The sequence below is a fragment of the Altererythrobacter sp. B11 genome (assembly GCF_003569745.1).
Taxonomy (GTDB): Bacteria; Pseudomonadota; Alphaproteobacteria; order Sphingomonadales; family Sphingomonadaceae; genus Croceibacterium_C.
The window spans coordinates 1,271,129-1,326,620 of record NZ_AP018498.1; the positions used below are offsets into that span (position 1 = coordinate 1,271,129).

Genomic DNA, 55,492 nt, shown 5'->3' on the forward strand with positions numbered 1-55,492 from the left:
TTCGTTTCGATCATCTTCATCGTCGCCTATCACAAGGTGAACCAATACGGGCAGTCCATCGCCGAGATCGGCCAGGTGAGCCCGGCGGTGGGGCTGTGGGCGCCCTTCGTATTGTTCTGCACCACCGTGATCTGGATGTATTACCGCGTGGCCTTCGTGCCGGGCGGGCAGGCGATCGGCGCGCTGGAATCGGTCTATGCCAAGCTTGCGAAGCGAGTGCTGGCGCTGTTCCGCCGCTTCACCCGCTCGCGCGCGGGCGCCGTGCCCGCTCCCCCGCCAGAGAGTGCCGATGCTGTTTGATTTCTTCCCCTCGGCGACACTGACGCGCTATCTCGCCAAGACCTTCGTGGTGCGCATCCTGGCCGTGCTGGTGATGCTGGTGCTGGTGCTGATGATGCTCGACCTGCTGAGCAACAGCGCCGACATCCTCGAGCATCCGGGCAACGGACAGGAGCAGATCCTCTATTACGTGTCGCTGCGCATCCCGCAGCTGGTGCAGCAATTCCTGCCCTACTCGGTCCTGCTGGCCACCATCATCACGCTGGCAACGCTCAACCAGAACAGCGAAGTGGTGGCGATGAAGGCGGCGGGGCTTTCCGCGCACCAGATCCTCGCGCCGCTGCTGCTCACTGCCTTCGTGATTTCCCTGTTCACCTTCGCTTTCAACGAGCGGGTCGTCACCCGCGCCACGGGGGCGCTCACGGCGTGGGAGAATGCGGAATATGGCCCGATTCCCAAGGATCCCGACGTCCGCGCCAATGTCTACATGAACGATGGCAACGATATCCTGCTGGCCTCCACCATCAGCGGGTCGGGCGCCAACACCGTGATGCGGGGCATCAGCTATTACGAGGCGGACGACACCGGCATGATCGTGCGCCAGCTGCGCGGCAGCGAAGCGGTGTGGGCCAACCCCGGCTGGCTGCTGAAGGACGCGCGCATCTTCGACGTGGGCACTGCGAGCCAGGAGGTCGCGACCGAGCCGGTGCTGATCGCCCCGGACCTGAGGCTGGAGCAGATCGCCCTGCGGAAGGTCGATCCCGATTCCGAAAACCTGTTCGAGCTGCGCCGCTCAATCGAGGCGCTGGGCGAGAGCGGGCGGATGACGGGGGAATTGCGCGGCAAGTGGTGGCACAAGATTTCGGGCCCGCTTTCGGCCCTGTTGATGCCCCTGCTCGGCGCGGTGGCGGGCTTCGGCCTCGCCCGGTCGGGCCATCTCTTCGCGCGCGCGGTGATCGGCATGGCGCTGGGCTTTGCCTATTTCGTGGTCGACAATGCCGCGCTCGCGCTCGGCAGCTTCGGCGGATACACGCCGCTGCTCGCCGCCTGGGCGCCCTTCGTGCTGTTCCTGCTGATCGGCGAAACGGTGCTGATCCGCACCGAGGAATAGCGGCCGCTCAGCGCTTCATCGTGCTGCGCGCGATGCGCAGGACCAGGAAGGTCATGCTCTTGTAGCTGGTGCGGCCATAGGTCGAATCCGCGCCCAGTTCGGCGCTGATCCGGCGGTGCGCTTCGGCCAGCGAATGATAGGGCAGGCTGGGCAGCAGGTGATGCAGCGCGTGATAGCGCAGCCCCACCGGCGCCCAGAGCGCGGCCATGGGGGAGGGCGGCGGCACATTCACCGAATCCAGATACTGGCCGGTCACCGTCATCTGTTCCCCCTCGTTCTCCCACAGATGGGCAACCAACGTGCGCAGCTGATTGAACACCGCGACGATGGAGGCCACGCCCAGCGCGATCAGCAGCGGGCGCCATCCCAGCCAGAAAATGCTGGCGATCAGGGCCATCGCCCAGATGCTGGCGCCCACTTCCTGCCACAGGAAGCGGCGGGCCTGTTCGCCCTCCGCCGGGCGACGGCGGAAAGCGGGATTGATGGACAGGGCGGAGAAGCGTTCCCACACGAAGCGGCGCAGCGGCGGGAAGATCGCGCCCAGCGGGGACAGGATGCCGAAGCGAATCACCAGCGCCGGCGGCGCGAGCAGCGCAACCAGCAGGAACAGCGGCAGCGACCACGGCTTCATCAGCGCCAGCGGCAGATATTCGGGATCCTCCACCGTGCCATAGCGCTGGCGCGCGTGATGCAGCGTGTGCACGCCTTCATACATGAAGCTGGGCGTCAGCATCGGAATGCCGACCAGCAGATTCCACGCAGTGCGGAAGCCGGGCAGGGCGGTGCGATGGAAATGCGAAATCTCGTGGATGAACAGCAGGGCGCGGTAGAGCGCCAGCACCGACACGATGCCACTGGCCACCGCCAGCACCGGATTGGCGATCAGAATCGCACCTGCCAGGGCCGCATAGCCGAGGGCCGCGGACAGCAGCATGTCCGGCCAGTAGATTTCCGGCCGCGCCTCGTTGATGTCCCGCGTCAGCTCCGCCGCGGCGCGCAGCATCTGCCGATCGTCCGGGGTGGCGGACAGCGCCACGCGCCGCACGGCCTGCGGCTCGGCATCGGCGATCGGGAAGGCAGGTATCGAAGACATCAGATTCCATTTTCCGAATTGGCTCGCGACCGGTATTCGCGAGCGGAGAGCCGGCTGCTGGCGGCGCCGGGGCCGCATCTTTCCGGCCTTGAAGCACAGCAAGGCCCAACCAAAACTGAACGAGGCCCATAAGTGTCAGCGCAGGAAATAGATATTGTCCCGGTAAGCGGCAAGCGTGAGCTCAATGAATTCGTCGATCTCGCTTATCGATTGAATGAGGCAGATCAAAATTGGGTGCCGCCGTTGCGGGCCGAGGTGTTCGAATTGCTGACGCCGGGGAAGAACCCGTTTCACGAACATGCGCGCATGCAATTGTTCCTCGCCCGCCGCGGCGGCAAGGTGGTGGGGCGCATCTCCGCCCATATCGATGAGCTGGCGCTGGCTCAGCCGCCGGAACAGGGCATGGGGCCCGGCACCGGCAATTGGGGCCTGCTGGAGGCGGAGGACGAGGCGGTGACGCACGCCCTGATCGCCCGGGCGGAGGATTGGCTGCGCGAACAGGGGATGACGCGGGTGCTGGCGCCGATCAGCCTGTCGATCTGGGAGGAGCCGGGCCTGCTGGTGCATGGCCACGATCATCCGCCCATGGTGATGATGGGGCACCACTTGCCGCAATATCAGGGCTGGATCGAAAGCGCGGGCTATGAAACCGCCAAGCGACTGCTCACCTTTGAACTGCCGGTGGCCAGGGAATTCCCGCCGCTGATCCAGCGAATCGTCGCCTCCGGAGAGAAGAACAAGTCGATCGTGGTGCGCGAGGCGGACCCGAAAGAGTTTGCCCGCGATGCGGCGATCATCATCGACATCCTCAACGATGCCTGGTCCGGCAATTGGGGCTTCGTGCCTTTCACCGAGGCCGAGAAGGCCTATGGTGCGAAGAAGCTGAAGCCGCTGATCAAGCCCGGCGCGAACATGATCGCGGAACTGGATGGGGAGCCGGTGGCCTTCATGATGGCCCTGCCGGACGTGAATGCAGCGATCAAGCCGATGAAAGGCCGGCTGTTCCCCTTCAACTGGATCAAGCTGTTGTGGTGGCTGCGCAACCCCCGCGCCGATTTCCGCGTGCCGCTGATGGGGGTGAAGCGCCGCCTGCAGAACAGCCGGCTGGCCAGCCAGATCGCCTTCATGATGATCGAATACATCCGGCGCTATGCCGTGAGCGCCCATGATGCGAAGCGCGGCGAGATCGGCTGGGTGCTGGAAGACAACAAGGGCATGATCGCCATTGCCGATGCGATCGACAGCAAGATGAACCGCGAATATCGCATCTATTCCAAGGCGCTGTAGGCCGGGGCAGGGGAACGCCGGCCCCCTGCGGGCATTCCCTTACCATCAGGGTTGCGGGCAGCGTTGCCCGCCGGAAAGGCAGTGATGGGCAGCGATCTTCAGGCAGGAGGGAAGGAACGGGCGGATCTCGGCCGGGTCCTCGTCGTCGAAGATGATCCCGTGCTGGCGCTGGAGATCGAGGAGGCCCTGCTGGCCCGAGGTGCCGCCGAGGTGGTGATATGCCCCACCGCCGCCTGTGCGATGAAGGCGTTGGAAGCCGGCACGGCCGACGCAGTCGTTCTGGATGTCCATCTGGGCGATTGCGACGCCGGCTGGGAACTGGCCGAACTCGTCACAATGCTCGGCGTGCGCCAGCCGCGCATTGTCTTCTCCACCGGTTCACCCGAAGCAATCCCGCCCGATATCGCGGCGATGGGGCCGGTGTTCGAAAAGCCCTATGACCCCGCCACGCTGGCCGATGTGCTGGCCGGGGACAACACCAAGCGCGGCCTGTTCTCGCTGCTCCGCAACGCCCGCGGCTAATTTTCTGATCATTGCGTTGGCATGCGTCCCCTCGCGGGGTGAGGCTGGCGCGCATGCTTCGACAGGCTCAGCATGCGCGGGTGGGCTCGTGGAGGGTGAGCCGGTGCCCCACACCCGCTCGTCCTGAGCCTGTCGAAGGACGCGCACGAGGTTTGCGACAGGGGTGGAGGGTAGCGCGTGGCCTTCGACAGGCTCAGGCTGAGCGGGGGTGGTTTATTTTAGGCCAAGCCCGGTCGGGGCACCTGCGCCTAAACCGCATTGCTGCTTACATTCCCATCGTCATCCCGCGCAGGCGAGAATCCAGTCCGGCATCGCCGCAAAGAAAAAGGCCTCCGCTCGGGGGGAGCGGAGGCCTCTCGGGATCGTATCACCAGCCGCTTGGACGGGAGGGGGGTATCGGCGGTGACATGAGCTAAATGAGCGTCCCGAAAAGCGGTTCCCGGGGGTGCAAAAAAATCGAGAAAAATTTCCGCTGCTCCCGTGACCGTCCTCGCCGAGCCTTCCAAAACGCCCGGAGCTTGCCTGATCCGGAACATTCGCTACCGCAGGGCGTTAACCGCCAACCGTGCTTTTCGGGAAGGGATCCTAATGTCAATCGGGGCAGAAGTCGCCGCACATCTACCGTTTCTCCGTCGCTATGCTCGTGCGCTCACAGGGTCGCAGAGCACCGGCGATGCTTTTGTTCGCGCTACCCTCGAAGCCGCCCTGGCGGATGAGGAACTGGCAAGTTCGCTCCGTGGCGGCCGCGTGCCGCTCTATCGTGCCTTCAACAAGGTATGGTCCAGCGCCTATCTCGATGTGGGGCCGGAGGACGGCGACCTCAATCCGCATGAAAGCGGCGCGCAGGCGCAGCTCAGCAAGATCACCCCGCTCAGCCGGCAGGCACTGCTGCTGACCACGGTCGAAGATTTCAACCGCGACGAAGCGGCGGAGATCATGGGCGTGGATGAAGAGACGATCGGCGATCTGGTGGCCGAGGCGATCGACGAGATCGAGCGCGAGAACACCACCAGTGTGCTCATCATCGAGGACGAACCGCTGATCTCCATGCAGCTGGAAGACCTCGTCCGCTCGCTGGGCCACGACATCTGCGGCACTGCCGCCACGCGCACCCAGGCGCAGGATGTGGTCGCCGAAAAGACGCCGGGCCTGGTGCTGGCGGATATCCAGCTGGCCGATGGCTCCTCCGGGCTGGACGCGGTGGACGATATCCTCGCCATCGACAGCGTGCCGGTGATCTTCATCACCGCCTACCCGGAGCGGCTGCTGACGGGCGACCGGCCGGAGCCGACCTATCTGGTCACCAAGCCGTTCCACGAGGACACCGTGCGCGCGGCGATCAGCCAGGCGCTGTTCTTCGGCTCCAGCCGCCCGCTCGACTAACTGGCAGAGGCCGGGGGGTGGCCCGCCTCAAGCTCAAGCTCCAGCTCTATTGCGGCGAAGAGATCGCAATGGGGCCGGGGAAGGCCGATCTGCTCGATGCCATCGCGCGGGAGGGGTCGATCTCGGCCGCCGCCCGCGCGCTCGGCATGAGCTACCGGCGTGGCTGGCTGCTGGTCGATGCGATGAACCGCTGTTTCCGCGAACCGCTCGTGGCGGCGCAGCCCGGCGGCGGGAAGGGCGCGGGTGCCCGCGTCACGCCCGAGGGCGAGGCGGCGCTGGCTGCCTATCGCGCGTTGACGGCGCGGTTGGCGGGCGATCTGGCGGGGGACGCGCGCGATGCGCTGGAAGCGGCGATCCGCGACGAGCCGCTGCCGCCGGGAAGCTAGGGCGCGATCAGCACCTTGCATTGCCCGCTGCGCTGCTTGAGGCTTTCGAACACCGCCGGCACGTCATCCAGCGCGATCGTGTCGCTCACCAGCAGGCGCGGCTCGATGGCGCCGGCGGCCAGCGCATCGAGCGCCGCGCGATATTCGGCCACGGTGAAGAAGGCGCTGGTGACGAGGCGCACCTCCTTGGACAGCATGGCGAAGCTGTTGAAGGTATCGGGCCTGGTGCAGAGGCCGAGCAGCAGGATCGTACCGCGCGGGCGCAGCTGTTCCACCGCCTGCGCAACGAGGCCGGGCACGCCCACGCATTCGAACACGATATCGGCCTTGCCACCCAGCGCCGCCTCCGCGCTGCCCACCGGATCGGCAGGATCGACCACGAACACATTCGCGCCCATGTCCAGCGCGCGCTGCTGCTGGTGGTCGGCGATGTCCTGCACTGCCACCCGCCCCGCGCCGAAGCGCCGCGCCCAGAACGCCACCGCGAGGCCGATCGGGCCGGCGCCGAGCACCAGCACCCGGTCGCCGCTCTGCAGGCCGGACAGGTTCACGCCATGCAGCGCCACGGCCAGCGGTTCGATGATCGCGCCATCCGCCAGCGAGAGGCCTTGCGGCAATTTCACGCATTGGTTGGGGCGGGTGAGGGCATATTCGGCATAGCCGCCGCCCTGCAGGCCGAAGCCGGCGCACCATTGCACCTCGCCCTTCCGGCAATGCTCGCAGGTGCCGCAGCTCTTGAGCGGGATCACGGAGACGAGATCGCCCGTCTTCAGCCCCTCGACATCGGCTCCGGCCGCGACCACCTCGCCGGCGAATTCATGGCCCAGTATGTCACCGTGGCGGCAGCCATAGGCGGCGTCCTCGGTCATGTGGAGGTCGCTGCCGCAGATGCCGCAGCGGCCCACCTGCACCACCACATCGCCGCGCGACGGGGTGGGGTCGGGCAGATCCTCCAGCGCGAGCGGCTGGTGCAGGGCCTGAAACGTCGCCGCCTTCACTGGGCTATTCCGTGCCGATCCGCAGCACCGGCTTCACCACCTCGCCGCTTTCGCTCGCTTCGATCGCCTCGTTGATCTCGTCGAATTCGAAATAGCGGATCAGCCGTTCGAAGGGGAAGCGGCCGGCGATGTGATGCTCGATCAGTTCGGGCAGGAAAGTCACCAGATCGCTGTCGCCGCCGAGGATGCCCATCACCCGGCGTCCGCCGCCCATGAACTCCGCCTCGTTGAAGGTCAGCTGCGCGGCCGGATCGCTGGCGCCCACGATGCCGCAGATGCCCATCGGCGCCAGCAGCCCCCAGGCGCCCTGGATCACCGTGTTGATGCCCGTGGTGTCGAAAGCATAGCCCAGCCCCTGCGGGCACAGCTCGCGGATCTTGCCCACCGCATCCTCGCGCGCGTTGAAGCTGTGCGTCGCGCCAAGTTCGCGCGCCAGGGCGAGGCGGCTCTCATGCACGTCCACCGCGATGATCGGGTCGGCGCCCGCGATCTTGGCCGCCATGATCGCGGCGATGCCCACGGTGCCGGCGCCGAACACCGCAATGGGCAGCCCGGCGCGCACCTTCATCGCGCGCAACACGGCGCCCGCGCCGGTCATAAGGCCGCAGCCGATCGGGGCCAGCCGCTCCAGCGGAATATCCGCCGCCGATGCGGGCACCTTCACCACATTGCGCTGATGCGCGATTGCCTGCGTGGCAAAGCTGGACTGGCCGAAGAAATTCGCATTCACCGGCTTGCCGTCACGATAGAGCGTGGCGCTGCCATCCGCGCGCGTGCCGGACCAATTGTGCGGAAAGAATTCGTAGCAATAGGTCGGCGCATCCACCGCGCAGCTGGGGCAATGGCCGCAGGAATTGAAGCTCATCACCACCCGGTCCCCCGGGGCGGCCACGGTCACATCGCTGCCCACCGCCTCCACGATCCCGGCGCCCTCATGCCCCAGCACCACCGGCAGGGGGACGGGCAGCTGCTCGTCCCGCACGGCGAGATCGGTGTGGCAGATGCCGCAGGCGACCACGCGGATGCGCAGCTCGTCGGGCCGGAGATCGTCGAGAACCACATCTTCGATGCGGAAGGGTTCGGTGTTGCCGCGGCAGATCGCGGCCTGTGCATGGATGTTCACTTGGATCTCGCTCTTGCTTGGGCAGCCATGGTGGGCGCTGTGGGCCAGTCAGTCCAGCGGCTTGATCGGGCCGAGCTGCATCCCCCCGTCGATCATCACATGCGCCCCGGTCATGTAGCTGCCGGCGTCGCTGGCAAGCAGCAGGGCGAGCGGCTTGATCTGGTAGGTTTCGGCCATCCGGCCTACCGGCACCAGCTCGTCCCACGCTTTCTTTGCCGCGGGATTCTTCTTCACCCAGCCGTCGCCGATGTTGGTGACGAAGGGGCCGGGCGCGATCGCGTTCACGCGAATACCATAGGCGGCCAGTTCATAGGCGGCGTGGCGCATGAAATGCTTCACGCCCGCCTTGGCGGCCATATAGGGCACGCCGACGATCGCCTCGTTCACTTCGGCCGCGTTGGAACTGGTGATGACGATGGAGCCGCCGCGTCGCCCGCCCCGCTGTTCGTTGGCCTTCATCGCCCGCGCTGCCTCGCGCACGGTGTGGAAGCAGCCGGTCAGATTGATGCCGATGGACTTGTCCCACCGGGCCTTGTCGTACACGTCGATCTGGCCATCCGGATTGCGCTTGCCTTCCGGGCTCCAGAAGCCGTTGCCCACGTCCAGCCCGGCATTGGCGAAGCAGATGTCCAGCCCGCCATACGCCGCCACATGCGCATCCACCGCGGCGGCCACCTGATCGAGATCGGCAATGTCGCAGGCTTCCCAGCGCACGTCGTAACCGGCATCCGCCAGCCGCTTCGTTTCGCGTTCCGCGCCTTCGGCATCGAGATCGGTCAGCGTAACCCGGGCGCCGGCTTCCGCCATGCATTCGGCATAGGCAAGGCCGAGGCCGGAGGCCGCACCCGTTACGAGCGCACTGCGCCCGGCGACGTTGAATTGATCGAGCGTTTTCATGGATCCTCCTGCTCGCTCACAGGCAGGCGGCTGCCCGCCGGGAAGAGCGCCTTACAGATAGAGCTTGGGATTGATCGGCAGGCCCTGTTCGCGGCAGTAGCTTTCGTAGTGGTTCATCATCCACCACACATCCACCGTCTCGATGAAATTGGCCTTGTCGTCATAGAATTCGATCGGCCCGGTCATCCAGCCGAACAGCTTGCAGCCATCGGGGTGCTCCGTCACCAGCGTGTGGCTTTCGCCGGGGACTTCCAGGATCAGGCCGCCCGGCGTCGCCACCCAGTCATATTCCAGATACCGCACCGAGCCGGTGATGCAGACCATGGTCACGGTGCCGCGGTGGAAATGGGTGCCGATCGTGCCCGGTCCCTTCATCCACAGGATGTTGGAATAGGCGTTCTGCCGCACATCGAAGGACAAGTGCTTGATCGCCGCCGCTTCGCCGAAGGGAACCCACGGGCTGTCGGCATCGCTTTCCATGTCGATATAGCGGCCGCCGGGGGATCGCTGCGCCACCAGATCCTTGTAGTTGAAGGGAACGTCCACGATTTCCTTCACCGTGGAGGGCGGGGCCTTCATCACGCTTGCCATCGCTTCTCTCCGTTCAGCGGATCAGCGTATCGAGATGGTCGGGCAGGCCGACCGAGTCATAATGCGCGCGGGCATCCTTCATATAGTCGAACACGTCATAATGGCCGACCGAATTGCCCTGTTCGTCCAGCCACATCAGCGGGCCGGACACGACGAAGAAGACCTTCATCGGATCGGGATGCTCATAGGAGACGAGCGTGTGGCTTTCCCCCGGCGTCTCGAAGATGAAATCGCCCGCCGTGGCCGTCCAGTCATGCTCCAGATAGGCCCACTTGCCGCTGATCGTGTAGGCCCAGATGGGCTTGGGGTGATAGTGGCGGTTCACGATGCAGGGCTTCTCCGCCATCAGCACGTCGGCCCACATGTTGAGCGTGGGGCTGATCCACACCGGCTTCGAATAGACGCCTTCCACCTGTGGCCGGCCGATGGGCACCCACAGGCGTTCGTCCCCCTCGGCGATCTTGGCCATATAGGCTTCCGGCATCGCGCCCGGCCGCAGCGCGTGCGGCACGGGCGGCGTGCCCTTCCAGGGCTCTGTCGTGGGGGCTTCGGGCATGATCTCTCCAACTTACTCGTATAATCATTCGCAAGGCGCGGGGGCGGCCTTTGCGGCCTGCCCCCTCCCGTTAAACCACGGCCGGCTTCAGAATTCGAAGCCGATCCGCGCGTACCATTCGGCCGGGCGGCTGTAGGTGCCGTAGATCACCCCGCCGCCGATCTGCGCCTGGCCGGTAACCAGATAACGCTCGTCGGTCAGGTTGGTCCCGCCCACGGTCAGATTCCAATTGCCGTGATCGGGCTCGTAACTGACGCTGGCATTGATGATGTCGGTGGACGGGCGCAGCAGCAGGATGGTGCCTTCCGTGTCGTTGCGCATGCCGGTGGTGTGCGTCCAGTCCGCCAGCATCACGAGGGAACCGCTGCCGATCGGCACTTCCAGCCGCGGGGCGATGTTGATCTTCCAGTCGGGCGCCTTGGGCAGATCCGCACCGGAGAACACGCCCAGTTGCAGATCGCTGGGCGGCACCTGCGCCGGCGTATCGACATTGGTGTAATAGGCATCGAGATAGCCGACCGACGCGGTGATGGTGAAATTGTCCGCCGGTGCGGCCTGCGCCTCCAGCTCGAAGCCCTTGATGCGGGCATTGCCGGCATTTTTCACCGTGGGCGAGACGCCTTCCTGGAAGTTCAGCTGGATGCCTTCATACTTGGTGGAGAAAGCCGCCAGATTGAGCTGCAGCCGCCGGTCGATGAGCGTGGACTTGATGCCCGCTTCCCAGGTTTCCGCCTGCTCTTCGCCGAAGGTCGGCGCCACCGGGAGCGGGTTGGACAGGCGCGTGGTCCAGCCGCCCGTCTTGTAGCCCTGGCTGAAGGAGCCATAGACCATCACGTCTTCCGTCGGGTAAACCTGCACGCCCGCCTTGAAGGAGAAGTCCTTGAAGTCCTGGTCGTTGGGTTCGAGTGGATAGTAGCGGAAGGGCTGGCTCGGGATCGGGAAGCCCAACGCCGCTGCGCAGGCTTCGCTCGGCAGGCCGTCCGGGCCGGTCTCCATGCAGCCGGCCAACTTGTAGTTGATGCCGTTCACGTCCGACTGGGCGCCGACGTAGCTTTTGTCTTCCTTCGTCCAGCGGCCGCCCAGCGTGAAGCCGATCAGGTCCGAAACACGCCAGTCCACCTGCCCGAAGGCGGCATAGGCGGTGGTGTCCACCGTGCCCGGCCCGTCCACCTGCAGCAGCCCGCCCGCGAAGGTCACGAAGTCGCGCAGGTCGCCCTTCTCGTTGAAGATATAGCCGCCGACGACGAAGTTCAGCGCATCGTCCAGCGCGGAGCCGGTGAGCTGCACTTCCTCGCTCCACTGCTCCTGCTTCACGGTGAAGCTGGTCTGCAGGACGGGCAGGGGGGAGTTATCGAGGTCGACACCGGCCGCGAAGTCGATCTTCCGATAGGAGGAGATGGATTTCAGCATCAGGTCCGGCGTCAGATCATATTCGAGATCCAGCGCGACGCCGCCTTGCTCCAGCTTGGAGAAGTTGTTGCCGGTGGCATAGGTCTTGTCGATATCGGTGTTGACCCAGCGATCGTCGATCGGGGCGACGTCGTTCAGCGGATCGCCGTCCACGTTGCGGCTGCCGAGCCCGGCGATGGTGTTGTATCCCGCCGTGCTGCTGCGCGGTCCGCAGACATTGCTGAGATCGCCCACCGGGCTGGCGGCGATCTGCGCCGGGGTGGAATTGATGCAGGTGTTGTAGAGGAAGGCGAAGAAGGCGCCGGGATTGTCGTCGAGGATATCGAGCACGGTGTTCGCGGTCGATTCCTGGTCGATCTTGGTGAAGTCGCCCGTCAGCGTGGCGCGCAGCGCGCCGCCATCGTCCCACCGCAGCTTGCCGCGCAGGTTCCAGTTGTCATCGCCGCCCTGCTTGCTGGCATTCTGATAGCCGGCCGCCGGGAACAGCTCCCAGGAATCGTAATCGCCAGCATCGCCGGGGTAAGCCACGCGCTTCTGGTAGCCTTCGCGCTTCAGCATGCCGAATGCTAGGGAGGAGGACAGGCCCTTGGTGATCGGCAGTTCGATCATCCCGCGCACCTGCATCCGTTCGAAGCTGCCCACGGTGAGGTCGCCCGTCACGCGGAACTCGTCGCCCGGGTTGCGGGTGACGATTGAAATTGCGCCGCCGATGGTGTTGCGGCCGAACAGCGTACCCTGTGGGCCTTTCAGAATTTCGATCCGCTCCACATCGAGTAGATCCTGATTGGCGCCGATCGAGCGGCCGAGATAGACGCCGTCGAGATAGACACCCACCGCGGGGTCGATGTTGAAGGCGAAGTCGCTGGACCCGATGCCGCGGATCGTGGCGCCCAAAACGGCGCTGGAGCCGGAGAAGGGCGTCGATGCGTCCAGCGTCACGTTGGGGGTAATGGCGGAGAGCGCGGAGACGTTGCCCACGGCCCGTTCCTGCAGCGCTTCGGCGTCGAAGGCGCTGATCGCGATCGGCACGTCCTGCACGTCTTCCGCGCGCTTCTGTGCCGTCACCACGATCTCGCGGATACCGCCGGAGGCTTCCTCCGGCGCTGCCTCGGTCTGACTGTCCTGCGCATGGGCGGGCACGGCCATGGCGAAAGCCAGCGCGGCCAGCGAAACCTGCGTGATTCTCATGATTGTTCTCCCAAACACATGCGATTCGTCTTTTTTATCGGCCGCGCATGTCGGCACTTCTGTGCACGATAGTCCAATGGTGCGCGCCACGCTTGCACTGGCGCGCAGCAGGGCAGGACAGCGGCGCAAGCAGGGCGGGCGCCGTCCTCTCACGGCCGCGCTAATGCGCGTGCCGCGCCAGCCGCCACTCGCGGGGGGAGGCGCCGTATTTCTGCCGGAAGCAGCGCGTGAAATAGGCGCTGTCGTTGAAGCCATGGGCAAAGGCGATGTCGGTGATCGTCGCGCCCGGCTCTGCGATCAGCCGCTCCGCCGCGCGCTTCAGCCGACGCTCCAGGATGGCTGCCGAAGGCGTGGTGCCGGCGCGGGCGAACAGGTTCTGCACCGTACGCACGGAGGTGCCGAGTTCGGCCGCGATGGAACCGGTGTTCAGATCGGGGTCGGCGAGGCCCGCGTCGACCACCGCGCAGGCCTGCCGCCACAGCGGGGCATCCTGCCGCCCTCCATCGCTGGTGCCGTGGCGCGCGTCGCGGATCGCCATGGCGGCCAGATCGTAGAACACGCGGCTGATCCCCTCGCTCCATTCGGGATCTTCGCTGGCAGCCTCCGCCTGGCGCCAGAGCGACAGGAGGAAATCGTTGAACACGCGCGCGGCCGGCGAGTGGCCCGAGAGGCGCTGGGCCAGCGCGTCGTCCAGATCGGGAATCCGCTCCTGCAGGGCCTGCCGCGGGAATTCCACCACCATCATCTCGTGGGCCGACAGGTCGAAGTGGTAGGGGCTGTGCGGCGATCCGATCACGAAGTCGCCCGGTTCCAGCCGCGTTTCGCGCCCCCGTTGGGTGTGCTGCCCGGTTCCGCGCCACTGCATGTGCATGATCACCCGCTCTTCCACCCGGTCGAGCGGGCGGCGACCGACCGAGGCCTGGACGGAGCGCGTGCGGATCATGTCGAGATCGCCGACACTCCAGCTCCACATCTCGCCTTCGAAACGGTGGCGTTCAGCATTCACGAAGGTGCCGCAGAACACCTCGTCGGCCACGGTATTCCAGTATCGCAGCCGATCATCGACAGCGATGCCGGACGTTGCGAATCTTGCGATCACGGCCATTGGACATTCACTCCCTGCAACAGACCTCCCCCTGTGCATTTCATGTCCCGCCCTGGCGGCGTGTGCCGGCGCCTAGGCGACCAGCGGATAGAGCCCGCGCTTCTCCCTTACTCCCGGCGCACTTTCCTCCAGCAGAAGCGAGAGGGCGAAGGCGGCCATCGTCAACACCATCAGGAACCACATCACCGAACGCAGGCCATAGGCATCGGCCAGCGCACCGGCGAGCGTGGGGCTGAACACCCCGCCCAGCACCTCGCCGATCCCCATCACAATGCCCGTCAGCGTCGCGGTCAGCCGCGGATCGACGCTTTCCGCGGGGACCGTGGCCATGAACAGCGGGAAAATCCCGTTCAGCGACCAGCCGAAATAGAACAGCACCGCCAACACGAACCAGCTGCCGCCCTGATAATAGAGCGCGGCCAGCGGCAGGATCATGCCCATCAGGCACACGGCGATGAAGGTGGGCTTGCGGCCGATCTGGTCCGAAATCCACGGCACCAGGAAGGCATTCACCCCGGCCGAGATACCCAGCGCCGCCATGATCCAGCCCATTACCGCTTCATCGAAGCCGGCCAGCTGGGTGAGATAGAGCGGCATGAAGGCCCAGGTCACCACCAGGAAGGAGACCAGCAGCACAGCGATCAGCGCGCACAGCAGCACGTTGCGGTTGGCCAGTGCCCGCGTGATCGGCACCCGCTCCCGCTCCGGCTGCCCTTCGGTCTCCAGCCCCTTGGGCGGTTCGCGCAGGGTGAACCAGATCAGCGCTGCGGAGATCAGGCCCGGCACGGCGGCGAAGAAGAACCCCTCGCGCCAGCTGAAGGCGATGGCGATCGGCACGAGGATCAAGGGGGCGGCGGTGGAGCCGAGCAGGTTGGAGCCGAGGTTCTGGCCGACGCCCATGGCCGTGCCGCGCCACTTCGGCTTCACTTCGGATACGATCATCGCATGGCTGATCGGCATCACGCCGCCTTCGGCCGCGCCCATCAGCAGCCGCGCGCCCAGCAGCAGCAGGAAGCTGCCGGCGATGCCGGACAGCATGGAGCAGAGGCAGAACAGCACGGTGGCGCCCACCACAATCGGCTTGCGCGAACCCAGCTTGTCCGACAGCGGCCCCACGGTGAGGCCGGACAGTGCCCAGGTGAGCGACAGGCCGGAGGACAGCAGGCCGATCTGCGTGTTGGTGAGCTGCATGTCCTCCTGAATGAAGGGCATCATGAAATTGGCCGCCTGCCGGTCGAAGAACAGGATGCCGAAGTTCAGGCTCAGCAGCAGGGTGAGCCAGGTCTGGTAGCCGTCGCCGCGGCGGGTGGGCACGATGGTCATCGCCGGGCCGCCCTTACAGGAACGACCGCACGGGATCGCTGCCGTCCCAGCCGCGCGATGCCTCCCAGAAGCGGGTGAAGGTGCCGTCCATGCCCGGCGTCACCGGCAGCAGTTCCAGAAAGCCCCAGTCCGCGCCGGTACCGTTGTCCAGATAGACCACTTCCCCACCCGTGGGCACGGCAGCGCGGAATGCCTCGTGATAGCCGCGAGCCTGATAATCGCGGCTGGCGGCGTCCACATCCGCGCAGGCGATGCCGAAATGGTGGAAGCCATAGCCGCGCCGGGCGATGGTTTCCTGATAGACGCTGGGGTGGCTGTCCAGCGGCTGGATCAGTTCGATCAGCATATGGCCGGCGAAGCCCATGGCGATGGTGATGTCGGCGCGGCTTTCCTCGCCGCGATAGGTCTGGCCCGGCACCAGGAAATGATCGAGAATGAAGAAGGGGCCGGCGCGCATGTCCGCTATCCAGCGGTCCACCGCCTCCCGCAAATCCGGCACCACGAAGGCCGTTTGTGCCACGCCGCCCATTGGCTGGCCATAGCCGAGCACACCAGTCATCCATTCCCTCCCGGCCGGCACTTCGCCGGTCTCGCTGCATGGCTCGCCAATCGGGGCGACAAAGTCAATCGCCGCGTGTTAGGACCGGCCAAGAACAGACGGGAAAGGAGCGCGAAATGGCCACGCAGCCGAGGCAGCAGGAGAGCTGCAGCGAAGCCGAATGGACCGCGCGGCAGGAGCTTGCCGCCTGCTATCGCATCTTCGACATGATGGGCTGGTCCGAATCGATCTACAACCACATCACCCTGCGCGTGCCGGGGGAAGAAGCCTTCCTCATCAATCCCTATGGCCTGTTGTGGAGCGAGGTGACGGCTTCCAACCTCGTCAAGATCGACAGCCAGGGGAACAAGCTCTGCGCCAGCCCTTGGCCGGTGAACAAGGCCGGCTTCACCCAGCATGGCCTGTTCCACGGCGCGCTCGATTGGGCGCATGCCATTGTCCACACGCATACGCCGGATGCCATGGCCGTATGCAGCAGTGCGGACGGGCTGACGCCGACCAATTTCTACGCCTGCTTCTTCGCGGGCAATGTGGCCTATCACGATTTCGAAGGCATCACCGTGCGCGCGGAGGAGGGGGAGCGGCTGCTGCGCAATCTGGGTGACAAGCGCGTGCTGATGCTGCGCAACCACGGGCCGGTGGTGCTGGGGGAGACGCTCTACGAGATGTTCTTCAACTATTACATGCTCCAGCGCGCCTGCGAGATTCAGGTAAAGACCTGCGCCCTGGGCCGGCCGGTCACCGTGCCGCCGGAGGTGGTGGCGGTGCACCAGCGCGACCGTGACGAGGTGGCGCTGAAGGATTTCGGCCGCGCCGACTTTGAAGCCTGGGTGCGCAAGCTGGACCGCATGGACACGAGCTGGCGCGAGTAGTAGGCGCAGCCCCATGTCGCGCATGACGGTAAACGGCCGGCCGGTGCAGTTCGATCTGGACCCGCAGACGCCGCTGCTGTGGGCGCTGCGCGATGCCGCCAATCTCACGGGCACGAAATATGGCTGCGGGGTGGGGGATTGCGGGGCCTGCATGGTGCTGGTGGATGGCGCGGCGCTGCGCAGCTGCCTGATCACCATTGCCGAGGCGGAGGGGCGCTATGTCACCACGATCGAAGGGCTTTCGCACGATCGCTCGCACCCCGTGCAGCAGGCGCTGGTGGCAGAGCAGGCGATCCAGTGCGGATTCTGCACCCCCGGAATAGCCATTGCAGCGGCCGCGCTTCTGGCACGCAACGCCAACCCAAGCGAAGAAGAAATATATGGGGCTGTTCCGAACCTGTGCCGCTGCGGAGTCTATCCGCGGCTGGTCACCGCGATCCAGCGCGCCGGACGCGTGGCGCGTCGGGCGGAACAGATCAGCGCCGCCCCGGCACCCGGGATCGATGCGCGCGATGCCGCCGCCGCCGTGCCGGCGATGCGCGCGCCTGAGCAAGGAGGACAGGAATGAAGGCCACCATCTGGCACAACCCCAAATGCGGCACCTCGCGCAAGACGCTGGCGCTGCTGGAGGAGCGGCCCGGCGTGGAGCTGGCGGTGATCGAATATCTCAAGAACCCGCCCTCGGCCGAAAAGCTGGCGCAGCTCTATCGCGATGCCGGGATGAGCCCGCGCGACGGGCTGCGGCTGCGTGGGACGGATGCGGAGGAGCGCGGCCTGCCGGATGCATCGGATGCGGACATCCTCGCCGCCATGGCAGCCGAACCGATCCTGATCGAACGGCCGCTGGTCGAAACCGAACGGGGCGTGCGCCTGTGCCGGCCGATGGAGCGGGTCGAGGAAATCCTGTGAAGCGGGCGGAACAAACGCTGTAGTGAAACCGTCACGCTTGCATTGGTCCATCATATTTGCCAGTCGAATTCCATTCCAGGCGCGCCGCGGCGTGCCCTGCGCAACAAAGGGGGGCGCGTCTTTTTTCATGAATGGCAGTGAGTTGGCCGAAGGCCGTCGTTCGGGTCTGGTGGAACGCATTTCGCGGGCGCTCGGCCCGGCGGGTGTGTTCTTTCGTGGTTTTATCGAGCATCCGCGGATGGTGGGGGCGATCCTGCCCTCCTCGCGTGCCGTGATCGACGCCATGCTGGCGCCGGTGGACTGGCAGAACTGCAAGCTGTTCGTGGAATATGGCCCCGGCATCGGCACCTTCTGCCGCCCGGTGCTCGATCGCCTGCCCCGCGACGGGGAGCTGGTGGTGATCGACACCAACCCGCTCTATATCGACTATCTGCAGAAGACGATCCGCGACAGCCGCTTCCACGCGGTGCTCGGCTCGGCCGCGGATGTGGAACAGATCATCCGCTCGCTCGGCCATGAGCAGGCGGATTTCGTGCTGTCCGGCCTGCCGTTCTCCACCCTGCCCGAAGGCGTGGGGCCGGCCATCGCCGCCGCCACCCAGCGCATCGTGCGCAAGGGCGGCGCCTTCCTGACCTATCAATACAGCACCGTCGCCCGCGAATTGACCGGCCGCCATTTCCCGCGGCTGGAAAAGGGCATGGTGTGGCGCAATTTCCCGCCCTGCTTCCTCGGCTGGGCCTGGCAGGACTAAGCGGCTGGGCCAAGGGGCAGCACCGGCACCGGCGCAGCCCCGCAGGCCGGGCCTATTCGAAGGTCCGGCTCAGCGCCCCGGCGGAGGGGCCGGCAAGCTGGCGATGCACGGCCGCCAGCACGGCGAGCATGACGACCGACACGACGGCAGAGACAAAGCCGGAGAAGACCGCGTTCACCATCTTGAACACCTCCGGCCCGGCCACCAGCAACAGCGCGCCGACGACCAGGCCGAGCACCATCGAGATCACGAAATACGCGATCACGATCAGCAGGTAGAACAGGAACAGCCGGAAGCTGTTGCCCTTGGTGAGCTGCCAGCTGCGCGCCAGAACCTTCGCCGGATTGCGGATCTTCTCGATCGCCAGCGCCGGCGAAGCGAGCGAGATCTTCACCAGCACATAGATCAGCGCCACGAACAGGATCAGCATGACCAGGCCCACGGTGGCCGTGCTGCCTGTGACGGACGCCGCTGCCAGCGCCAGTCCGCCGATCAGGCCCGCGCCGATCGAGAACAGCAGATAGGTGCCGATCGCCGGCAGCAGGGCGGTGAGCCCGTCACGCAGCGCCTCCCCCACGGTGGGCTTGCTGTCATCGCGCAGCAGGCTGAGCAGGCTGAGATAGCCGACGATCTGGAACAGCAGCACGAGCATGAACAGCCAGCCGTAGCTGGCATAGACCGTCATCATTTGGTTCCACATCAGCTCGGGGTCTTCCACCTCGGACATCATCAGCTGCATGTCCGGCATGACCAGCCCCAGCACCACGGTGGGCAGGAAGAAGAATATGCCCGCCACGATCAGCAGCACTTCGCGGTTGCCGCGGATCATCGCGGTCGCTTCGCGCCATGCCTCGCTCATGTCGAACTTCATCTTCCGTCTCCCGTGCATTGGACGGCTTGATAACCGCGTTTGGAAGGCCCACGCAATTCCACAATGAACCGGACGCACAATGATATCCTGAGCGAGGTCGAATGGCGGCGCAGTGCAGCGCCCGTTCCATACCTCGCCGCACTGGCGGAGCAGGAGGCGCGCAACCGTGCCATCGCCGCGGGCGAGGCCGAGGAGCTGATCTGGCTGCTGGAGCATCCGCCGGTCTATACCGCCGGCACCAGCGCCGCCCCGGCCGACCTGATCGATCCCCGCTTCGAAGTGGTGGAGACGGGGCGGGGCGGGCGCTACACCTATCACGGGCCGGGGCAGCGCGTGGGCTATGTGCTGCTGGACCTTGCGCGACGGGGGCGCGATGTCCGCCGCTTCGTCCACGGGCTGGAGACATGGGTGATCGCCACGCTCGCCGATTTCGGCGTGGAGGCATGGGCGGTGCCCGATCGGATCGGCATTTGGACGCGCGATGTGGATGGCAGCGAGGCGAAGATCGGCGCCATCGGCGTGCGCGTGCGCCGTTGGGTGACGATGCATGGCTTCGCGCTCAATCGCGACCCCGATCTCAGCCATTTCACCGGCATCGTGCCCTGCGGCATTGCCGATTACGGCGTCACCAGTCTTGCCCGGCTGGGCATATCGGTTGCGCCGGAGGAGCTGGATGAGGCATTGCGCGCGCATGCCGCCGATTTCCTGGCCGCGCTGACCGCTTCGGAGTGAACCACGTGTCGTTGAAACTGCCGAACCCCGCCGTGTTGCTGGCCCTGCTGCCGCCCCTGCTGCCCCTGGCCCTGCTGGCCGCCTGTGGCGACAAATCCGCCCCCGAGCAGGGCGAGGGCGCCGCGTCCGGCAAGGTGCTGGACGGCACGATCAGCGACGGGATGATCCCGCTCGATGAAGTGACATCCCACCCGCCGCTGCTGGCGCCGGAGCCGACCGGAGGGGCCGCTACCCCCGCCGCCGATGCGAGTGACGCGGCGAGCGAGGCCGAAGCCGCCGAAGCTGCGCCGGACGGAGCGGCGACGCCGGCAGCCAGCGCCACGCCCGCCCCCGCGCAGCCCTAGGCTCGCGCCCTAAGGCCGTAGACTCATAAAAGCGGCCCGTCGGGTTCCGACCCCATTGCGGCCGGTGCCTCTCTCCCCTTCAGGGGAGAGATACGCAGGCTTGGCGCGGAGCGCCTAGCCGGAGTTGAGAGGGGCATGGGCAGTCCCTCCCCCTCTCCCAACCCTCTCCCCTGAAGGGGAGAGGGCTATGACCGCACTCCACCCGATCTCGGTCGTTCAGCCCTTGCGCTGAAAGCGATTGTTTATGGGTTCACGGCCTAGCCGAGCCGGGCGAGCAGGCGCCGCGCCTGTTCGAGATGCGGCTGGTCGATCATCCGCCCGTCCAGCTGCAGCGCGCCCGCGCCGGGGGAGGCGGAGAAGGCCTGCACGATGCGCCGCGCTTCGGTGATTTCCGCTTCGCCCGGGGTGAAGGCGGCGTTGATCACCGGCACCTGATCGGGATGGATGGCCAGCATGCCGCCGAAGCCATCGGCGTAGGAATCCCGCGCCACGCGGGCGAGCCCCTCCAGATCGCGGAAATCGGCATGGAGCGTATCCACCGCCAGCACGCCGCGCGCATGGGCTGCCAGCAACACGGTGGCACGGACCATGCGGAAGGCATCGGTCCAGCAGCCATCCGGATCCCGCTTGCGCGCCGCGCCGATGGCGGCGGACAGATCCTCCGCCCCCCAGGTCAGCCCCGCCAGCCGCGGCAGCTCGGCCGTGGCATAGGCGGCGATACCCAGCGCGGCGGCGGGCGTTTCGCTGACCAGCGGCAGGATGGCGGTGCTGCCCTGCGGCAGGCCGTTGCGCTGTTCCGCCTGCAGCAATTCCCCGGCGAGCATGCGCAGCTGGTCCGGTCCGGCGGCCTTGGGCACCATGATGCCTTGCGGCGCGGCCGGCATCACCGCGGCCACATCATCCCGCCACAGCGGCGTGTCCAGCGCATTGATGCGCACCCAGCGGGCGAAGCCGGCGCCGGCCAGCACCTGCTGCCCATGCGCCTTCAGCCAGTCATGCGTCAGCAGCCGGGCCTGCGCCTTGGCGGGCGGGGCCACCGCATCCTCCAGGTCCAGGATCACCACATCGGCGCCGCAGCTTGCCACTTTGGCCAGCTTGCGTTCGCTGTCGCCGGGCACGAACAGCCAGGATCGCATCGCCATTGCCTTCACCTTCTTCCCGAAATCATCACGCGTTGCAGATTGCTATAGCCACACGGGCCGGCGAAGCTAGAGACGGGCCGATGAGCGCCCCCGCCGCATCGCCGCAATCGCCGCCGCCATCCTCCGCCGCGCGCTTCCTGCCGCTGGCGGCGCTGGTGGCCGGCAATGCCGCGCTGGCGCTGGGCCCATGGTTCGTGCGGCTGGCGGATAGCGGGCCGGTTTCCGCCGGGTTCTGGCGCATTGCGCTGGCCCTGCCGGTGCTGGCGCTGCTCGCCCGCGCGAACAGCCAACCGCTGACAGGCATTCCGCGCCGGGTGATGCTGGCCGCGCTGCTGGGGGGCGTGTTCTTCGGGCTGGACATCGCCGTCTGGCATGTCGGCATCGGCATGACGCGCATGGCCAATGCGGTGCTGTTCGGCAATTCGGGCAGTGTGATCCTGATGATCTGGGGCTTCATCGTCCTGCATCGCCTGCCGCGCGGGCCGGAAGCGCTGGCGGTATTCGCGGCCATCGCGGGGTCGGCCATCCTGCTCGGCCGATCGTTCGACATTTCGGCGCGCACGCTGATCGGCGATCTGTTCTGCCTGCTGGCCGGGGCCTTCTATGCCGGATATCTGATCCTGCTGCAGGACGCACGGCGCACGCTGGGCGGGTGGAACCTGCTTACATGGTCCTGCATCGGCAGTGCGCCGGTATTGCTGATTATCGCCGTGCTGCTGGGCGAGCCGGTGTGGCCGCATGACTGGACGCCGCTGGTGGGGCTGGCGATTTCCAGCCAGCTGCTGGGGCAGGGGCTGCTGGTCTATGCCCTGCGCCATTTCCCGCCGCTGGTGATCGGCGTGGGCCTGCTGACCCAGCCTGCCGTAGGGGCGCTGGCCGGCTGGTTTGCCTTTAGGGAAGCGCTTTCGCCGCTCGATCTGCTGGGCATCGGGCTGGTGGCGGCGGCGCTGGTGATTGCGCGGGTGGCGCGGCGCGGGCCGGTGGCCGCGCCGGCCGAGGGCGTCGCCGGCGCGCCGAGGCCCTAGCCGGCTTCGGGCGTGCGATCGGCCACGAAGGAGCGGCCGAAGGCAATGTAGCGCGCCTCGACATCCGCGAAGTCGGGGCCCTTGAGAGCCAGCTGCGCCTGTTCGAACATTCGCTCCCCTTCACGGCGGAGCAGGTCGCGCCGGCTTTGCTGCACGATCGGCACGGCGGAATTGCGCAGGCAGTCCAGCATGACCAGCGCGGCGATGCGGTTGCCCGCCACTGCGCCCCGCATGGCGCCGAAACCGCGCTCGACGAAATGGTCGAAACCGTCGGGCAGGGGGATCACCCGCTCGTGCCGATCGTCCTTGCCGCCGGGGCGCTGCGTGAGATCGCGCTGGCCGAGCTCGGCCGTTGCCGCGGCGAGCCAGTGGAGCGAGGTTATGGCGGTGAAGGGATCGTTGATACCGGGGGAGAGCGCACGCAGGCCGATCTCCACCAGCTCGTCGATCAGGAATTGCGGATCCTGTTCCGCCGTGCGCCAGGCGCCCAGCGAGAAGGCATCGCGCAAGCGCCCCGAAAGCTCCGCCTCCGCCTGTCCGTTGCACACGCGGGCAAGCGCTACGCCGGCATGGACGAAATCGCCCGTCCGCACTTCCAGCGCAACGGTGACATCATGCTCTGCCGCGGCCTTGGCGATGGCATCGAAATCGATCAGCATCACATAGCCGGTGCCTTCCGCATGGATCGGCTGGCCGGCGGGGGCGGCGGGCTGCTCATGCCCGTTGGCGGCATCGGGATAGGCGGCGACGATGTCGTCCAGCAGCCGCGCGCCGATCCCTTTCAGCACCGCGTTGATGCGGATGCTGGCCGGGATGTGATTGAGGAAATAGACCAGCGTGCCCACCGAAAGCGCCATCAGCCCGAAGGCGACCAGCAGCGAAAGCTGGGGCACGAAGCCCGGCAGGCCGCTGGCCTCCGCCGCGAAGATGCCCGGCGCCTCGTCCTCCGCGCGGACGCTGCGCAGCACGATTACGGCGTAGACGAAGGTGGCGATGAAGGTGGCGAGGCTCAGCTGGTTGCCCCGATCCTCCATGAAATTGGTCAGCAGGCGCGGGCCGTAATTGCCGCTGGCATAGGCGACCGCCGCGATGGTGATGGAAAAGACGGTGGACGCGACCCCGATCATGGAGCCGGCGATCACCGTCAGCATGTTGCTGGCCCCGTCGGGCCGGGCGGGGATCAGCCAGTCGGTGGCGCTCAGTGCCTCGGAAACGCCGTGCCGGTCCAGCCAGATGGTGGCGAAGGCGAGCAGCGCCGCCCCCAGCGAAAACAGCGCGGGATAGAACCAGTAGTTCGCGTTGAGGCGCGACCAGAACCAGCGGATCTCGGCTGTCATGCCGCTACAACGATGCTGCGCCCGAACGGTTGCCGCATGCGCCCGGCCGAAGGGCTAGACCCGGCCGAGATCGCCCTGGCCGATCGTGCCGCTGGCCATTTCCAGCATCCGGTCGAGGCTGGCCTTGGCGCGCAGCCGCAGCCCTTCCTCGATCTCGATCCGCGGCTCCAGATCGCGCAGGCAGGCGTAGAGCTTTTCCATCGTGTTCAGCGCCATGTAGGGGCAGATGTTGCAGTTGCAGTTGCCGTCCGCCCCCGGCGCGCCGATGAAGCTCTTGTTCGGCAGCGCCTTTTCCATCTGGTGGATGATATGCGGCTCGGTCGCAACGATCAGCGTGTCGCCCGGCATCGTCTTGGCATAGTTCAATATGCCGCTGGTCGATCCCACGTAATCCGCATGGTCGATGATATGCGGCGGGCATTCCGGATGCGCCGCCACCGGGGCGCTGGGGTGCTGTGCCGTCAGCTTCAGCAGCTCACGCTCGCTGAAAGCCTCGTGGACGATGCACACGCCCGGCCACAGCAGCATGTCGCGGTTGAACTTGCGGTTCAGATAGCCGCCCAGATGCCGGTCCGGCCCGAAGATGATCGGCTGGCTTTCAGGGATCTGCTGCAGGATCGTCTCGGCGGAGGAACTGGTGACGATCACGTCGCTCAGCGCCTTCACCTCGGTCGAGCAGTTGATGTAGGTCAGCGCGATGTGATCGGGGTGGGCTTCGCGGAAGGCCTTGAACTTTTCCGGCGGGCAGCTGTCTTCCAGGCTGCAGCCGGCGTCCATGTCAGGCAGCACCACGATCTTCTGCGGGCTGAGGATCTTGGCCGTGTCGGCCATGAACTTCACCCCGCAAAAGGCGATCACATCGGCATCCGTCTCCGCCGCCTTGCGGCTGAGCTCGAGCGAATCGCCGACGAAATCGGCGAGGTCCTGCAGCTCGGGCCGCTGGTAGTAATGCGCCAGGATCACCGCGTTCCGCTCCTTGCGCAGGCGGTCGATTTCCTCGCGCAGGTCGGTGCCGGAAAGCGGCCTGTTCATTTCGGCGGTCATGCTTGCTCCCCGCTATCAGTCGGCACCGCAGATAGGGCCGGTGGTCCGCCGGGACAATAGAGGTGTCCGGGCGGGGCGGGTTACATCGGGAAGAAGGCCGCCATCTGCCGCGCCGCGCCGGGCGTTCCGGCAAGCACGCGCTCGGTCAGGGCATAGCCGATCGGGCTGTAGGCCAGCAGATCCGCCAGCAGCAGCGCGCCCAGCGCCACGCCGATCCCGCGCAGCCAGGCCGGATGGATGGCGCCATAACGGCGTCGGTCCGCCAGCATGCCCACCAGCGGGAACACCAGCGGCGCCAGATTGGCCGCCCACCAGCCCCAGGGGATGAGAAACGGCATGGGCAGCAGCCGACCGAAGCCCGGGCCGGTGAGCAGGGCCATGGCGCAGAACATCAGCCGGCGATGCCAGCTGGTGTTGCGCCGCATGGAAATGGCCCACAGCGCCAGACCGGCAAAGGCCAGGATGCCGATGGGGTTGCCGAACAGGAATTCATTCTGATCGAGGAAGGGCGGGCCGCCGGCGCTGCGCAGCGAATGCAGCGTCACCATGGTGCCGAGCACCACCATCGCCGGAATCCACCCCAGCGCCAGCCAGCCCAGCGTGCGGTGCAGCCGGTAATTGCCCGCGAAGATCAGCGCGTTCTGCGTGACATACAGCGTCACCCAGCCAAAGAAGGTGACGGCGTGCAGATGGATCAGCAGCGGCGATCCGAAACTGGATCGGCCCAGCGCCGCATTCAGGCCGAAGCCGGTGACCAGCGTCCCGGCCATGAGGCAGGCCATGATCAGGAAGAAGCGGGCTTCGCCGCGGTCTGCAACAGGACTGGCAGGCAAGGTGGCCATGATTCGCTCCCCCCAAGCGAGATGGCGGCAAATTACCTCAGGCGGGGGGCGGCGGCAAAGCGGAATCTTGGCGCGGCGCCGGCTGCCCGTCGAAGCGGATATTGACCGTCACATCGCCGAAGCCGGCGACTTCCAGCGGAATGGTCAGGTTCTGCTGCACGGCGGCCACGGCGGCATCGCGGGCGAGGCCCATCAGCACCGGATTTGCGGCCTGCTTCACCGCCTGCTGTTCCGCCAGCTTGGTGTTGTCGCGCGTCAGCTTGTCCTGCGCCTCGCGGCTGATCCACAGGCCTTCACGCAGATATTGCGCACGCCCTTCGTCCAGATTGGGGCGGCCCACGGTAATCGCGGGCAGTTGCACGTCCAGCGTCTTCTCCGCCTCGTTCCATGCCAGCCGGCTGGCATCCACCTGCGACAGGTCCAGCGTGTAATCGACCCGCGCGGGAATCACCGCCACCTGCCGGCTGCGGACCATGCCGAACAGGCGGCTGTCGTCGCTCGCCACTACGGGGGAGAGCTGGGCGCTGAAGACGGTGAGCCGGTTCTGCTTCTCGAAGGCGACGAGGCTGGTGGCCAGCGGATCGCCATGATCCTCCGGCCCGAAGGCGCGCCAGCCCAGCCATGCGGCCAGCGCCAGGGTGAGAATGAACAGCAGCCAGGGCAACGCCTGCACGCGCGCCAATGGCCGCTCCGCTCGCGGTGCCGGGGAACCCGGCGGGGTGGTCGTGCCGCTTTTGCCCGGCATCAGCTTGCGATCGCCCATAGATCCCCTGAACGGGCAACCTGCCCACGCCGTTCCAGATCGATCAAATGCGCCCGCACGGATTGCCCGGCGGCGGGCCACAGCACTTCGGCCACCCCCTTGTACATCGCCGGCACCAGCCCTTCGGCCACGCTGCGCGGCCCTTCTTCCAGCAGGCGCAGGATCTGCCGTTCGCGCTGGCGGCGATGACCGATCATGCCGCGCACCAACTGGCGCGGCCGTTCCACCGCGGGGCCGTGGGCGGGATAGTAGATCCGGTCCTCCCGCTCGTGCAGGCGCAGCAGGCTGCGCATGTAGTCGCCCATATCGCCATCAGGCGGCGCGACCACAGTGGTGGACCAGCCCATCACATGATCGCCGGTGAACAGCGCGCCGCTTTCCTCCAGCGCGAAGCACAAATGGTTGGAAGTGTGCCCGGGCGTCGCCAGCGCAGCCAGCGTCCAGCCGGGGCCATGGATGCGATCGCCGTCCGCCAGCACGCGGTCGGGGCGATAGGCGTGATCGAAGGGCGCGTCCGCGCGGGGTTCGTCGCTGTCGATGGCCAGCGGCGCGCAGCCCACGATCGGCGCCCCGGTGCGCGCCGCAAGCGGGGCCGCGGCGGGCGAATGATCGCGGTGCGTGTGGGTGCAGCAGATGGCGATCACCCGTGCATCCCCGATCGCGCGCTCCAGCGCGGCCAGGTGTGTGGGTTCGTCCGGCCCGGGGTCGAGCACCGCCAGCGCCTCTTCCGTGCCGATCAGATAGGTCTGGGTGCCGGTGAAGGTGAAGGGCGACCCATTGGGCGCGAGCACGCGGCGCACCAGCGGTTCCAGCTGTTCGCAATGGCCGGTGGGCCAGGGCTTGGGGGGCAATGCCATGCGGGGGATATGGGAAGGCGGAGCGCCGGAGTCGAGCCGGCGCGCGGCGCCAGAGCGGCGCGGCTAGAGGCCGACGCTCACCTGATCGAGCCGCTCGCACAGTCGGTGGATCGCCGTGGGATGCATGGCGAAGCGGCCCTGCCAGGCGCGGTCGAGCCGCTCGACCCGGGCATAGAAGCGCCGTGTCCGCTCCACCAGTTCGACGATCGCCGGCGGCAGCAGCGCGGCCTGTGCGGGATCGGCTTCCGGCTGGGGCGGCGGCAGGCGGCCGTGGCGCCGCAGCTGGAACTCGCTGAGATCGCCCGCGAAATAGGCCCGGTGGTTGAGCAGCCAGGCCAGCGCATGCATCATTCGCGTGGTGGTGCGCAGCGCCTCGCACGAGAGGGCGATGCGGGCGAGATCCTCGTCCGCGCCGGCGATGTCCAGCCGGCCGGAAAGATCGAAGGTGCAACGCGCTTCGTCCGCCAGGTCCAGGGCCTGGCAATACAGCGTTTCGATGATCGTCGGGCTGAGATCGGCAGGGCTGTTCATCGGCGCTAAAGCTATCCCGAATTTCTGCCTGAGCGCCATAGGCGCGGGGCCGTTTTTCCGCCGTTTTCCGCGGCTGTCCCGCAAAGGAACGCGCCCCGGGCTTGACATCGCCCCGGCGGCGGGCGGCGGCCATCCCGCCGGTCAGGCGATGATATCGGGCGTCAGGTAATCCTCGATGATCGAAATCTGGTCACGCAGGCGCAGCTTGCGCTTCTTCAGCCGGGCGATCTGCAACTGATCCGGACTGTTCGCACCCGTGAGCGCGGCGATCGCGGTATCGAGATCGCGATGTTCGGTGCGCAGCAAGACCAACCTCTTGCGCAGCTCCTCTTCGCTCACGGCAAACCCCTTCGTTGCATCGCCAGCCAGCCTCCCATCGTCGCAGGCCGGGTTTGCCGATCTATGGCTATTATGTTTTGATGACAATTGCGCGGCTCGAAGCCTCGCTTTGAGTCGTTCGCAACTGTCGTTCCGGGGTTTACCCCAGCCAATCAGGAGAACGCGTATGGAAACTTCGCATGTCGCCGCCCTTCAGGCCAAGCACGAGACGCTGGAGCGTCGTCTGCGCGACGAGATGAACCGGCCGGCTCCCGATGCAGTGATGGTGCAGCACATCAAGAAGCAGAAGCTGATCATCAAGCAGGAAATCGCCGCGCATTGAGCGGTTTCGGCCGGACGGGCGGGTGCGAGGGGCGCCCGCCATGCCGGCATCCGCGCTGCCCGCCCCCGGCGCTTATCGGAGGGGCAACATTCCCAAGCTCGCGCTAATGCGATAGGCGGTGTTCATGTCCGCCGCCGCAGCCGCCCGCTCCATCCTGACCCAGCTTCACGAGGTGATGGCTTCCCGGCTTCACGCGCAGGGCAAGCTGAACCAGGTCGTGGATATCATCGGCGAATCGCTGCACAGCGAAGTCTGCTCCATCTACCTGCTGCGCGAAGGGCTGCTGGAACTGTTCGCCACGCGCGGCCTGAACCAGGCGGCGGTGCATGTCACCAAGCTGGCCGTGGGCGCCGGCCTGACGGGCACGATCGCCCAGAATATCGAGACGCTGAACTTGGCCGAAGCGGCCACCCACCCCGAATTCCAGTATCGCCCGGAAACGGGGGAGGAGAAGTTCCATTCCTTCGCCGGCGTGCCGATCGTGAGGCGCGAGCGGGCCATCGGTGTGCTCACCGTCCAGCACACCGAGCCGCGCCGCTATGAAGAGGTGGAGATCGAGGCGCTGCAGACCGTGGCCATGGTGCTGGCGGAGCTGATTCACAATGCCGGGCTGGTCGATGGCGAAGGCACGGGCGAGGGGGCGGAGCACCATTCGGGGCAGGAAGTCCTTGGCGGGCTGCAACTGGTGAAAGGCCTCGCCTGCGGGCAAGCGGTGTTCCACCAGCCGCGCATCGTGATCGAACAGACCGTGGCGGAGGATATCGAGGCCGAGCGCCAGCGCGTCTATATCGCCTTCGACAAGATGCGCGAGCAGATCGAGCAGATGTCGGGCCAGGCGGAGTTCGGTGGCGGGGGCGAGCACGAGCAGGTGCTCGAGACCTACAAGATGTTCGCCTATGACGAAGGGTGGAGCCGCCGGATCAACGAGGCGATCGATTCCGGCCTCACCGCTGAGGCAGCGATCGAGCGCGTGCAGCAGCGCACCCGCATGCGCATGCGCGAGATCCAGGATCCGCTGCTGGCGGACCGGATGCACGATCTGGAGGATCTCTCCAATCGCCTGCTGCGCATCGTCTCCGGCCAGCTGGGCACGGCCGCCAGCGTGGGGCTGCGCGGCGATTCCATCCTGATCGCCAAGAACCTCGGCCCGGCGGAGCTGCTGGAATATGACAAGCGCCGCCTGAAGGGCGTGGTGCTGGAGGAAGGCTCGCTCACCGCGCATGTCGTGATCGTCGCCCGTGCCATGGGCGTGCCGGTGATCGGGCGCGTGCGCAATGCGCGCGGCCTGATCCGCGAAGGCGATCAATTGCTGCTGGATGGCGATCACGCGCAGCTGACCATCCGCCCCGGCCCCGGTGCGGTGGAGGCCTTCGAGGCGCGTTCCGCCCGCAACCGCGAAAAGCAGGCCGCCTATGCCCGGCTGCGCGATGTGGAGCCGTTCAGCCGCGACGGGGAACGGGTGGAGGTGATGATCAACGCGGGCCTGCGCGATGACATGCCGATGCTTAGCCTCACCGGGGCGGACGGCATCGGCCTGTTTCGCACGGAGTTCCAGTTCCTGGTGTCCGCCACGCTGCCCCAGCGCGACCGGCAGACGCGGCTCTATCGCGATGTGCTGGATGCGGCGGGGGACAAGCCGGTGATCTTCCGCACGGTGGACATCGGCGGCGACAAGTCGCTGCCCTATCTGCGCAGCGAAAGCAGCCGCGAGGACGAGAACCCGGCCATGGGCTGGCGCGCGCTGCGCCTGGCGCTGGAACGGGAAGGCCTGCTGAAGGCGCAGGCCCGCTCGCTGCTGGAAGCGGCGGCGGGGCGCACGCTCAGCGTCATGTTCCCCATGGTTTCGGAACCGTGGGAGTTCGAAGCCGCGCGTGACGTGTTCGAAAGCCAGGTGGCCTTCCTGCGGCGCCGCAAATACAAGCTGCCCGAAGCGATCCGCTATGGGGTGATGCTGGAAGTGCCCGCGCTGGCGGAGATGCTGGACCAGCTGATGCCGCGCTTGTCGTTCATCTCGGTGGGCACCAATGACCTTACCCAGTTCCTCTTCGCAGCGGATCGGTCCAATCCCAAGCTGGCGGAACGCTATGACTGGCTGAGCCCGGCGATCCTGCGCTTCCTGCGCCGGGTGGTGATGGCCACCGTGGGACAGAATGTGACGCTGGGCGTGTGCGGCGAAATGGGTGGCCGGCGGCTGGAGGCGATGGCGCTGCTCGGCCTCGGCATCCGGCGCCTGTCGATCACGCCCGCTGCGGTGGGGCCGATCAAGGAACTGGTACGCAAGCTGGACATGGCGGAAATCGGCGCGGCGATGGGCGGCTGGCTGGCCAACCCGCCGGCGGACCTGCGCGGCACCATGCACAAATGGGCGATTGAGCGCGGGATCGAGGTGGAATAATTCTGTGGGGGCCATTGCCCGCTTGACTTGGTGCAGGCACACAAGGCTTGTGGGCGGCACGGGGTTCGCACCAGAACCAGCGCCAAGCTGGAGCTCGAATGACTGACACGACAGAAACGGAGATGGAGCCGCAGGCGCCGCAGGGTGTCGGGCCGCAGCTGCGCGCCGCGCGGGAAGAGCGGGGGCTTACGCTGCAGCAGGTGGCCGCCGAAACCCGCATCCCCCAGCGCCATCTGGCGACGATGGAAGCCGGGGGATTCGCCGCGCTGCCGGGCCGCACCTATGCGGTGGGTTTTTCGCGGACCTATGCCAAGCTGCTTGGTCTCGACCAGGAAGATGTGGCTGCCCGGGTGCGGGCGGAACTGGATGCGCAGGAAGTCCACAGCGGCGCCCGCGCCGCCTCCTTCGAGCCTGGCGACCCGGCCCGCGTGCCCTCCGCCCGGCTGGGCTGGATCGCGCTCGCTGCGCTGGTGCTGCTGGTGATTGGCGGCTTCGCCTTCATGCGCGCGCTGTTCATTCCCGCGGCGGAGCTGCCTCCGCTGGTGAATCCCGAGGCGACGCCCAGCGCGTCGGCCCCCGCCACCGCGCCGTCCGCCGCCGCGGCCACGCCAAAGCCGGCGGGGCCTGTGGTGTTCACTGCGCTGGAGGACTCCATCTGGGTCAAGTTCTACGACGCGGAGGGGCGCCAGCTGATGCAGAAGCTGATGGCCAAGGGCGAAAGCTACACCGTGCCGGCGGATGCCGCCGGGCCGCAGATCTGGACCGGGCGGCCCGATGCGCTGGCGATCACCGTGGGCGGGCGCCCCGTCCCGAAACTGGCGGAAGACGATATGGTGATGCGCGATGTGCCGGTGACGGCCGCAGCCTTGCTCGCGCGGAGCGAGCCGGTCGCTACGCCCACGCCCGCACCATCGCCCACAGCCTAGGCCAGGCCCTGCCTCGACAAGCGATTCCCGTCTTGGCACAGTGCCGCTCAGCATCGGTTTTGTCGCCGCGCGGCAGGCGCCCCGCGGCACGCATGGAGGATATCGAGTAATGCGTTATTCCAGGATGGCCCCGCGCACGGCGATGACGGGGGCGGTGCTGGCGGCGCTGGCCGCGGGCATGATGCCATCCGCCGCCGCCGCGCAGGACAGCGACGCGCGGCTGCGCAAGATCGAGGCGGAGATTCGCGCCCTGCAGCGCAGCGTGTTCCCGGGCGCGGACGGCCGCTATTTCACGCCGGAGGTGACGACCCCGCCGCAAAACCCGCCGGCGCAACCGGTCGGCACGCCCTCCACCACGGCCGTCACCGACATGCTTGTGCGGCTGGATTCGATCGAGGCGCAGCTGGCCACGCTGACCGCCCGCACCGAAGAGAACACCAACACCATCGCCATGCTGAAGGAAGAGATGGAGGCGATGAAGCTCGCCCCCTCCGCCAGCGGCGCACTTCCCCCGGTCGGGAGCACCGGCAGCAGCGCGGGCGCCGCGCGCACCGGCGGTCCGACCGGGATCATCCCCGTGCCCGGCAGCGGGAGCGGCACCGCCGGCCGGGCCCCGGCGCAGGCGAGCGCCGCCACCCCGGCCGCTGCACGGCCGAGCGCGGAACGGCTGGCGGCGGTGCAGGCGATCGCCAAGCCCGCCACGGACGATCCGGGCGATGACGAATATGTCTATGGCTTCCGCCTGTGGGATGCGAAGTTCTATCCCGAGGCGGAACAGCAGCTGGCGCTGTTCCTGGAGAAATATCCCAGCCATTCGCGCGTGTCCTATGGCCGCAATTTGCTCGGCCGGGCCTATCTGGATGATGGCAAGCCGCGCGATGCGGCGCGCTATTTCCTCGACAATTACCAGTCGGACAAGAATGGCGCCCGCGCGGCCGACAGCCTGCTCTACCTGGCCGAGACGATGATCACGCTGGGCGACACCAGCCGCGCATGCATCGCCCTGGCGGAGTTCGGCGATACCTACCCCGCGCTCGCCACCGGGCGGCTGAAGGACCAGTATGAGCGCAACCGCGGACGGGTCGACTGCAGCTGAGGCCTCGCCGGGCGGGGCAACGGCACGCTTTGCCGACGCTCTCGCCCAGCTATGGCCGGGGGAAGGGCGCATCGGCCTCGCCGTATCGGGCGGGGTGGACAGCCTCGCCCTGCTATTGCTGGCAGAGGCCGCAATTCCTGGCCGCTTCGAAGTCGCCACCGTCGATCACGGCCTGCGGGCTGAGGCGGCCGGCGAATGCGCCATGGTGGCCCGCCTCTGCGCAGGGCGAGGCATTGCCTGCGCCGTGCTGCCCGTCAGCGTGGCCTCCGGCAATCTGCAGGCGAGCGCCCGCGCGGCCCGCTATGCGGCGCTGAGTGCCTGGGCGCGGGAGCGGGGACTGGGCGCTCTCGCCACGGCGCATCATGCGGATGACCAGGTGGAAACCGTGCTCATGCGCCTCGCACGGGGGAGCGGGGTCGCCGGGCTGGCGGGCATCCGCGCGCGCGGGGTGGTGCCGGGATCGGACCTGCCGCTGCTGCGCCCGCTGCTGGGCTTCGACCGGGCGGAACTGGAGAGCATCGTGGCCGCCGCGGGGCTCGATCCGGTGCGCGATCCCAGCAATCTGGACGAGCGGTATGATCGGGTGCGCCTGCGCCGCTGGCTGGCGGAAAACCCGCTGATCGGGGCGGAGGCGGTGCGGGCCAGCGCCGCCCATTGCGCCGATGCCGATGCGGCTCTCGTCTGGGCGGCGGAACGCGAATGGGCCGAGCGGGTGGAGCGGGTGGAAGGGGGCTTGCGCTATCGCCCCGCCGCGCCGCGCGCCGTGGCCCTGCGGATGCTGGAACGCGCCGTGGCGGAGCTGGGGGGCAGTGCGCGCGGCGGCGCGCTGGCGGCGATGCTGTCGGCGCTTGAGCGCGGCGAAAGCGCCAATGCCGGCGGCGTGCTGGCGCGGGCGGAACGGGGCGTTTGGCTGTTTACTGCCGAACCGCCCCGGCGCGGCACTTAGCCCGCCAGCGGCGTGCCGATGCCCGCGTTCACGCCCTTTGTGATGATGACCCGGTCGCCCTTGCTCGCCTCGGCATAGAGGCGCGAGACGAAATCGTCCGGCGCCGACACGCAGCCATGGCTGGCATAGCCGTTCTGCACTGTGGAGCCGCCGTGAATGGCGACCCCGTCCCAGGTGAGCCGCATGGTCCAGGGCATCGGGGCGTCGCCGTATTTCTCGGAGATATTGTGCCGTTCCTTGGTCAGGATCGGAAACGTGCCCAGCGGAGTGGGATGGTCGGGCGTGCCGATCAGCACCGCCGCCGCGCCGATTTCATAACCGTCGCGGAAGACGGAGAGCACGCGCGCATCGAGATCGACGGTGATGACCAGCGGCCCCTGCGGCACGCCTTCATCATCCCAATGCCATTCGCCATATTTGATCGGGCCGGCTATCGGCAGGATGCGCTTGATGACGAGCGGAGCATCCTCGACCGGCGCAGCGGCAATCGCCTCGGGCGCAGCTTCGGCCGGGGCGGGGGCTGGCGCGGTGACGCCGTCATCCGCCTGCGCCAGCACATCCTCCGGTTGCAGCCAGGCATCGGGATCGACCGTTTCCGGCTGTGCAGGCGCGCGCCCGGCCACGATGGCCGAACCGATCAGCGCCACCGCCAGCAGGGTGGGGCCACCGATCCATTTGAGCGCTGCGATCATGGCCCGCATGATGCGTGGTAAAGGATCTGTTTACCACCGGCGCTGCGCCTCCCGTCCCGCTGCGAGACGGCGAGGCGTGGGAAGTTAACGATCAGCCGTGGGCGCCGAACTGGTTGGCGATGGTGGTGGAGATGCGCAGCGAGAGCGCATAGGCACGGTCGATCGGATCGATGAAATCGCGCCGGATCGATTCGTAGCCTTCCGATCCGCGATCCGGGAAGTCGGTCGGCTCGGACAGATCGAAATCGCCGATCTTCGGAAAATGCGTGGGGAAAGTGCGCCGCAACTGCTTCAGCGCATCCTCGATCCGCAGGGTGAAGACCATCTCCAGCACATCCTCGCGCGAGATGTCGTTGGCGCGGCTGAACAGCGGGATGGAGACGGCGCGGATGAACATGTGCTGGAACAGCGCCAGCCGCAGCGCCTGGCACACGCCGATCGCCCGGCGCACCTGCTCCCGGTCTTCCAGCGGGCTCTCGTTCGGCACCAGCGCCAGCAAGCGGTGCAGCTTCAGCGCATCGACCCGGAGGCGCGAGGCGAGACGGCGGAACACGCCGATGCGATCATCCTTGATGAGATATTCGGCCAGCGCCCCGCAGGGCCCGGACAAATGGCTTTCCGTGCCGCGATAGGGGCGACTGGCCCAATAGGCGGAATTGAACAGCTCGCCATAGGCGGCCACCGTCTTCACGCTGGCCAGCGCATTGGCCGCGCGGGCAAGGCGGAGCAACTGCCGCCCGCGCTCGCTGTCGCGCAGCAGGGCGGCCAGCTCCTCGTAATTGCCGTCCGCCGCCGTGCCGATGCCGGCGATCACATTCACCGGATAGCCCAGCTGCTGCATGATCGCATTGTGCGGGATCGCGCGGATCTGCCGCAGGCTCATCTCGCGGTCGGCCGAAAGGTCCGACTGGCGGCGCGATACGCGGCTGCCCGTGGAATTGAGCATTCCCAGGCCGAAGGCGGTGATCGCCCGGCTGTAGGTGCGACTTTCCAGATGGGCATGCTGGTGATCGCGAATGGCGCGATAGAAATCGAGACTCAGATCGGTGCGGCGATAGAAGGGATCGGGCGGCGCATCGGGATCGGTATGGGCGGGGCGCTGCTGCACGATCCGCGTCAGCGTGGCCAGCGCGAGTTCGGGCGTGGCGAAGAACAGATAGCCGTCGCCGCCCTGGAAGCTCACCTCTGGTTCCAGCCGGATGCCGGCGCGCACGAAGCGGCGCCGCGCCCAGGGGCTGAGCGGCCAGGCCAGCCGGTCGGCGAAGCTGGTGGGATGCGCGCCGCGCCCCATGCTCTCGCCATGTGTATCGAAGATCAGCGCCGCCACATCGGTGAGGCCGTTGGCCTCCATCGCCAGCGCCAGCCGGCCCTGCAGCCGCTCGATCGCCAGGCTGGCGGGGATCTGCCCGACGAACCGCCCAGCGTCGGAAAAGCCCGTCTGGATCGCCACCCGGCCGCGCCGGCGGGCGTAGGTGCGGTATTCCTCCTCCGCCAGCAGCGCGTCGAGGAAACGGCCGCCGTGTTCCAGCGCGTTTTCGGTTTCGAACAGGGGGGAGATATCCACCTTGTCCTCCACCCCGAACAGGCGCGCGAAGTAGAGGGCGGCCAGCACGGTTGCCGGCTCCTCGCACTCCGCGATCAGCATGCGGATCGGCGCATCGGCATCGACATGCTGCAGGATCTGCGCCATGGCCAGGAACTGGCGGATTGCGGTGCTGCTTTCGATGGCCAGCGCGGCGAAATTGCTGCGCACCGGCTTCACCTGCTCGATCGCGCGGCGCAAATGGACGATCGCCCCCTTGCTGGACAGGTCGATGGCGCTGTCCGGGTCGATCCGTCGGCGGATCGCATTGTGCAATTGCTTGGAATTCACCCGGAAGTGAATCCAGCCCATGCCCAGCCCGTCCGCCCGCATGGCAGCGGCCAGGGTCTTGAGCTGCACCCCGCGTTCCCCGCCGACTTCGCCCGCCTCCTGCTCCAGCGCGGCGATGTGGCGCTTCAGCGACAGCAGCTGGCGCGGATCATGCGCGGTCAGGCGGTTCGCGGCGACGGACAGCGCCGCGGGATCGGACAGGTCGGCGGCAAAGTCCTGCGCCCGGTCCGCGGCATAGGCGGCGGCGGGCTGCAATTCGCGCAGCAGCGGATGGTCCGCGTCGATGGCTTCCAGTGCGGCGACATAGCGCGCCAGCCGCTGAGCCTTTTCGGCCAGGCGAAAGCCCATGGAATTGGCCCAGGTAATGTCCGTGCGGCCATCCATGTCATAGCCGACCCAGCTGGCGAAGCGGAACGGCAGCGGGGCGAAGCTGCCCCATTCCTCCGGCCATTTCTGCTGCGCGGTGGCGACGGCCTGCGCCACGATGCGATCGCGCGCATCCTGCGCATGGGCGATCGCCTTCATCGCTTCGGTATGTTCATAGGCCAGCGTGATCGGCGGGCGATCGGCGGAGGCGGCGCATACGCCCGCGCCGATGGCATCGTCGCTGCTGGCCGCCTGCGCCACTGCCTCGGTCTGTCCGGGGGAGAGCAGGAAGGTGGGATGGGCGGTGAACACGGCGTGCAGCTGCGGATGTTCCCAGTGCGCCCGGAAGCGGGCGAAATCCTCGCCTCCCAGTTCCTCCGCCAGCGCGGCGTCATTTGCGGCGGGCGTCACGGGGGCCACCATCTTTCGCAGCCGCTCGGCCCGCGCCGCCATCGCGTCGCATTCCAGCTCCTCGATCAGCCTCTCGCAATCCGCCAGCGTCAGCTCCCCGCTTTCCAGCAGGCGCGAAAGATCGAGCGAGAGCTGGAAGACAGGATTGAACAGCGGCGTTTCCGCCGTGCGCTGGTGGAGGGCCTGCAGCCTCTCGGTGAGCTGGGCGACCGTCTTCATGGGCGCAACGCAGCCGCTTCGCGGGCCAGCGCCTCGATCGCCGCCTTGTCCGGCGGGCCGGCGGGGGAGACCCAGCTGCCGCCCACGCACAGCACCGGTTTCAGCGCCAGCCAGTCCGGCGCATTGGTGGCGGAAACGCCGCCCGTGGGGCAGAAACGGCATTGGCCGAAGGGCGCCGCCAGCGCCTTCAACGCCGGAATGCCGCCCGCGGCCATGGCCGGGAAGAACTTGAAATGGGTGAGGCCGAGATCGAGCCCCCGCATGATGTCGCCCGCATTGGCAATGCCGGGCAGGAAGGGCACGCTCGATTCCACCGCCGCCTTGCCCAGCCGTTCGGTGAGGCCGGGGGAGACGATGAATTCGCTGCCCGCGTCCAGTGCGGCGTCCAGCTCGGCCGGATTGGTCACCGTGCCGGCGCCGACGATGGCGCCTTCCACCTGCTTCATCGTGCGGATCGCATCCAGTGCCGCCGGGGTGCGCAGCGTCACTTCCAGCACGCGCAGCCCGCCCGCCACCAGCGCCTCGGCTAGCGGCAGCGCATGGTCCACGTCTTCCACGACCAGCACCGGGATCACCGGTGCGGTCAACATGATCGTTTCGATCGCGCTCATACGGCGAATCCTTTGTGATGCTGGTGGGCAAAGGCAGCCACGGCACCGAACAGGCCCGGCTGCGGATGGGTGATGAGCTTCACCGGGATACCGGCCATCATCTGTTCGTACCGCCCCTTGAAGCGGAAGCGGCCGGCGAAGCCCGATCGCGGCAGCAGATCGCGCAGGCGATAGCCGAGCCCGCCGGCGATCACCACCGCGCTGGCACCGTGGGCCAGGGCGAAATCGCCCGCCACGCCGCCCAGCGACTGGCAGAAGCGATCGACCGCCGCGCTGGCCAGCGCATCTTCCCGGTCCAGCCCGCGCTGCCAGATCTGGCGGTCTTCCAATTCGGGCACGGCGCGCTTCTCCAGCGCGGCCAGCGCCTGATAGATCGGCACGATGCCGGGGCCGGCCACCACTCGCTCCGCCGAGACGCGGCGGTGCTGCTGGCGCAGCCGCGCCAGGATCAGGTCGTCGATATGGTCCACCGGCGCGAAATCCACATGGCCGCCCTCGGTCGCCTGCACGTGATAGCCGGCGGCGAAGCGGTGGAAATGGGCGACCCCAAGGCCTGTGCCGGGGCCGATCACGCTGATCGTGCCGCGCGTGGGCAGCGGCACGTCCGGCCCGGCCAGATGGGTGAACTGATCCGCCGGCGCCTGCGCCACGGCGTGGGACACGGCTGCGAAATCATTGACCAGCGTGACCTTTTCCAGCCGCAGCTGGTCCTCCAGCGCATCGGTGTGGAGCACCCAGCTGTTGTTGGTCATGCGGATCGTCTCGCCGGTGATCGGGGCGGCGATGGCGATGGCGGCAATCGGCGGGGGCGGGGTGGTGCAGCGGCGGGCGAATTCCTCCCACGCGGTTTGCAGGCTGGCGAAATCGCCCGTCTTCAGCGTCACCGGCTCTTCTAGCGTGATTGCGCCGTTAGCGGCGATTTCCGCCAGCGCGAAGCGCGCGTGCGTGCCGCCGATGTCCAGCGAGACGAGCCTGGTGACGGAGCTTTGCGTCACAAGCCGGCCATCGCAAGCATGGCCGAGCCACCCTTCTCCGCCTCATCCGCATTGGCGCGGAACATGGCGAACAGCTCACGCCCCATGCCCTGCGCCGCCGGCGGCGGGGTGGCGGGCTCGCGCGCGGCGAGGTCGGCCGTGGTGGACAGGGTGCCGTCCACCGCGGAAAGGCGCACCACGTCGCCATCGCGCAGATAGGCCAACGGGCCCCAATTGCCGCTCATATCCCCCAGCGCTTCCGGGCTCGCGTGGATGGCGGCGGGCACCTTGCCGCTGGCACCGGACATGCGCCCGTCGGTGACGAGCGCGACCTTGTAGCCACGATCCTGCAGCACGCCCAGCGGCGGGGTCAGCTTGTGCAGTTCGGGCATGCCGTTGGCGCGCGGCCCCTGGAAGCGGACGACCACCACCACATCGCGGTCCAGCTCCCCGGCGGCGAAGGCCTTGGCCACCTGCACCTGATCGTCGAACACGCGGCAGGGCGCCTCGATCTCCCAGCGTTCGGGGTCCACCGCGCTGGTCTTGAAGCAGGCGCGGCCGAGATTGCCCTGCACCAGCCGCATGCCGCCATCGGCCTGGAACGGATTGGCGGCGGGGCGCAGCATCGCTTCGTCCCCCGAAGGGCCGGCCTCGCGCCAGGCGAGGTTCTCACCGTCCAGCCAGGGCTCGCTGCCGTAGGCCGTGAGGTCGTCCGCCGCCACGGTCACGATGTCGCGATGGGCAAGGCCCGCATCCAGCAGTTCGCGGATCACGAAGCCCATGCCGCCGGCGGCGTGGAAATGGTTCACGTCTCCCGCGCCATTGGGATAGACGCGGCTCAGCAGCGGCACGGCATGGCTCAGCTCGGCCAGATCCGCCCAGTCGATCTGCACGCCGGCAGCGCGCGCAAAGGCGGGGATATGGATCGCGTGATTGGTCGATCCGCCGGTGGCCAGCAGGCCCACGGCGGCGTTGACCACCGCCTTTTCATCCACGCATTGCGCCAGCGGGCGATAATCGTCCCCCTCGCGCGTGATCGCGGCCAGCCGGTGGACTGCGGCGCGGGTCAGCGCCTGGCGCAGCGGCGTGCCGGGCTGGATGAAGGCCGCGCCGGGGAGGTGCAGACCCATCATCTCCATCATCATCTGGTTGGAATTGGCCGTGCCGTAGAAGGTGCAGGTGCCGGCGGAATGATAGCTGCGGCTCTCGCTCTCCAGCAGTTCCGCGCGCGTCGCCTTGCCTTCGGCATAGAGCTGGCGGACCTTCTGCTTTTCCTTGTTGGCGATGCCGCTGGGCATGGGGCCACTCGGCACGAAGATGGTCGGCAACCAGCCGAAGCGCAGGCCGCCGATCAGCAGGCCGGGCACGATCTTGTCGCAAATGCCCAGCATGGCAACGCTGTCATACATGGCATGACTTAAACCGACCGAGGCTGCCAAAGCGATCACGTCGCGGCTGAACAGCGACAGCTCCATGCCGTCCGCCCCCTGCGTCACCCCGTCGCACATGGCGGGGGTGGCGCCGGCCACCTGCGCGGTGGCGCCCACTTCGCGGGCAAAGACCTTCATCTGCGGCGGATAGGCGCCATAGGGCTGATGGGCTGAGATCGTGTCGTTATAGGCGCTGATGATGCCGATGTTCGGCCCGCGCCGGGTGGCGATGCTGTCCTTGTCCTCCCCGGCGGCAGCAAAGCCGTGGGCGAGGTTGGAGCAGGGCAGCGCGACATTGCGGTCGCGGTGCCGGTCGCCCTCGATCGCCATCAGCTCCAGATAGGCCGCGCGGCTCTTGCGCGAACGGTCGATGACGCGATCGGTCACCCGTTCGATGGCGGGGTGGAGCCGGGTCATGTGCACTTCCTTCCATTGCGCCTCGTGGGGGAGGCGAAAAACTCATTCATGCCAGCTGACGCCGTCGCGTTCGGCCAGCGCGATCGCCGCGCTCGGCCCCCAGCTTCCCGCGCTGTAGGTGCGCGGCGTCAGGCCTTCCTTGCGCCATTGTTCGCGGATGGCATCCACCCAGGCCCATTGCGCCTCCACCTCGTCGCGCCGGACGAACAGCGTCTGGTCGCATTCGATCAGGTCCAGCAGCAGCCGTTCATAGGCGATGCGGCGATGCACGCCGGTGAAGGCGTCGGGCATGGCGATTTCCAGCGGCACGGCGCGCAGGCTCATCCCCTCGCGGTCGAGGCCCGGCACCTTGGCCATCAGCGAAAGCGTGATGTTCTCTTCCGGCTGGATCCCGATCAGCAACTGGTTGGGCACGGTGCGCGTGCCGCTGAAGATCGAATGGGGGATGCAGCGAAACTGGACGAGGATTTCCGTCCGCCGCTTGGGCAGCCGCTTGCCGGTGCGCAGGTAGAAGGGCACGCCCTTCCACCGCCAATTGTCGACATGGGCCTTCAGCGCCACGAAGGTTTCGGTGTCGCTTTCGCGGCCCAGTTCCTCGTCATAGCCGGGGACGATCTGCCCGCCGGTGGCGCCGGCGCGATACTGGCCGGTCACGCTTTCGCCGGGGCCGATGGGGCGCAGTGCGCGCAGCACCTTCACCTTCTCGTCACGCACGGCGCTGGAATCGAAGCTGGTCGGCGGTTCCATGGCCACCAGCGCCAGCAGCTGCAGCATGTGGTTCTGCACCATGTCGCGCAGCGCGCCCGCCTCGTCATAGAAATCGACGCGGCTTTCCAGGCCCACCGTTTCGGCCACGGTGATCTGCACATGGTCGATATGCTGGGAATTCCACAGCGGTTCGAACATGATGTTGGCAAAGCGCAGCGCGATCAGGTTCTGCACCGTCTCCTTGCCCAGATAGTGATCGATGCGGAAAATGCGGCTTTCGGGGAAGGCCGCGGCCACCGCGTCGTTGATCTCCCGGCTGGAGGCGAGATCGATGCCGAGCGGCTTTTCCAGGCTGATCCGCGCGCCTTCGCCGGTCAGCCCCGCGCCCTGCAAACCCTTGATCGTGGTTTCGAACAGGCTGGGCGCGGTGGACAGGAAGATCGCCAGCTTCTCCCCCGGGCGCGCGGCCTTTTCCGCCACCGCCTTGAAGCCGGCCGGGTCTTTCACGTCCAGCGGCTGGTAGCTCAGCCGGTTGAGGAAATCGGCCATGCCGCTGCGCCGGTTGGCGGGCATGAACTTTTCCAGCGCGGCGCGGGCGAAATTGCGGAACTCCGCATCGCTCATCTCCGAACGGGCGGTGCCCACGATGCGCAGATCGGGGTCCAGCAAACCATCGGAATGCAGCGCGCACAGCGAAGGCAGCAGCATCCGCTGGGCAAGATCGCCCGTGGCGCCGAACAACAGCAGCGCATCGGCCGTCGAACTCATGAAAAAGCCTCTCCCACAATGGAAACGAATTAGGCCGACCCTGCCCGCAGAACCCTTATGCTGCACCGCCGCAGGCCATGCGGCAAGAGAAAGATCAGCCGTTCGCCCGCACGGAAACGGTCTTTTCGCCAAAGCGCGCTTCGCCGAAACTGGTCATGAAGCTGACATCGGCCGCATCGCGGCCCACGCCGATCTTGGCCGTCTCCGCAGGGTCCGCCATGCCGGTGGCGTCCACGATCTGCCAGCTTCCACCGCCGGCAATGGTGGGATCGCGCAGGAACACTTCGGCCACGGCATGGAAATCGGGCGGCTCCACGCCGGGGGCATAGGCGCTGACATAGCGGGCCGGGATGGCCGAGGCGCGGGCGAGCGAGATCACCACATGGGCATAGTCGCGGCAGATGCCGCGCCGCTCCACGAAGCTGTCCAGCGCGGTGGTGTGGGTATCGCTGCTGCCCGGTTCGTAGCGGAAGCGTTCCGCCACCCAGTCGCGGATCGCGGCGATGCGCGCGCCGCCCTGCAGGCCGCCGAACTCCGCCTCCACGAAGGGCTGGAACGGTGCGCCGGGGCAATAGCGGGAATCGAACAGATATTGCACCGTGTCCGCCGGCAGCAGATGCGGATCGAGCCCGCCCAGGGTGGCGAGATCGGCAGTGATGCGGCGCGGCTCCACCCGCGCGGCATAGCGGACCTCGATCGGGCCGGTGGCGCGCAACCAGATACGTTCCCCGATCCCGTCATGCGCCGCGATACGCGCCACATGATCCGCCTCGCTCATCGTGGTGGAGGTTTCCAGGATTTCCTGCTCGGGGATCGCCGCCGCCTCGAACTGGAGGAGGACGTCGCCGACGCCTTCGAGGGCGAAGGAGAATTGCGTTTCGATTTCGATAGCCATGGGCTGGCAATGCTCCGCCGCCGGGGAGTTTCCGGTCATTCGCCGATTATATGCGCCACGATGTTGCGGCGATGCGGCACGGCGCGATGTTCGATCAGGTAAATCCCCTGCCAGGTGCCCAGCGCCATGCGCCCTTCGGCCACCGGCACGGTCAGGCTGTTGCCGGTCAGCATCGCCTTGATATGCGCGGGCATATCGTCCGGCCCTTCATCGTCATGCTCGTAATGCCGGCCTTCGGGCACTGCCTTGTCCAGCCAGCGCAGCAGGTCGCGCTTTACCGCCGGGGCGGCATTTTCATTGATCGTCAGCGAGGCGGAGGTGTGGCGGCAGAACAGCGTGAGCAACCCCGTCTCGATCCCCGTGCCGCCCAGCCAGCCGGCGACCTCGCCGGTGAACTCGACAAGGCCGGCCCCATGGGTGGCGATGGTGAAGCGGGTCTGCGCCTGTTGCATGGCCGCGGCTATAGCGGCGCGTCTTGTTCACTGCGAGGGGCTTGGCGGTCGCGCAGGGTGCGAGTAGGACTTCGTCAACAGAGCGGCAGGGGCCGTTGTCGGTGGGAGAAGGAAGATATGGGCGGGTTTCGCAAACGCCATGCAGCCGCGGCCGTCGCGCTGGCGGCGATGGGGCTGGGCACCGCTCCGCCGGCGCTGGCGCATCATTCCTTCGCGGTGTTCTTCGATCCGCAGAAGATGGTCACCATCACCGGGACCGTCACCGCCTTCCGCTTCACCAATCCGCACGGCACCATCGCGCTGGACGTTAAGAAGCCCGATGGCAGCGTGGAGAAATGGCGCGTGGAAACCAATGCGCCGGTGGTGCTCACCCGCCGCGGCTGGACGCGGCAGAGCCTGAAGCCCGGCGATGTGGTGACGATCGAAGGCTGGGCCGCGCGCGACGGCAAGCCCTACCTGCGCCTGCGCATGGCGCGCGACGCGCAGGGCAAGCCCATCGGCCAGACCGCCTTCGGCATCACCGATGAATAGGCCCGGCCGGATGATGCGCCCGCTCCGCATGCCGCTGATCGCGCCTTTGATGGCGTTGGCCGCGCTGTGCCTGCCCGCCGCCGCGCTTGCGCAGGGGGATGGCGCGCCGCCCGATCTGGAAGGCTTCTGGGCCCCCGTGTTCGACATGGGCGATCCCGATCCGAAGATGGTGGCCGAACTGCCGGCGGACACGGTCATCATCGCGGATTCCGGCGTGGCCGAGTTTCCGCGCATGGAATTCGGCGGGCTCAAGCTCACGCCCCAGGCGCTGGAGCATGCGAAAAGCTGGCAGCCGACCGATGACATGACGCTGGACCGCGTGTGCGTGCCGCCTTCCATCGTCTATTCGGTGCAGGGACCGTTCCCCTTCGAAGTGCACCAGACGAAGGATCTCATCGCCTTCAAATACGAATATTTCGATCAGGTGCGGCTGATCTTCATGGACGGCCGCGGCCATCCGCCGGCCGATGCGCCGCACAGCAAGATGGGCCATTCCATCGGCCATTGGGAAGGTGATGAGCTGGTGGTGGACACCACCCATATCGCCCCCTCCACCATCACCAACAACGGGCTGGACCACACCGCCGACGTCCACATGGTCGAACGCTATCGCCTCAGCCCGGATGGCAAGAAGCTGATGGCGATGCAGTGGTTCTCCGATCCGGAAGTGCTGGAAAACAACGGTGCCCGCTGGATCGAATGGGACCGGCGGCCGGGGCAATATGTCTTTCCCTATGAATGCGATCCCAGCTTCGCGCTGGAATACCAGCAAATGAGTGAGGGCGGAAAGGCGGCCGAGGGCCAGTGATGCGCGCTTTGGACGGGCGCGCGTCCTTCGACAGGCTCAGGACGAGCGGGGGGGGGGTGTCATCCCTTGCCTAACCTGACCTTCGTCATCCCCGCGCAGGCGGGGATCCGGGGCGGCAAGGGCCGGCGCTGACTGGATTCCCGCCTACGCGGGAATGACGAAGAAGGGTGTCGTGGGGCGTGCTTTGCCCGCGCGGGAATGACGAAGGTGGCGAGGCAGGTCACAAAACCCGCCCGTCCTGAGCTTGTCGAAGGACGCGCGCTGCGTCTGGCGTTCCGGCTGGATTCCCGCCTGCGCGGGAATGACGAAGAAACAAAGGGATGTGTTCTGGCCACCCGCTCCTCAGCGGATCCGCTTCACCCGCACCGGGCGCTGCCCTGAATAGCGCAGCTGGAAGCTGCCCAGCGCTGCGCGGCTGATCTCCACCGGCGCGCCGGGGCGGGGCGGGCTGTAGGAGAAGGGCACGGCATCCACGAATTGCCACTGCGCGCCATCCGCCAGTGTCAGCAGGAAGACGCCGGGGCCGAGCTGTTCCGCCGCGCGCACTTGCGCCTCCACCCGGTCCGGTTCCTGCTCCCTTTCGTCCCGCTCGACCCGGCGGGGGAGGGCTTCGGCTCCGAAGCCTTCCGGCGGCGGTGGAGGCGCGGCGGTCGGCGCTGCTGGTGCGGCCTCACCGGAGATGAGCCGCTCCGCGCCCACGGTCTGGTCGTAGCAGGCGACGCGCGCGGGGACGTCGGCGATGCGCGCGCATTGACGCATGGTTCGCACGATCGCTTCGTAATCCGTACCCTGCGCAGTCGCGGCGGCGCCGCAGGCGAGCAGCAGCAGGGCGGCGAGGGCGGTGATGATCTGCCTGTTCATGCTTGATCCTATCGCTCCGGCAAGGGAGGGGCCGAACAATGGCGGCAGGCCCTTTTTTCAGGGAGGGGGCCTGCCGCCATTGCCAGTTTTCCCGGGCTGGGTGCCGGGAACCCGGTAGCCGCCGTTAGAGCTGCACCTTCACACCGATGTAGAAGCGGCGGCCCAGCACGTCATACTGGCTGGCGTTGTACGGGCTCGCTGCCTGTGGCCACCGGGGCGTGCCGTCGCCCAGCACGTCGTCGGTGAAATAGCCGACATAGGGCGGCGCCTTGTCGAACAGATTGTCCACCCCGCCGCGCAAGGTCACCTTGTCCATCAGCTCATAGCTGGCAGTGAGGTTGAACAGGTCATAGGCGGGTGCGCCGGCCACGTTGTTGTTCGTATCCGTGGCCGCCTGCGACGCCTTGACCGAGGGCTTGTGCTGCCATTGCAGGCCCACCGTGGCCGGGCCGACCGAATAGTTCAGCCGGGTAAACAGCTTCCAGCGATAGGAACCGGCATTGGTGCCCACTTCGCCGCCACCCAGCGTGCCCGCATAATCCACCAGCGGAATGGCGACCTGATCCGTGGTGGTGGCGAACTTGTCCAGATAGTTGAAGTTCACATTGGTGGAGATCGCGCCCGGCAGGCCGATGCCCACATCCTCGAACCGCAGCGCCCAGTCCAGCTGCACGTCCACGCCGGCGGTCTCGACCGCGCCCTGGTTGTCGTAATTGACCGTGACGACCTGCATATTGCCGTTCACATTGTCGCGCTCGATCCGCTGGCAGGCGTCATTGAGTTCGAAGTTCGGATTGAATTCGCTGGTGAAGCACTGGCGCAGCACCGAATCCAGGCCGAGCTGCGAAATGCCGTCGGTCAGCTTGATGTTGTAGTAATCCACCGACATGCGCAGGCGGCTGAGCCAGGGCGTATCCGTGGGCGCGGTGATCACGGCGCCGATCGTGTAGGTCTTGGCCGTTTCCTCGCGCAGGCCGTCGGCGCCTGCCAGCAGCTGGGTGAAATACTGGCCGCCCAGCAGGTAATCGTCGCGCCCGGCGGCGTAATAGATGGCGGAGCCATCAGCCCCCATCAGCTGGCGGCACAGCGCCTGCACCTGCGCGGCCGTGCCATTGGTGTTGAGATCGGGATTGGCCGAATAATTGCCGTAGCGAACGGGCGAGGTGTTGTTCTCCAGCGAGCAGGGATCGCCATCGCGCGAGAAGGTGAGCACGCTGGTGCGGGCGGTGAACAATTCGCCCAGGTTCGGCGCGCGGCTGGCCTTCTGATACCCGCCGCGGAACCGCAGCCAGTAAGTCGGCGCCCATTCGCCGTTGATCTTGTAGGTGCCGATGGTGCCCACGGAATCGTAGTCCGACAGGCGATAGCCCAGCTCCAGGTTCAGATCCTCCACGAAGGGCAGGTCCGAAAGCACCGGCACCAGCAATTCGCCATACAGCTCCTTCACCGAGGTGGAGCCCTTGGTGCTGGCCTGGGGGAAGGTGGTGGTGGTCTGGTAGAAGGACGATCCTTCATAGGCCGAACTGTCGGAATAGAATTCGAGCGAGTTCTTGCGATAGGCCGCGCCGACGGCAAAGCGCAGCTGCCCGCCCGGCAGGTCGAACAGGCCGCCCTGCAGGTTTGCTTCCAGCAGATCCTGCGAGATGCGATTTTCGAACTGCACGTCGGCGCTGCTGGCCAGATCGCAATCCGCGCTGAAGGCGGAATCCACGATAAAGGGGCTCAGCCCGCTCTCGCAGCTGGCGGTGGCGCCATAGCGCTGGCCATCATTGCCCAGGGCGAAGAAGTTCCGCCCGAAATTGGGCGAGGTGAGGATGGCGCGGAACCGCTCCAGCGCCACCAGCCCGATCAGATTGGTCTTGGCGATCGTCTCGCCGTGGGAACCGATGAAGTCCCAGGTGAAATCAGTGCCGGGGATGGAGCCTTCGAAGCCCAGCTGGATCTGGAAGGTGTTGTTGAAATTCTCCGTCCCGCGGCGGCCGAAGGCATCGAGCGAATAATTCGCCGTCCACGGTGCGTTGGGATTGGGCCGGCTGTTCAGCAAGGCCGCGATATTGCCGGGGACAGGGAACACCTCCTTGTTGGTGCAGCCACCCACCGGGCCGCAATTGAGGCCGTAACGCCCGCCGGCCATGAAATCGGGATTGGTGTTGCCATTGGGCAGGACGGAGGAGACCTTGTAGTCCGCCTCGTTATTGATCCACGTGCTGCCGGTATAGATCTGGTCGTTGTAAGGGATCTCGGTCCCCGTGGAGCCCAGCAGCACCGTGTTGAAGGACACGGAGCGGGTCTGCGTGCGCGCGAAATAGGCCTGGCCGATGAAGGTCGCCCAGTCGGTCAGATCGTATTTCCCCTTGGCGAAGAAGGAATAGCGATCCTGCGGCGAGGAGAGGATGCGATCGGGATTGTTCTGTTCCAGCAGGCCGGTGTCCAGCACCTTGCGCGTCAGCCCCCCGTCCGTGCCGCCCTGATAGTTCAGCAGCAGCGGGTAATAGACGCCCCCCACCGTGCGCGAGGTGTTGGTCCACAGCGAGCCGTCGTCGTTCAGATAGAGTGAGGATGTGCCCGGCACCGCCACCGGCGCGCCGGGGAAATAGGATGTCAGCAGCGCTTCGTTGAAGGGATTGGTCCCCCCGGTGGAGACGTAGTTTTCCGAGAGGAAGAACTCCTCCCCGCGCACCGTGGGGTCGCTCTGCGCCCGGCGGAAGGATTTGCGGTCGCGCCGCAGCAGCTGCTCGCGCTTGTAATATTCCATGCCCAGGATCACGCTGCCCCGGCCATCGTCCAGCGAGGCGCCGATCAGGCTGGATACGCGATATTCCTCGCCCCCGCCCTGCGGTGAGAAGCTGACCTGCCCATCGAAATCGACGCCGGTGAAATCGTCCTTGAGGATGAAATTGACCACGCCACCCACGGCATCCGCGCCATAGGTGGAGGATGCGCCGCCGGTGATGATCTCCACCCGCTGGATGGCGGCGGAGGGTATGGAGTTGATGTCGATCACGCCGGTGCCGTTGATCGGCGTCGCGCGCCGCCCGTCGAGCAGCACGAGATTGCGGTTGGCGCCCAGCTGGCGCAGGCTGACCGTGGAAATGCCCGGCGTGCTGTTGGCGTTGGGCTGGATGTCCGCCGTGTCGAACTGCGTCAGGGCCGGGCTGAATTGCGGCAGCTTGTTGAGATTGGCCTCCAGATTCACCGCGCTGCTCTGTTCGATCAGCTCGGAATCGACCGTCACGATCGGGCTGGTGGCGGTGTAGTCAGGCCGCTGGATGCGCGATCCGGTCACCACGATGCGGTTTTCGGCGGGCGCGGCGGCCTCGCTGCGCTGCGCCTCCGGCTCGTTGCCTTGCTCAGCCTGCTGGGCGTGGGCGGGCGCAGCCGCCGCGATCGCACAGGCGGCACCGGCCAGAAGGATGGCCCTGTGCGTCTTTCCGTTTCTGCTCATGTCCTGACTCTCCCCTTGTCAGTGCCTCCGCCGCCGGGGCGGGGCGCCCTTGTCTGGTCTGGGGATGCGACCGCACCCCAGCGCCGTGATGCGGATGGGGGAAGCGCTCATCGCGCCGCGGCGCGCCGCCGGCGCGGGCCGACGTCTGACGGTTCTGCGAGCAGTGAACCCTCTCCCCTCCCGGGCGGGGCGGCTTCTGCGTCCACCCCTTCCCGGCAGGATCGGTATCATTCCAAAATGATTCGTCCAACAAATAGTTTAAGTGAGCATTATTAGGGAGCGAACCACAATTGCGGCAGACGGCACGGCGCTCGCGCTGGTGGGCCAGCGCGGCAGGTTCCAAATCAGGAGGGGAAGGCCGGCGCGTGCCGCCCGTTTCGTTCAGGCGATTACGCCGAACAGATCATGCGCATCCGCATCTTCGATCAGCACGCGGGCGAAGTCCCCGGGCTGCAGGCTGGCCGGCACATTGCGCAGTAGCACCTGCCCGTCGATCTCCGGCGCATCCGCCTGGCTGCGGCCGGTGGCACCCCTGTCGCCATCCTCATCCGGTTCACCGACTTCGTCGATAATCACCGGAATGGTTCGGCCGACCTTGGCCGCCAGCTTGGCCGCGCTGATCCGCTCGGTCACTTCCATCAGCCGGGCGTAGCGTTCTTCCTTGACCGCTTCGGGCACCGGATCGGGCAGGGCATTGGCGGCGGCGCCGGTCACCGGCTCGAAGCGGAAGCCGCCCACCCGATCCAGCTGCGCCTCTTCCAGCCAATCGAGCAGATAGCGGAAATCATCCTCCGTCTCGCCGGGGAAGCCGACGACGAAGCTGGATCGCACGGTGATGTGGGGCGCGATGGCGCGCCAGGCCTTCAGCCGTTCCAGCACCTTCGCCTCGTTAGCCGGGCGCTTCATCGCCCGCAGCACGGCGGGGCTGGCATGCTGGAAGGGAATGTCGAGATAGGGCGTCAGCAGCCCTTCGGCCATCAGCGGGATCACCGCATCGACATGCGGATAGGGATAGACGTAGTGCAGCCGCACCCAGGGCACGTCGCCTTCGGGCGTGCGCAGCTGGCCCAGCTCGCGCGCCAGATCGGTCATATGCGCGCGAACGGGGTGGCCCTTCCACATCCGCTCCTCATGGCGCGTATCCACGCCATAGGCGGAGGTGTCCTGGCTGATCACCAGCAGTTCCCTGGTCCCCGCCGCCACCAGCTTTTCCGCCTCGCGCAGCACGGCGTCGATGCGCCGGCTGGCCAGCTTGCCGCGCAATTGCGGGATGATGCAGAAGGCGCAGGAATGGTTGCAGCCTTCGGAGATCTTCAGATAGCTGTAGTGCCGCGGCGTGAGCTTGACGTCGGGCTGCGGGATCAGGTCGATGAACGGCCCCTGCGTGGGCGGGGCGGCTTCATGCACCGCTTCCACCACCGCTTCATATTGATGCGCCCCCGTCACCGCCAGCACCTGGGGGAAGCGGGCGCGGATCGCTTCCGCCTCGTCCCCCATGCAGCCGGTCACGATCACGCGGCCGTTTTCGGCCATGGCTTCGCCGATCGCCTCCAGGCTTTCTTCCTTCGCGCTGTCCAGGAAGCCGCAGGTGTTGACCAGCACCACGTCGGCCCCGGCATAGTCCGGGCTCATGGCATAGCCATCGGCGCGCAGGCGCGTGAGGATGCGCTCGGAATCGACCAGCGCCTTGGGGCAGCCGAGGCTGACCATGCCGACCTTCTTCTGGTCGGGGATGGTGGTTTGGGCAGAAGGGGGTGCCATGATTCGCGCGCCCCTACACCCGTGGGGCATTTTTCGCTAGGGTGCGCCCTTCTGGAGGAGGGTGTGCGATGGGCAATGTGAACCTGCTGCCGGTGTTCCTGGGGGCACTGGCATTCTTCGTGGTGGGCGCGCTGTGGTATGGTGTGCTGTTCGGCAAGCCATGGCGCGAACTGAACGGCTTTACCGATGACATGATCAAGGCGGGCCCGCGGCCGGGGCAGAACCCCACCTGGCTGATCATGCTGCTGGCCTTCTTGTTCGAACTGCTGATTTCGCTGATGCTGGGCCACAACATCGCCCGCACCAATCCGCCGCCGCATGTGATCATGATGATGGCCGTGGGCTTCGGCGCCACGATCATGACCCCGGCGCTGGGCATCAACTATCTGTTCCAGATGCGCCCCGGCAAGCTGTTCGCCATCGACGCGGCGTATCTCATCGTCGGCATGGCGGCGATGGGCGGGGTGTTCGTGGCGTTCAGCTGAGGGGGGCATGCGCGGGGCTCACTGGATTCCCGCCTGCGCGGGAATGACGAGGGGGAGGGAGCGGTGTCATCCGCTCGTGTTCTTCCGCGCCTTTACGGCTGCGGCGAGACGGTCCGGCGCATAGCCCTAATTCGTCATTCCCGCGAAGGCGGGAATCCCGCGCGGAGGGTTCGGCCCGGATGCGGCCCCGCGCTCGGCCTGCTGGATTCCCGCCTACGCGGGAATGACGAAGGTGGGGGGGAACGACGCGGGTGCTCACCGTGAAGAGGGGGGCGCGGGCAGCGCTTTCCTACAGCGCGCGCGGAGTGTCACTCTGCGCTTCGCTCTTTGTCATCGTCTGCCTTTTTCCCGATCCGCCGAAGCCGTTGAAAGGGCGGAAGGTTTTTCTGCTATGAACCCTGTTCCAAGGTGTTCCAGCGTGTTCCAGCCGGACGCGCCAAAATGGGCGTTCAGCCGGCGATTTCCTCGTCCGATTCGGCCGGGGCGTCGGTCGGGCGGATTTCCACCACGATGTCGCCGGGTTGCAGCGCCGCGGCCTGCGGATCCCAGAACCCCCAGGGGGTGCCGCCGCGATAGATGCGCAGGCCCTGCCCGCCGGTGGCGAGGGCGCTCAGCGGCTTGCCGATCTCCTCGGGCCGCACCGGCCGTTCGACCAGCTGCACCCGGCCGCTGACCGAGGCGAGATCGGCCAGATAGTCGGCGATATGCGCCCCCTGTGCGCTGCCGGCCAGCAGCAGGCCGGTGAAGCGCACGGGGTTGATGACATTGTCGGCCCCTGCCTGCCGGGCGAGGATCTCGTTATCCGCGGCGCGCACCACCACGCTGATCGGCACCTCGGGCGCGAGATGCCGCACGGTCAGCACGATGAGGATGGAGGCATCGTCGCGCCCGGCGGAAACCAACACGGTGCGCGCCTCGCGGATGCGCACGGCCATCAAATGTTCGTCGCGCGTGGCGTCGGCCTCGATCACGTTGCAGCCCATCGCTTCGGCCTGCGCCAGCCGGTCGGGCTTGGTGTCCATCACCACGATGCAATGCGGATCGGTGCCGCGCTCGATCAGCTCGGTGACGGCCTCGGACCCGGAAATGCCGAAGCCGAGCACCACCACATGGTCGGAGAGCTTGTCCTGAATGCGGGCCATGCGGAACTTCTCCCAGCTGCGCTTGATGATGAAATTATACGCCGCGCCCACGAAGATGAAGATCACCGCGAAGCGGATCGGGGTGACGATGATCGCTTCCACCAGCCGGGCGCGCGGGCTGATCGGCGCGATGTCGCCGAAGCCGGTGGTGGTGATGGAGATCATGGTGAAATAGACCACGTCGAGGAAGCTGACATGGCCATCGTGATTGTCGATCAGCCCGTCGCGATCGAACCAGTGGATCAGCACCACAATCATCACCAGCGCAACGGCGGCGGCCAGCCGCAGGCCCAGATCGGCCCACACGGGCACTTTCAGCGCGCGGCGCAGCGGAGTGAAGCGCCGGGCGCGAGCGGCCTCCCGACCCTTGCTGGGCCGATGCGAGCTGGGCCGGTGCGCGCGGGCCATCAGCGGCGGCCCGCAATCCCCGCCGCCCACAGCCGGGCGGCTGCGGCGCGCGGGGAACTGGCGATCAGGTGGCGAAGCATTCCGCCAGCCTGCCGATCGCCGGATGATGCGTCAGGTCCAGCTGCAAGGGGGTGACGGCAATATAGCCGTCGGACACGGCTTCCAGATCGGTGCCGTGGTCCAGCGTGTGCTCCACGTCTTCCAGCCCGAACCAGAAATAGGACCGGCCGCGCGGGTCGATCCCTTCCACCAGCGATCCGCGCTGGTAATCGTGGAAGCCCTGCCGCACCACGCGCACGCCCTTCACCTCGTCAGCGGCGAGGGCGGGGAAGTTCACATTTATCAGCGTGCGCTTCGCCATCGGCAGTTTCAGCATCGGGCGCAGCACCCGGGCGGCCCAGGCTTCGGTCGCGGCGAAGCCGTGGTCCGTGCCGCGCAGCGCCTGGCTCAGCGCAATGGCCGGGATGCCCGCCAGCGCGCCTTCCATCGCCGCCGAAATCGTGCCCGAATAGGTGATGTCGTCGCCCAGGTTCTCGCCATTGTTGACACCGGAGATCACCAGATCGGGCATGGCATCGCGAAACAGCTTGCGCAGCGCCAGATTCACCGAATCCGTGGGCGTCCCGGTGACGGAGAAGCGCTTCTCCCCATGCTGGCGCAGCCGCACCGGGCTGTGCAGGGTGAGCGAATGGCCCGCGCCCGATTGCTCTTCCGCCGGGGCGCAGACCCACACGTCGTCGGAAAGCTCGGCCGCGATCGCTTCCAGCACGCGCATGCCGGGGGCGTGGAAGCCATCGTCATTGGTCAGGAGAATGCGCATCAGGCGGCCGGCACCAGACGGTCCAATCCGCCCATATAGGGCAGCAGCGGTTCGGGCACGGTGACGGAGCCGTCCTCCTGCTGGTAATTCTCCAGCACCGCCACCAGCGTGCGGCCCACGGCAAGGCCCGATCCGTTCAGCGTGTGGACGAACTCGGTCTTCTTCTCGCCCTCCGGCCGGTAGCGGGCGTTCATCCGCCGCGCCTGGAAATCGCCGCACCAGCTGATCGAGCTGATTTCGCGATAGGCATCCTGCCCCGGCAGCCACACTTCCAGATCGAAGGTCTTCTTCGCCGTGGCGCCCATATCGCCCGCGCAAAGCAGCATCTTGCGATAGGGCAGGCCGAGCGCCTGCAGCACGCCTTCGGCGCTGGCGACCATATGCTCATGCTCCGCCATCCAGTCGTCCGGCCGGCAGATGCACACCAGCTCCACCTTCAGGAACTGGTGCTGGCGGATATAGCCGCGCGTATCGCGGCCCGCGGCGCCGGCTTCGGACCGGAAGCAGGGCGTCTGCGCGGTCAGGCGGATCGGCGTGGAGAGATCACCCAGGATCTGCTCGCGCACCGAATTGGTCAGGCTCACTTCGGCGGTGGGGATCAGCCAGCGGCCATCGGTGGTGCGGAACAGGTCGTCCGCGAATTTGGGCAGCTGCCCGGTGCCGAACACCGCCTCGTCCCGCACCATCAACGGCGGCGCGCATTCGGTATAGCCGCGCTCGCCCGTCTGGAAATCGAGCATGAACTGGCCCAGCGCACGTTCCAGCCGCGCCATTTGCCCGCGCAGGAAGGCGAAGCGGGCGCCGGACATGGCGGCGGCGGTTTCGAAGTCCAGCCCCAGCGCAGGGCCGAGATCGGCATGTTCGCGCGGCGTGAAGGCGAAGTCGCACGGGGTGCCCCAGCGGCCGACTTCCTGATTGCCGCTCTCATCCGCGCCCTCCGGCACGCCCTCGATCGGGATGTTGGGCAGGCCCTGCAGGATCGCGTCGAGCTCCGCGCCCACGCTCGCCGCATCCTCCTCGCAGCGCTGCATGGCATCCTTCAGCTGCGCGACTTCGGCCTTTAGCATCTCGGCCGATTCGACCTCGCCATTGCGCATCGCCTGCCCGACTTCGCGGCTCGCCTCGTTCCGGCGGCTCTGGGCGGTCTGCAGCTGGGTGGTGATTTCGCGGCGGCGCTCGTCCAGCCGCAGGATCTCGGCCGAAGCGGGTGTGACGCCGCGCAGGGCCAGCCCCGCGTCGAAAGCCTGCGGATGTTCGCGGATAAAGCGCAGATCGTGCATGGCGCGGCCTATCCCGCAGCGTGCGGTGCTTGTCCAGTGGTGAAACCGGCCGGGATGGCGCGGAACCGCCGCGGGGCTTGCACGTAATGGCTTACATGCCATGCCCGCGCGGGGCAGCCCCCACGCACGGTAGATGCGCGTGGGGAGAAGGATCGGGGAGCAGGTGATTTCGCGCGATGCAAGCCTTCAGCCACCGCGGCGCACCCGTTTCATTGACGGGCTGAACGGCGCCATGGCGCTGGCCCGCCGCACGGGGCTGGCGCAGGCCCCTGTGCTGGAG

At 67.0% G+C, this 55,492-nt stretch carries 55 protein-coding genes (2 of these 55 cut by a window edge); 22 read left to right on the forward strand and 33 right to left on the reverse strand.

The genetic code is table 11. The annotated features are described in order from the left end of the window. Both lptF and lptG read left to right on the forward strand, forming a co-directional pair. Positions 1-300 carry the end of an LPS export ABC transporter permease LptF gene (lptF, locus tag AEB_RS06055; protein WP_119082375.1) on the forward strand. It extends 951 nt beyond the left edge of the window, so the window shows 300 of its 1,251 coding nt (coding positions 952-1,251); the start codon falls outside the window, past its left edge; it ends in the stop codon at positions 298-300. Further along, entirely contained in the window at positions 290-1,390 is a 1,101-nt protein-coding gene (gene lptG / locus AEB_RS06060; protein WP_119082376.1) for an LPS export ABC transporter permease LptG, read from the forward strand. Before lptF ends, lptG begins: the two co-directional genes overlap by 11 nt. 7 nt (positions 1,391-1,397) lie before the next feature. Here the strand turns inward: lptG and AEB_RS06065 are convergent, their stop codons facing one another. Next, the gene (locus AEB_RS06065; RefSeq protein WP_119082377.1) at positions 1,398-2,483 is read right to left on the reverse strand and encodes a fatty acid desaturase family protein; all 1,086 of its coding nucleotides are present in this window, start codon (positions 2,481-2,483) and stop codon (positions 1,398-1,400) included. A 132-nt stretch (positions 2,484-2,615) separates the two neighbouring features. Between AEB_RS06065 and AEB_RS06070 the strand changes: the two genes are divergently transcribed. From AEB_RS06070 to AEB_RS06085, 4 genes are all read left to right on the forward strand, one after another. After that, on the forward strand, positions 2,616-3,770 hold the full coding sequence (locus tag AEB_RS06070) for an N-acetyltransferase (RefSeq protein ID WP_119082378.1): 1,155 nt from the start codon (positions 2,616-2,618) through the stop codon (positions 3,768-3,770). 84 nt (positions 3,771-3,854) lie between these two features. Further along, positions 3,855-4,292, forward strand: a complete 438-nt coding sequence (locus AEB_RS06075; protein ID WP_119082379.1) for a response regulator — start codon at positions 3,855-3,857, stop codon at positions 4,290-4,292. 588 nt (positions 4,293-4,880) lie between these two features. Next, on the forward strand, positions 4,881-5,675 hold the full coding sequence (locus tag AEB_RS06080) for a response regulator (RefSeq protein ID WP_119082380.1): 795 nt from the start codon (positions 4,881-4,883) through the stop codon (positions 5,673-5,675). Positions 5,676-5,743: 68 nt separating this feature from the next. Further along, entirely contained in the window at positions 5,744-6,061 is a 318-nt protein-coding gene (locus AEB_RS06085) for a winged helix-turn-helix domain-containing protein (RefSeq protein ID WP_119084490.1), read from the forward strand. Here AEB_RS06085 and AEB_RS06090 read toward each other — a convergent pair. The 9 genes from AEB_RS06090 to AEB_RS06130 form a co-directional block, all read right to left on the reverse strand. Then, a complete protein-coding gene (locus tag AEB_RS06090) occupies positions 6,058-7,059 on the reverse strand; it encodes an alcohol dehydrogenase catalytic domain-containing protein (protein ID WP_119082381.1) in 1,002 nt (333 codons plus the stop codon). The two genes, AEB_RS06085 and AEB_RS06090, sit on opposite strands and share 4 nt — an antisense overlap. 4 nt (positions 7,060-7,063) lie before the next feature. After that, a complete protein-coding gene (locus tag AEB_RS06095) occupies positions 7,064-8,182 on the reverse strand; it encodes an NAD(P)-dependent alcohol dehydrogenase (RefSeq protein ID WP_119082382.1) in 1,119 nt (372 codons plus the stop codon). Positions 8,183-8,230: 48 nt separating this feature from the next. Next, on the reverse strand, positions 8,231-9,079 hold the full coding sequence (locus AEB_RS06100; RefSeq protein WP_119082383.1) for an SDR family NAD(P)-dependent oxidoreductase: 849 nt from the start codon (positions 9,077-9,079) through the stop codon (positions 8,231-8,233). 51 nt (positions 9,080-9,130) lie between these two features. Further along, complete coding sequence (locus tag AEB_RS06105) at positions 9,131-9,670, reverse strand: 2,4'-dihydroxyacetophenone dioxygenase family protein (RefSeq protein ID WP_119082384.1); 540 nt, start codon at positions 9,668-9,670, stop codon at positions 9,131-9,133. 13 nt (positions 9,671-9,683) lie between these two features. After that, on the reverse strand, positions 9,684-10,226 hold the full coding sequence (locus AEB_RS06110; RefSeq protein WP_119082385.1) for a 2,4'-dihydroxyacetophenone dioxygenase family protein: 543 nt from the start codon (positions 10,224-10,226) through the stop codon (positions 9,684-9,686). A gap of 87 nt (positions 10,227-10,313) precedes the next feature. Further along, complete coding sequence (locus tag AEB_RS06115; protein WP_119082386.1) at positions 10,314-12,824, reverse strand: TonB-dependent receptor; 2,511 nt, start codon at positions 12,822-12,824, stop codon at positions 10,314-10,316. Between the two features lie 160 nt (positions 12,825-12,984). Further along, on the reverse strand, positions 12,985-13,929 hold the full coding sequence (locus AEB_RS06120; protein ID WP_172593016.1) for a helix-turn-helix domain-containing protein: 945 nt from the start codon (positions 13,927-13,929) through the stop codon (positions 12,985-12,987). Between the two features lie 72 nt (positions 13,930-14,001). Beyond that, positions 14,002-15,252, reverse strand: a complete 1,251-nt coding sequence (locus AEB_RS06125; RefSeq protein WP_119082388.1) for an MFS transporter — start codon at positions 15,250-15,252, stop codon at positions 14,002-14,004. Positions 15,253-15,265: 13 nt separating this feature from the next. Then, a complete protein-coding gene (locus AEB_RS06130; protein WP_119082389.1) occupies positions 15,266-15,811 on the reverse strand; it encodes a VOC family protein in 546 nt (181 codons plus the stop codon). Positions 15,812-15,927: 116 nt separating this feature from the next. On the opposite strand from AEB_RS06130, the gene AEB_RS06135 reads away from it, so the two are divergent. The 4 genes from AEB_RS06135 (at position 15,928) to AEB_RS06150 (ending at position 18,343) form a co-directional block, all read left to right on the forward strand. Continuing rightward, positions 15,928-16,683, forward strand: coding sequence for a class II aldolase/adducin family protein (locus AEB_RS06135; protein WP_119082390.1), 756 nt, complete (start codon positions 15,928-15,930; stop codon positions 16,681-16,683). Between the two features lie 13 nt (positions 16,684-16,696). Continuing rightward, complete coding sequence (locus AEB_RS06140) at positions 16,697-17,251, forward strand: (2Fe-2S)-binding protein (RefSeq protein WP_119082391.1); 555 nt, start codon at positions 16,697-16,699, stop codon at positions 17,249-17,251. After that, complete coding sequence (arsC, locus tag AEB_RS06145; RefSeq protein WP_119082392.1) at positions 17,248-17,592, forward strand: arsenate reductase (glutaredoxin); 345 nt, start codon at positions 17,248-17,250, stop codon at positions 17,590-17,592. The genes AEB_RS06140 and arsC overlap by 4 nt, the downstream gene beginning before the upstream one ends. 127 nt (positions 17,593-17,719) lie before the next feature. Then, positions 17,720-18,343: a class I SAM-dependent methyltransferase gene (locus tag AEB_RS06150; RefSeq protein ID WP_119082393.1), complete on the forward strand. Its 624-nt coding sequence runs from the start codon at positions 17,720-17,722 to the stop codon at positions 18,341-18,343. A gap of 52 nt (positions 18,344-18,395) precedes the next feature. On the opposite strand, the gene AEB_RS06155 is transcribed toward AEB_RS06150, so the two are convergent. After that, a complete protein-coding gene (locus tag AEB_RS06155) occupies positions 18,396-19,214 on the reverse strand; it encodes a glycerophosphoryl diester phosphodiesterase membrane domain-containing protein (protein ID WP_119082394.1) in 819 nt (272 codons plus the stop codon). A gap of 63 nt (positions 19,215-19,277) precedes the next feature. Between AEB_RS06155 and lipB the strand changes: the two genes are divergently transcribed. Both lipB and AEB_RS06165 read left to right on the forward strand, forming a co-directional pair. Beyond that, positions 19,278-19,946 (forward strand): lipoyl(octanoyl) transferase LipB, encoded by a 669-nt coding sequence (gene lipB, locus AEB_RS06160; protein ID WP_119082395.1) that lies wholly within the window; start codon positions 19,278-19,280, stop codon positions 19,944-19,946. A 5-nt stretch (positions 19,947-19,951) separates the two neighbouring features. Beyond that, positions 19,952-20,290: a hypothetical protein gene (locus AEB_RS06165; RefSeq protein ID WP_145985272.1), complete on the forward strand. Its 339-nt coding sequence runs from the start codon at positions 19,952-19,954 to the stop codon at positions 20,288-20,290. A gap of 257 nt (positions 20,291-20,547) precedes the next feature. Here AEB_RS06165 and AEB_RS06170 read toward each other — a convergent pair whose 3' ends face one another. Further along, entirely contained in the window at positions 20,548-21,432 is an 885-nt protein-coding gene (locus tag AEB_RS06170) for an HpcH/HpaI aldolase/citrate lyase family protein (RefSeq protein ID WP_119082397.1), read from the reverse strand. Positions 21,433-21,512: 80 nt separating this feature from the next. Between AEB_RS06170 and AEB_RS06175 the strand changes: the two genes are divergently transcribed. Beyond that, on the forward strand, positions 21,513-22,457 hold the full coding sequence (locus tag AEB_RS06175; protein WP_119082398.1) for a DMT family transporter: 945 nt from the start codon (positions 21,513-21,515) through the stop codon (positions 22,455-22,457). Here AEB_RS06175 and AEB_RS06180 read toward each other — a convergent pair. The 7 genes from AEB_RS06180 to AEB_RS06210 form a co-directional block, all read right to left on the reverse strand. Continuing rightward, entirely contained in the window at positions 22,454-23,794 is a 1,341-nt protein-coding gene (locus tag AEB_RS06180) for a DUF2254 domain-containing protein (RefSeq protein ID WP_119082399.1), read from the reverse strand. The genes AEB_RS06175 and AEB_RS06180 overlap by 4 nt on opposite strands. Positions 23,795-23,848: 54 nt before the next feature. Then, positions 23,849-24,838, reverse strand: coding sequence for a quinolinate synthase NadA (gene nadA, locus AEB_RS06185; RefSeq protein ID WP_119082400.1), 990 nt, complete (start codon positions 24,836-24,838; stop codon positions 23,849-23,851). An 80-nt stretch (positions 24,839-24,918) separates the two neighbouring features. Further along, positions 24,919-25,680 carry a hypothetical protein gene (locus tag AEB_RS06190; protein ID WP_231958936.1) on the reverse strand — a complete coding sequence of 254 codons (762 nt, stop codon included), beginning with the start codon at positions 25,678-25,680 and terminating at the stop codon, positions 24,919-24,921. Positions 25,681-25,717: 37 nt separating this feature from the next. Next, complete coding sequence (locus tag AEB_RS06195) at positions 25,718-26,443, reverse strand: DUF4230 domain-containing protein (protein WP_231958937.1); 726 nt, start codon at positions 26,441-26,443, stop codon at positions 25,718-25,720. Then, positions 26,425-27,300, reverse strand: a complete 876-nt coding sequence (locus AEB_RS06200) for an MBL fold metallo-hydrolase (RefSeq protein ID WP_119082401.1) — start codon at positions 27,298-27,300, stop codon at positions 26,425-26,427. Before AEB_RS06200 ends, AEB_RS06195 begins: the two co-directional genes overlap by 19 nt. Positions 27,301-27,363: 63 nt before the next feature. Beyond that, positions 27,364-27,831, reverse strand: coding sequence for a DUF1465 family protein (locus AEB_RS06205; RefSeq protein WP_119082402.1), 468 nt, complete (start codon positions 27,829-27,831; stop codon positions 27,364-27,366). A 141-nt stretch (positions 27,832-27,972) separates the two neighbouring features. Continuing rightward, entirely contained in the window at positions 27,973-28,170 is a 198-nt protein-coding gene (locus AEB_RS06210; RefSeq protein ID WP_119082403.1) for a YdcH family protein, read from the reverse strand. A 166-nt stretch (positions 28,171-28,336) separates the two neighbouring features. Between AEB_RS06210 and AEB_RS06215 the strand changes: the two genes are divergently transcribed. From AEB_RS06215 to tilS, 5 genes are all read left to right on the forward strand, one after another. After that, positions 28,337-28,492 carry a YdcH family protein gene (locus AEB_RS06215; protein ID WP_119082404.1) on the forward strand — a complete coding sequence of 52 codons (156 nt, stop codon included), beginning with the start codon at positions 28,337-28,339 and terminating at the stop codon, positions 28,490-28,492. A gap of 124 nt (positions 28,493-28,616) precedes the next feature. Continuing rightward, on the forward strand, positions 28,617-30,887 hold the full coding sequence (gene ptsP / locus AEB_RS06220) for a phosphoenolpyruvate--protein phosphotransferase (RefSeq protein WP_119084493.1): 2,271 nt from the start codon (positions 28,617-28,619) through the stop codon (positions 30,885-30,887). A gap of 98 nt (positions 30,888-30,985) precedes the next feature. Beyond that, entirely contained in the window at positions 30,986-31,813 is an 828-nt protein-coding gene (locus AEB_RS06225; RefSeq protein ID WP_119082405.1) for a helix-turn-helix domain-containing protein, read from the forward strand. 109 nt (positions 31,814-31,922) lie between these two features. Beyond that, positions 31,923-32,909 carry a hypothetical protein gene (locus tag AEB_RS06230; RefSeq protein ID WP_231958938.1) on the forward strand — a complete coding sequence of 329 codons (987 nt, stop codon included), beginning with the start codon at positions 31,923-31,925 and terminating at the stop codon, positions 32,907-32,909. Then, entirely contained in the window at positions 32,875-33,855 is a 981-nt protein-coding gene (gene tilS, locus AEB_RS06235) for a tRNA lysidine(34) synthetase TilS (protein ID WP_231958939.1), read from the forward strand. The genes AEB_RS06230 and tilS overlap by 35 nt, the downstream gene beginning before the upstream one ends. Here the strand turns inward: tilS and AEB_RS06240 are convergent. From AEB_RS06240 to AEB_RS06275, 8 genes are all read right to left on the reverse strand, one after another. Next, positions 33,852-34,547 (reverse strand): L,D-transpeptidase family protein, encoded by a 696-nt coding sequence (locus AEB_RS06240; RefSeq protein ID WP_119084496.1) that lies wholly within the window; start codon positions 34,545-34,547, stop codon positions 33,852-33,854. The genes tilS and AEB_RS06240 overlap by 4 nt on opposite strands. A gap of 91 nt (positions 34,548-34,638) precedes the next feature. Continuing rightward, positions 34,639-37,416 carry a phosphoenolpyruvate carboxylase gene (locus tag AEB_RS06245; protein ID WP_119082406.1) on the reverse strand — a complete coding sequence of 926 codons (2,778 nt, stop codon included), beginning with the start codon at positions 37,414-37,416 and terminating at the stop codon, positions 34,639-34,641. Next, positions 37,413-38,027, reverse strand: a complete 615-nt coding sequence (gene eda, locus AEB_RS06250) for a bifunctional 4-hydroxy-2-oxoglutarate aldolase/2-dehydro-3-deoxy-phosphogluconate aldolase (protein ID WP_119082407.1) — start codon at positions 38,025-38,027, stop codon at positions 37,413-37,415. Before eda ends, AEB_RS06245 begins: the two co-directional genes overlap by 4 nt. Next, positions 38,024-39,022 (reverse strand): glucokinase, encoded by a 999-nt coding sequence (glk, locus tag AEB_RS06255; protein WP_119082408.1) that lies wholly within the window; start codon positions 39,020-39,022, stop codon positions 38,024-38,026. The genes eda and glk overlap by 4 nt, the downstream gene beginning before the upstream one ends. Then, positions 39,019-40,848: a phosphogluconate dehydratase gene (edd, locus tag AEB_RS06260; RefSeq protein WP_119082409.1), complete on the reverse strand. Its 1,830-nt coding sequence runs from the start codon at positions 40,846-40,848 to the stop codon at positions 39,019-39,021. The genes glk and edd overlap by 4 nt, the downstream gene beginning before the upstream one ends. A gap of 42 nt (positions 40,849-40,890) precedes the next feature. After that, the gene (zwf, locus tag AEB_RS06265; RefSeq protein ID WP_119082410.1) at positions 40,891-42,324 is read right to left on the reverse strand and encodes a glucose-6-phosphate dehydrogenase; all 1,434 of its coding nucleotides are present in this window, start codon (positions 42,322-42,324) and stop codon (positions 40,891-40,893) included. A gap of 94 nt (positions 42,325-42,418) precedes the next feature. Beyond that, a complete protein-coding gene (locus AEB_RS06270) occupies positions 42,419-43,219 on the reverse strand; it encodes a transglutaminase-like domain-containing protein (protein WP_119082411.1) in 801 nt (266 codons plus the stop codon). Positions 43,220-43,254: 35 nt separating this feature from the next. Continuing rightward, positions 43,255-43,671 (reverse strand): secondary thiamine-phosphate synthase enzyme YjbQ, encoded by a 417-nt coding sequence (locus tag AEB_RS06275; protein WP_119082412.1) that lies wholly within the window; start codon positions 43,669-43,671, stop codon positions 43,255-43,257. 117 nt (positions 43,672-43,788) lie between these two features. Here AEB_RS06275 and AEB_RS06280 point away from each other — a divergent pair, with 117 nt between their 5' ends. Both AEB_RS06280 and AEB_RS06285 read left to right on the forward strand, forming a co-directional pair. Beyond that, on the forward strand, positions 43,789-44,202 hold the full coding sequence (locus AEB_RS06280; RefSeq protein WP_119082413.1) for a DUF6152 family protein: 414 nt from the start codon (positions 43,789-43,791) through the stop codon (positions 44,200-44,202). A 10-nt stretch (positions 44,203-44,212) separates the two neighbouring features. Beyond that, complete coding sequence (locus AEB_RS06285; protein WP_145985273.1) at positions 44,213-45,010, forward strand: hypothetical protein; 798 nt, start codon at positions 44,213-44,215, stop codon at positions 45,008-45,010. A 342-nt stretch (positions 45,011-45,352) separates the two neighbouring features. Here AEB_RS06285 and AEB_RS06290 read toward each other — a convergent pair whose 3' ends face one another. The 3 genes from AEB_RS06290 to rimO form a co-directional block, all read right to left on the reverse strand. Further along, on the reverse strand, positions 45,353-45,871 hold the full coding sequence (locus AEB_RS06290; protein WP_119082415.1) for a hypothetical protein: 519 nt from the start codon (positions 45,869-45,871) through the stop codon (positions 45,353-45,355). A gap of 124 nt (positions 45,872-45,995) precedes the next feature. Next, positions 45,996-49,316 carry a TonB-dependent receptor domain-containing protein gene (locus AEB_RS06295; RefSeq protein ID WP_119082416.1) on the reverse strand — a complete coding sequence of 1,107 codons (3,321 nt, stop codon included), beginning with the start codon at positions 49,314-49,316 and terminating at the stop codon, positions 45,996-45,998. Positions 49,317-49,697: 381 nt separating this feature from the next. After that, complete coding sequence (gene rimO / locus AEB_RS06300) at positions 49,698-51,077, reverse strand: 30S ribosomal protein S12 methylthiotransferase RimO (RefSeq protein ID WP_119082417.1); 1,380 nt, start codon at positions 51,075-51,077, stop codon at positions 49,698-49,700. A gap of 68 nt (positions 51,078-51,145) precedes the next feature. Here rimO and AEB_RS06305 point away from each other — a divergent pair, with 68 nt between their 5' ends. After that, positions 51,146-51,562, forward strand: a complete 417-nt coding sequence (locus AEB_RS06305; RefSeq protein ID WP_119082418.1) for a DUF1761 domain-containing protein — start codon at positions 51,146-51,148, stop codon at positions 51,560-51,562. A 449-nt stretch (positions 51,563-52,011) separates the two neighbouring features. On the opposite strand, the gene AEB_RS06310 is transcribed toward AEB_RS06305, so the two are convergent. The 3 genes from AEB_RS06310 to serS form a co-directional block, all read right to left on the reverse strand. Next, positions 52,012-53,112, reverse strand: a complete 1,101-nt coding sequence (locus tag AEB_RS06310) for a potassium channel family protein (RefSeq protein ID WP_119084497.1) — start codon at positions 53,110-53,112, stop codon at positions 52,012-52,014. A gap of 64 nt (positions 53,113-53,176) precedes the next feature. Then, positions 53,177-53,932, reverse strand: a complete 756-nt coding sequence (surE, locus tag AEB_RS06315; RefSeq protein WP_119082419.1) for a 5'/3'-nucleotidase SurE — start codon at positions 53,930-53,932, stop codon at positions 53,177-53,179. Beyond that, complete coding sequence (gene serS / locus AEB_RS06320; protein WP_119082420.1) at positions 53,932-55,212, reverse strand: serine--tRNA ligase; 1,281 nt, start codon at positions 55,210-55,212, stop codon at positions 53,932-53,934. Before serS ends, surE begins: the two co-directional genes overlap by 1 nt. Before the next feature lie 163 nt (positions 55,213-55,375). Between serS and AEB_RS06325 the strand changes: the two genes are divergently transcribed. Beyond that, positions 55,376-55,492: the beginning of a sulfotransferase family protein gene (locus tag AEB_RS06325; RefSeq protein ID WP_231958940.1), read on the forward strand. 1,140 nt of this gene lie beyond the right edge of the window; only the first 117 of its 1,257 coding nucleotides appear in the window; its start codon is at positions 55,376-55,378; the stop codon falls past the right edge of the window.

Excerpts from the sequence above, each read along its gene's own strand:
- lptG (WP_119082376.1), top strand. The coding sequence starts at position 290 with ATGCTGTTTGATTTCTTCCCCTCGGCGACACTGACGCGCTATCTCGCC.
- AEB_RS06065 (WP_119082377.1), bottom strand. The coding sequence starts at position 2,483 with ATGTCTTCGATACCTGCCTTCCCGATCGCCGATGCCGAGCCGCAGGCC.
- AEB_RS06075 (WP_119082379.1), top strand. The coding sequence starts at position 3,855 with ATGGGCAGCGATCTTCAGGCAGGAGGGAAGGAACGGGCGGATCTCGGC.
- AEB_RS06080 (WP_119082380.1), top strand. The coding sequence starts at position 4,881 with ATGTCAATCGGGGCAGAAGTCGCCGCACATCTACCGTTTCTCCGTCGC.
- AEB_RS06085 (WP_119084490.1), top strand. The coding sequence starts at position 5,744 with ATGGGGCCGGGGAAGGCCGATCTGCTCGATGCCATCGCGCGGGAGGGG.
- AEB_RS06100 (WP_119082383.1), bottom strand. The coding sequence starts at position 9,079 with ATGAAAACGCTCGATCAATTCAACGTCGCCGGGCGCAGTGCGCTCGTA.
- AEB_RS06105 (WP_119082384.1), bottom strand. The coding sequence starts at position 9,670 with ATGGCAAGCGTGATGAAGGCCCCGCCCTCCACGGTGAAGGAAATCGTG.
- AEB_RS06110 (WP_119082385.1), bottom strand. The coding sequence starts at position 10,226 with ATGCCCGAAGCCCCCACGACAGAGCCCTGGAAGGGCACGCCGCCCGTG.
- AEB_RS06115 (WP_119082386.1), bottom strand. The coding sequence starts at position 12,824 with ATGAGAATCACGCAGGTTTCGCTGGCCGCGCTGGCTTTCGCCATGGCC.
- AEB_RS06120 (WP_172593016.1), bottom strand. The coding sequence starts at position 13,929 with ATGGCCGTGATCGCAAGATTCGCAACGTCCGGCATCGCTGTCGATGAT.
- AEB_RS06125 (WP_119082388.1), bottom strand. The coding sequence starts at position 15,252 with ATGACCATCGTGCCCACCCGCCGCGGCGACGGCTACCAGACCTGGCTC.
- AEB_RS06130 (WP_119082389.1), bottom strand. The coding sequence starts at position 15,811 with ATGACTGGTGTGCTCGGCTATGGCCAGCCAATGGGCGGCGTGGCACAA.
- AEB_RS06135 (WP_119082390.1), top strand. The coding sequence starts at position 15,928 with ATGGCCACGCAGCCGAGGCAGCAGGAGAGCTGCAGCGAAGCCGAATGG.
- AEB_RS06140 (WP_119082391.1), top strand. The coding sequence starts at position 16,697 with ATGTCGCGCATGACGGTAAACGGCCGGCCGGTGCAGTTCGATCTGGAC.
- arsC (WP_119082392.1), top strand. The coding sequence starts at position 17,248 with ATGAAGGCCACCATCTGGCACAACCCCAAATGCGGCACCTCGCGCAAG.
- AEB_RS06150 (WP_119082393.1), top strand. The coding sequence starts at position 17,720 with ATGAATGGCAGTGAGTTGGCCGAAGGCCGTCGTTCGGGTCTGGTGGAA.
- AEB_RS06155 (WP_119082394.1), bottom strand. The coding sequence starts at position 19,214 with ATGAAGTTCGACATGAGCGAGGCATGGCGCGAAGCGACCGCGATGATC.
- lipB (WP_119082395.1), top strand. The coding sequence starts at position 19,278 with ATGAACCGGACGCACAATGATATCCTGAGCGAGGTCGAATGGCGGCGC.
- AEB_RS06170 (WP_119082397.1), bottom strand. The coding sequence starts at position 21,432 with ATGGCGATGCGATCCTGGCTGTTCGTGCCCGGCGACAGCGAACGCAAG.
- AEB_RS06175 (WP_119082398.1), top strand. The coding sequence starts at position 21,513 with ATGAGCGCCCCCGCCGCATCGCCGCAATCGCCGCCGCCATCCTCCGCC.
- AEB_RS06180 (WP_119082399.1), bottom strand. The coding sequence starts at position 23,794 with ATGACAGCCGAGATCCGCTGGTTCTGGTCGCGCCTCAACGCGAACTAC.
- nadA (WP_119082400.1), bottom strand. The coding sequence starts at position 24,838 with ATGACCGCCGAAATGAACAGGCCGCTTTCCGGCACCGACCTGCGCGAG.
- AEB_RS06190 (WP_231958936.1), bottom strand. The coding sequence starts at position 25,680 with ATGGCCACCTTGCCTGCCAGTCCTGTTGCAGACCGCGGCGAAGCCCGC.
- AEB_RS06195 (WP_231958937.1), bottom strand. The coding sequence starts at position 26,443 with ATGGGCGATCGCAAGCTGATGCCGGGCAAAAGCGGCACGACCACCCCG.
- AEB_RS06200 (WP_119082401.1), bottom strand. The coding sequence starts at position 27,300 with ATGGCATTGCCCCCCAAGCCCTGGCCCACCGGCCATTGCGAACAGCTG.
- AEB_RS06205 (WP_119082402.1), bottom strand. The coding sequence starts at position 27,831 with ATGAACAGCCCTGCCGATCTCAGCCCGACGATCATCGAAACGCTGTAT.
- AEB_RS06215 (WP_119082404.1), top strand. The coding sequence starts at position 28,337 with ATGGAAACTTCGCATGTCGCCGCCCTTCAGGCCAAGCACGAGACGCTG.
- ptsP (WP_119084493.1), top strand. The coding sequence starts at position 28,617 with ATGTCCGCCGCCGCAGCCGCCCGCTCCATCCTGACCCAGCTTCACGAG.
- AEB_RS06225 (WP_119082405.1), top strand. The coding sequence starts at position 30,986 with ATGACTGACACGACAGAAACGGAGATGGAGCCGCAGGCGCCGCAGGGT.
- AEB_RS06230 (WP_231958938.1), top strand. The coding sequence starts at position 31,923 with ATGCGTTATTCCAGGATGGCCCCGCGCACGGCGATGACGGGGGCGGTG.
- tilS (WP_231958939.1), top strand. The coding sequence starts at position 32,875 with ATGAGCGCAACCGCGGACGGGTCGACTGCAGCTGAGGCCTCGCCGGGC.
- AEB_RS06240 (WP_119084496.1), bottom strand. The coding sequence starts at position 34,547 with ATGATCGCAGCGCTCAAATGGATCGGTGGCCCCACCCTGCTGGCGGTG.
- AEB_RS06245 (WP_119082406.1), bottom strand. The coding sequence starts at position 37,416 with ATGAAGACGGTCGCCCAGCTCACCGAGAGGCTGCAGGCCCTCCACCAG.
- eda (WP_119082407.1), bottom strand. The coding sequence starts at position 38,027 with ATGAGCGCGATCGAAACGATCATGTTGACCGCACCGGTGATCCCGGTG.
- edd (WP_119082409.1), bottom strand. The coding sequence starts at position 40,848 with ATGACCCGGCTCCACCCCGCCATCGAACGGGTGACCGATCGCGTCATC.
- zwf (WP_119082410.1), bottom strand. The coding sequence starts at position 42,324 with ATGAGTTCGACGGCCGATGCGCTGCTGTTGTTCGGCGCCACGGGCGAT.
- AEB_RS06270 (WP_119082411.1), bottom strand. The coding sequence starts at position 43,219 with ATGGCTATCGAAATCGAAACGCAATTCTCCTTCGCCCTCGAAGGCGTC.
- AEB_RS06275 (WP_119082412.1), bottom strand. The coding sequence starts at position 43,671 with ATGCAACAGGCGCAGACCCGCTTCACCATCGCCACCCATGGGGCCGGC.
- AEB_RS06280 (WP_119082413.1), top strand. The coding sequence starts at position 43,789 with ATGGGCGGGTTTCGCAAACGCCATGCAGCCGCGGCCGTCGCGCTGGCG.
- AEB_RS06285 (WP_145985273.1), top strand. The coding sequence starts at position 44,213 with ATGATGCGCCCGCTCCGCATGCCGCTGATCGCGCCTTTGATGGCGTTG.
- AEB_RS06290 (WP_119082415.1), bottom strand. The coding sequence starts at position 45,871 with ATGAACAGGCAGATCATCACCGCCCTCGCCGCCCTGCTGCTGCTCGCC.
- AEB_RS06295 (WP_119082416.1), bottom strand. The coding sequence starts at position 49,316 with ATGAGCAGAAACGGAAAGACGCACAGGGCCATCCTTCTGGCCGGTGCC.
- rimO (WP_119082417.1), bottom strand. The coding sequence starts at position 51,077 with ATGGCACCCCCTTCTGCCCAAACCACCATCCCCGACCAGAAGAAGGTC.
- AEB_RS06305 (WP_119082418.1), top strand. The coding sequence starts at position 51,146 with ATGGGCAATGTGAACCTGCTGCCGGTGTTCCTGGGGGCACTGGCATTC.
- AEB_RS06310 (WP_119084497.1), bottom strand. The coding sequence starts at position 53,112 with ATGGCCCGCGCGCACCGGCCCAGCTCGCATCGGCCCAGCAAGGGTCGG.
- surE (WP_119082419.1), bottom strand. The coding sequence starts at position 53,932 with ATGCGCATTCTCCTGACCAATGACGATGGCTTCCACGCCCCCGGCATG.
- serS (WP_119082420.1), bottom strand. The coding sequence starts at position 55,212 with ATGCACGATCTGCGCTTTATCCGCGAACATCCGCAGGCTTTCGACGCG.